Raw genomic sequence first — 47,404 nt, 5'->3', positions numbered from 1 at the left:
AACCTATAAAAATTATTGAAAAAAACGATAAAAAATATGTCTATTTTAGATCTTATTTTTTATTTGATAAAAAATTAGAAAACGAGGGGACTTGGTGGGCGGAAATAGATCTTTATAATTCTATGTATCGTGATGAGTATGACTATGATTGGATAGATACTACCCATGATATCGAATATTGTCCTGTAGATAAAATAAGCGAATGTTGGAATTCTGATTTTAAAAACTTCGCGCTTGCTGTTATTAATTATGTAAAAACAAACAATCCAGATATTTACAAGGATGTAATGGAATCTGGGCGGCTTGCGGAAGAAAAAGAAATTGCTGCAGAGCGTGAACGCCTTGAAAAACAACTTACAACGGCAACTGATTTCGCTCAAAACACACCTTATGTTTTTGCTGATTACGGAAAACAGATTGATTGGGCGGAGTTTACACAAGATCCTGTTGATTACACTAAAACACCACAGCTATCAGAGCTTATTGGTCATGTTTTCCAGTTGTCTGACACGCATGGATTCCAAGCATTTACAAAGGATGATAATAAAACCCCTTATTTAAAAATAGATCGTCGCCGTTCTGCCTTGGTTCATTTCACAATCCTTCCCAGAGATAAAGATAGTTACCAAATCGCACTTATGGACGATACTGGTGACTTTGTTGGGAAAGAGAATATCAACAAGAAACCTCTCATCAGAGACTTTAAGGCGTATCATGCAGAATACGGATTTTATCGTGGTTTAACTAATGAGGTGTTCCATAAAACAGGTTCTTTTAATTCCTTTGGTTCTGTTATTGGCCAGTCAAATCTAGTCGATGGCTTTTTCAATGGTGGAATTGTTTCCGTTGGTATTGAAAAGACTGACGAAGCTGGAAAATATAAACTTGTATATTATATGACATCTGATCATCGTGACAACTATGGTGCTACAAGCACTACAACAGTGAAATATGATGGGGTATATGCAACGCTCACGCTTGTAAAATAAGCATACAAACTAAATGGGACTGCTCCGCGAGGATGAATTTCGTGGAGCAGTCCCAAATTTTTTCTGTCTGTGCTATAATATGGAGTATGATACAGTGAGGAGGAAGAATTATGATAGACGATGCAAAATTATTGGAGACGGTCGTTAAAGAATTTGAGGCACTGACGCGCATACCGCGTCCCTCGGGACATGAGAAAGCCGTCAGCGACTACCTCAAGAAGCGTTTCGAGGAGATCGGCTGCACGGTGACGCAGGACGAGGCGCTGAACATCATCGCGGAGATGCCCGCGACGAAGGGCTGCGAGGCTGCGCCGCGCACGATCCTGCAGGGGCACATGGACATGGTCTGCGTTGCAAAGCCGGGCGTGATCTACGATCCGCTGAACGATCCAATCAAGATGATTCGGACGGAGGAGTCTCTGACGGCGGACGGCACGAGTCTCGGCGGTGACGACGGCATCGGCGTTGCGGAGATTTTGACCGCGATGCAGCATGCGGAGGAACACGGACCGCTGCGTGCGATTGTTACGGTCGATGAGGAGCAGGGAATGTCGGGCGCACGTCATCTTTCGGCGGATCATTTGAAGGACGCACGCTTCCTCATCAACTGTGACTCCGAGGACTATCACATCATGACGGTCGGCAGCGCGGGCAGTGTCAACCTTGACTTTTCGCGTACGCTCTCGCGCAGGGAGTCGGAGCTGCCCGCCTATCGCATCGCGGTGGAGGGCTTGCTTGGTGGGCATTCGGGGGAGCGCATCGGCGACGGGCGCGGCAATGCGATTCGCACGCTTGCACTTGCACTGCAGGCACTTGAGGCACATGGTAAAATTGAGATTGTCACGTTCACGGGCGGCACGGCGCGCAACGCCATCCCGCCGACGGCAGAGGCAATCATCCGCACGGGCATCGGTGAGCGTGAAATCGTGAACGTGCTTGTGGAGGAAGAAAAGCGTTTCCACGCGCTCTACGGAGCGGCTGACCCCTCAATGAAGTTTGCATTTAACACCGTGGAGAATGCGGGGCGCGTGATCGGCGAAGCAGAGGAGCGTGACCTCATCGACATGCTCACACTCCTGCGTACGGGCGTGCACGATATGTCGCGCCTTCATGCGGGCAAGGTGGAGACCTCGGCGAACCTCGGCGTGCTCAGTATGGACGAAAATGATGTGCGCGTTCAGTATTTCCCGCGCTCCTCGGTGAATGAGCGTCTGGATGAGATCGTCGTGATGGGGCGGACGATGGCGGAGCGCATGAACTTCAACCTCACACTGGGAGCGCAGTCGCCCGCATGGCGCGAGCGCGAGAACAGCACACTTGCGAAGATCATGGGCGAGGTGTATGCTGCGCAGAACGGCGGCGCGCAGATGACGATCGAGAGCATCCATGCGGGGCTTGAGACGAGCTGGCACGCGGCGAAGAATCCGGAGCTCGACATGGTGTCCATCGGTGTGACGACGACGGGCATTCACACGCCGGCAGAGCGCGTCGATGTCACGACGATCGTGCCCGAGGCAAAGTTGATGATGGAGACGCTGCGCCGCATTGGACAGGAAAAGGCGTGAGCAGTTGCCGCAGAGGATATTCGGACAACGCCGAAATGGATATTCTCAATTCGTTGTTCCTCTCTATAGAAAAAACTTGTCATGTGTGCTATACTATTCTCATTGATTGTGATTATATATTGGAGAGTTAGCATATAACTACTAACGCACATGGAGGGAAATAGTATGGCAGAGACCTATACAATGGAGGATCTGAAAAAACGTTTGCAGGCGACGCAGCGCAAGATGACACCACAGCGCCAGATCGTTCTGCAGGTGATCCTCGACCATCCGAGCGAGCATCTGAGTGCGGAGAAAATCTATGACATCCTGCGCGGCACGGAGTCGGAGATCGGGCTTGCGACGGTTTACCGCAGTCTTGAGATTTTGGTGTCGCTTGGGATTTTGCAGAAGATCGAGTTCGGCAAGGAATTCGACAAGCGCAATAAGGGATCGTACTCCTACGAACTGAACCCAATCGATCCGAATCAGCACTTCCATCATCATCTCATCTGCACGGAGTGCAAGGAGATCTCGGAGTTCGAGGAGGATATGCTCGATCATCTCGAAGAGGACATCTTTAAGAAGACGGGCTTCAAGGTTGAGAACCATCAGGCGAAGTTTTTCGGCATCTGCAAAAAATGTCAGGAGAAGCAGAAAAAGGCGTGAAAATTCGGTCGTTTACGATAAACAGCAGAGCCGAGGTCATTGTCAAAATCGTCCGCGAGGTATTGACGCTTTTCAAGGTGGAGATCGTCGGGCAGATAGGGGAGGCGGATTACGCCCAGCTGTCGGTGGTAAACCGGCAGTCGGGCTGTGAGCCGCCTTCTGTCATGACCGAGGTCTTTCTTTTTACCAATGACGGATCGTGTGAGAAAATTATTTTTTCTGCGGATGGCAAGGAAGATGAAATTCCACGCGCTGCCGTACACCGCATGGTGAAGCGAAATGTTTATGAATTCTTTCGTATGCGCTTCGCTCTGCCGCCCGCGCCGTGGGGAATCCTCCACGGTGTCCGCCCGACAAAGATCGTGCACCGATGGCTGCGCGCAGGGATATCGCCCGAGGCGATCATTGCGCGCCTCGCGGATGACTATGACTGTAGCAATGAAAAGGCAAAGCTCATCACGGAGGTTGCCGTGCGCCAGCTGCCGTTCCTTGCGCGCAGCGATGTGCGTTCGGTCAGTGTCTATGTCGGCATTCCGTTCTGTCTCTCGCGCTGTCTCTATTGCTCCTTCCCGTCGAACCTCCTTCCCTCGGAGAAGAAGCTGCGCACCTTTATGAATGTGCTCGCGCGGGATCTTTCTGCAGCGGCGGAGGATGTGCGCTCTTTGGGGCTTACGGTGCAGAGTATTTACATCGGTGGGGGCACGCCGACAAGCTTGCCGAATGATTTTTTTGCCGAAATGCTCAAAATGGTATATAATGCCTTTTATGGGTCAAATATTGTGGAGTTCACGGTGGAGGCAGGACGCCCCGACAGCATGACGGCGGAGAAGATCGCCGCCATGCGAGAACACGCCGTGACGCGCGTGAGCGTTAATCCGCAATCCATGCAGGCGAAGACGCTCGAACGCATCGGACGCCGCCATACCCCCGATGACATCGTGCGCATGGTGCATGAGATTCGCGCAGCATTCGACGTGCACATCAATATGGACGTGATTCTGGGGCTTCCCGGTGAGACGGCAGAGGATGTGGCGCGGACGATGGCAGCGGTGACGGCGCTCGCGCCCGACGATATCACGCTCCATGCCCTCGCCCTCAAGCGTGGCTCGAATCTGCGCCTCAAGATGGAGACGGAGCATGTCGAACTGCCGTCGGATGCGGAGACGCAGCGCATGAGCACGGTCGCTGTGCGCGCGGTGGAGGAGGTAGGCTACCGTCCGTACTATCTCTACCGACAGGGCTATATGAGCGGCGATCTCGAGAACGTCGGCTATGCCCGCGCGAATGCTGAGAGTATCTACAACATTCAGATTATGGAGGAGCGCCAGACGATCATCGGCATTGGCGGCGCTGCCACGACGAAGGTGCTCGGCATTCGCGGGGATCGTATGCGCTCGGTGTTCAACGCGAAGGATCTCGTGACATATCTGCGCGATATTGACATCTACATTGAAAAACGCCGTGCGCTCCTGCGCGCGGAATACGAGGAGGAAACACCCTGATGCTGACGAATGCGCCACGGGGAACGAAGGATATCCTGCCCGATGCGGTGGGTGCGTGGACGTATGTGGAGAATGTTATCCGCGATATCTGCGCCCGCTATGGCTATCATGAGATTCGCACGCCGATCTTTGAGCATACGGAGCTCTTTCAGCGCGGGATTGGTGACGGCACGGATGTCGTGGACAAGGAGATGTATACCTTTACCGACCGCGGCGACCGCAGCCTGACGCTGCGTCCGGAGAATACGGCATCCGCCGTGCGCGCCTATCTGCAGAACAAGCTCTATGCGGAGGGGGGACTGCAAAAGCTCTTCTACGTCGGCTCGATGTTCCGCTATGACCGCCCACAGGCAGGGCGTATGCGTGAGTTCCATCAGTTCGGTGTGGAGGCGATCGGTGGGGAGAGCCCTGCGGTGGATGCCGAGGCAATTCTGCTCGCGTACGATTTTCTCACGGCACTCGGACTGAAGGGGCTGACATTGAAACTCAACTCCGTGGGCTGTCCGACCTGCCGCCCCGTCTATCGGGAGCGCCTGCAGGCATATTTCAAGGAGTATCTGTCCACGCTTTGCGATGACTGTCAAAGTCGTTATACCGAGCGCCCGATGCGTATTCTCGACTGCAAGGTGGATGCGGACAAGCCGTTTATGACGGGTGCGCCCGCGATTACGGACTGTCTCTGCGCAGAGTGCGCAGAGCACTTTTCGGCGGTGCAGTCGCATCTGACGAATGCGGGCGTGACGTATGAACTTGATACGCGTCTTGTGCGCGGGCTCGATTACTACACGCGAACGGCGTTCGAGATCGCCTATCCGCCCCTCGGCGCACAGAGCGCCGTTGCGGGCGGTGGACGCTATGACGGTCTTGTCGAGGAGCTCGGTGGGAATCCAACGCCTGCCGTGGGATTTGCGGCGGGGCTTGAGCGTGTCCTCCTCGCTCTCGAGCAGCAGAATCTTCTGCCCGAGAGCCCCCCTGCGGCAGATGTCTTCTTCATCGTGCTCGGCGATGCGGCTGCTACAGCGGCGTTCCCTCTGCTGCACGATCTGCGGCAGGGCGGCGTACGCGCTCTGATGGACTATGCGGGGCGCAGCATGAAGGCACAGATGAAACAGGCGAACAAATCCGGCGCGCGCTATGCCGTCATTCTCGGCGAGGACGAACTGGCACAGGGGACAGCGGTTGTGCGCGATATGGTACAGAGCACGCAGGAGACTTGGTCTCTTGACGATATGGTAAAACGATTGGTTTTTGAGGTGAAGGGCTGAGATGGAAACGATGCAGGGACTTAAACGGACACATGACTGCGGCACGCTCCGCAGGGAGCAGGTCGGCGGGGAAGTAACGCTGTGCGGCTGGGTATCGCGCCGCCGCGACCACGGCGGGCTGATCTTCGTGGATATGCGCGACCGCTCGGGACTCGTGCAGATCGTCTTTGATGAGGCGGCGATGGCAGATGGGACGTTCCACGAGGCGGAGACGCTGCGCTCGGAGTTTGTGATCTCTGTGCGCGGTTCTGTACGTGCGCGCAGCGCGGAGACGGTGAACCCGAACATGGCGACGGGCGAGATTGAGATCGTTGTCAATGAACTGCGTATCCTGAACAAGGCGAAGACGCCGCCGTTCTACATTCAGGACGGCATTGACGTGGATGAGATGATTCGTCTGCGCTATCGCTATCTCGATCTGCGCCGTCCGGAGATGCAGGCGAATATTATGCTGCGCCACCGCGTGACGAAAATCATGCGCGATTTCTTTGACAAGAACGGCTTCCTTGAGATCGAGACGCCGATGCTCTGCAAGAGCACGCCCGAGGGGGCGCGCGACTTCCTCGTGCCGAGCCGTCTCAATGCGGGCGAGTTCTACGCCCTGCCGCAGTCGCCGCAGATCTTCAAGCAGCTGCTCATGGTCTCGGGCTTCGAGAAATACTTCCAGATCGTGCGCTGCTTCCGCGATGAGGATCTGCGCGCCGACCGTCAGCCCGAATTCACACAGCTCGATATCGAGATGTCCTTTATGGATCAGGACTCCATCCTCACGCTGATGGAGGAGATGGTGAAGGAGCTCTTCGACAAGAGCATGGGAATCAAGGTTGAAACGCCGTTCCGCCGCATGTCGTGGGACGAGGCGATGGAGCGCTTCGGCTCGGACAAGCCCGATCTGCGCTTCGGCATGGAGCTGCAGGATATCACGGACTACGTCGGTGGCTCGGAGTTCAAGGTGTTTAACGCCGTCATGGAGGCGGGCGGTCGCGTCAAGGTCATCAACGTCGAGGGCTACGCAAACATCCCGCGCCGTGAGCTTGACGATCTCGTGCTGTATGTCCAGAACTACGGGGCAAAGGGGCTTGCATGGATTCAGTATACGGAGGAGGGCGTAAAGTCGCCCTTCAAGAAATTCTATTCGGATGAGACGTTCGAGACGATCAAGAACGCCGTCGGAGCAAAGACGGGCGACCTCCTGCTTGTCGTTGCCGACCAGCCCGCCGTCGTGGCGCAGGCTCTCGGTGAGTTGCGCCTTGAGATGGGGCGCCGCCGCAATCTGATGAATCCCGACGAGCTGTCCTTCCTCTGGGTCGTGGACTTCCCGATGTTCGAGTACAGTGCGGAGGAGAAGCGCTACAAGGCGATGCACCATCCGTTCACCGCGCCGCGCGAGGAGGATATTCCGCTGCTCACGAGCGATCCCGGCCGCGTTAAGGCGAACGCCTATGACATGGTGCTGAACGGTGTCGAGATCGGCGGCGGCAGTCTGCGTATCTACCACAGCGATCTGCAGGAGCAGGTCTTTGAGACGCTCGGCTTTGCACCCGAGGAGGCGCGTGAGCGCTTCGGCTTCATGATGAATGCGTTCGAGTACGGCACGCCGCCGCATGGCGGAATCGCGTTCGGTCTGGATCGCCTCGTTATGCTGATGGCAAAGCGCCGTAGCATTCGCGATGTTATCCCGTTCCCGAAGACGCAGAGTGCGTCGGATGTCATGTGCGAAGCGCCGTCGCCCGTCGATGAGAAGCAGCTGCGTGAACTTTACATCCGTACGGCTGTGCCGAAGAAGAAGACGGATGGCGCTGCACAGCAGTGATACGAATTAATGGGGAGGGCGTCGCTCTAGGCGCTCTCTTTTCGTGATACGGGAGGGGAGTTCTCCTTGTCAAAACGGGTCAATATACTTGGTGTCCATGTCGATGCAGTTACGATGGCAGAGGCTGTTGCCGCTGTTTCCTCCTATATGGATGAGCGCGCGGGCGTGATGATCGCCACGGCGAACGCGGAAATGATCATGCGCGCGACGCACGATCAGGAACTCGGTGATATTCTCAATGCCGCGGCACTCGTCGTGCCCGACGGCGCGGGGACGGTCTGGGCGGCACGCCATCTGGGGCACGCGATGCCTGAGCGCGTGGCGGGCTACGATCTCGCGCAGGAACTTCTGCGTCGCGCACCCGCAGAACATCGGCGTGTCTATTTCTTCGGCTCTGCGCCCGGCGTTGCGGAGAAGGCAAAGGCGAAGGCAGAGAAACTCTATCCCGGCATTGAAATCGTCGGCGTGCGTGACGGCTTCTTCAAAGAGGCGGACAATCCGGCAATTATCGCGGAGATTAAGGCAGCGCGTCCGGACTTGCTGCTCGTTGCGCTCGGCGTGCCGAAACAGGAGAAGTGGATCGCTGCGCATCTGGAGGAACTGCATGTGCCTGTTGCGATCGGTGTCGGCGGGACGCTCGACGTGATGGCGGGTGTGATGAAGCGCGCGCCGCGTTGGATGCAGAAGGCAAAGCTCGAATGGCTCTTTCGCGGGATGCTTCAGCCGAAGCGCGCGGGGCGTCTGCTCGCTCTGCCGAAATTCGTGCTGAAGGTGCATTCTTCGCGAAAATAAAAATCGTATCTGTGGACAAAGAATAGGCTTTCCATTATAATTGAGGGAAGTGTAACACGCCGTATGTACTCCTCGCAAACACCTCGTTACGCAAACGGTCGTACACTTATCTGCCTAAATACCTGCGGATTCCAAACGCGCTTCGCTTGAACGAATAAAATCCGCAGGGGGCAGAACGTGTACTTTTCCCGTTTGCTTCACTAGGGTTTGCTTAGGAGCACAAGCTGGCTCAGACTTTTTTATAAGGAGGCGGATGCGCATGGTCATTGTAAGCGAGGGCTATAAATTTATCGGCGCGGCGCTTATACTGGCTGTTATTCTCGGATTCTTTGCACATCCGTACGCGGCAATTCCGTTCGTCGTACTTGCGTGCTACTTCGCGTATTTCTTCCGCAGTCCCGCACGCGAGATTGTGCAGGACGCAAATCATATTCTCTCGCCTGCAGACGGAACCGTTACGGAGATCTCACCCGTCGGTATGGATGACTTCGTGGGCGAGAAGTGCAACAAGATCGTCATCTTCATGTCGGTGTTCAACGTGCACGTCAACCGCAGTCCGATCCACGGTGAGATCAAGCTGCAAAAATACTACTGTGGGCGCTTTCGCCCTGCCTATAAGGATGAGGTTGGCTTTGAGAACGAACACCACCTCATCGGCATCGATCGCGGCGATCTGCGCATCACGGTGAAGCAGATCGCGGGTATCCTCGCGCGCCGCATCGTCTCGTGGGTGACGCTTGACGACAAGCTGCGGCAGGGGGATATCTACGGCATGATCCGCTTCGGCTCGTGCCTTGAGATCGTGATGCCCGAGCGGGCGCAAATCCTTGTGCAGAAGGGCGAAAAGGTGCAGGGCGGCAAAACCGTTCTGGGGAGGCTCGAAGGCGAATGAATTACAGACGGTTTCTGCCGAATCTCTGTACGGCGATGAATCTTGTCTTTGGTATGTGTTCCATCCTTTCGACGGTCGAGGGGCATCTCGACTGGGGCGCGCTCTTTATCTTCTGCGCACTCATTGCCGATGGTCTGGACGGACGCATTGCGCGCGCGTTCGGCGTGTCGAGCGAGTTCGGCAAGGAGATGGACTCGCTCTGTGACCTCGGCTCGTTCGGCGTCGCGCCCGCGCTGCTCGCGTGGACGCTCGCCCTGCACCACTATGGCGTTCTCGGCGCCCTTGTGACGATCTTCTTTGCCGTCTGCGGCATGTGGCGTCTCACGCGCTTCAATGTGAATGCGAGTGTTGTGCACGGCTATTTCATGGGGCTTGCAATTCCGGCGGGCGGCAACCTCGTCGCCATGTCGACATGGCTCTTTTTGGAACTTGGCGTTGACCCGACTTCGTTCGGAATGATCTATCCGATCGCCGTTGCCGTTACGGCGTATCTCATGGTCAGTCATGTCCACTATCCCGACTTCAAGGGCGGTGGGGAGAAGATTTATATGGCGTCCAAAATCTTTGCGCTCGTTATCTTCGCCGCAATCCTGTATTTCGGCAGCGCGGCGATTCTGCCCGCCGTCTTTGCGGGGATCTTTGCGACCTACGCACTCTTTGGGATTGTCAATCATACGATTGCCGTTATGACGCGCGCAAAGGAAGGCTGAGCCCGCATGACTGAGTTCTTTCAATTTGTTTCGCACTATCTTCCGGCACATATCTTTGATATTGTGATGGTTCCGATGCAGATCATTCTTCTGCTCTTTACGCTCTATTTCTTTTTCATTGGCTTCTGCTGCCTCTGGCGGCGCAAGGAGAAAAAGATCCTGACGCCGGAAAAGACATTTGCCGTCGTGGTTGCCGCGCACAATGAGGCGGCGGTCATCGGGCAGCTGATCGAGAACCTGAAACGCCTCGACTACCCCGAGGAGTTGTACGACATCTATGTTATTGCAGACAACTGCACGGACGAGACGGCACAGATCGCGGGGGACGCGGGCGCAATCGTCTGTGAACGCACGCATCCGACGAAGAAGAGCAAGGGCTTCGCGCTTGAGTGGATGTTTGAACGTCTCTTCGAGATGGACAAGGAATATGACGCGATCGCAATCTTCGATGCGGACAACCTCGTCCATCCGAACTTCCTCAAGGAGATGAACAATCGCCTCCTTAAGGGGGATAAGGTCATTCAGGGCTTTCTCGATGCGAAAAATCCCTATGATACGTGGGTTGCGGGCACATTTGCCATCGCGTTTTGGGTCATTGATCACATCTCGCATCTTGCGAAGACAAACATCGGGCTCTCCGCATGTCTCGGCGGCACGGGTATGTGCATTACGACGGACGTACTCAAGCGCCACGGTTGGCGCGCGACCTGCCTCACGGAGGACATGGAGTTTACGATGAAGCTGCTCGCCGAGGGCATCAAGACGACGTGGGCGCATGATGCCATCGTCTACGATGAGAAACCGCTGACGTTCAAGCAGGCGTGGAATCAGCGTCGCCGCTGGGCACAGGGGCAGTTCGATGTGGCGCACCGCTTTATTCCGACGATGATCCGCGAGGGGTGGAGGCGGCGCGACATCCGCATCTGGGATGGCTGCATCTATCTGCTGCAGCCGCACTTCCTCATGATGTCGACGTTTTTCATCATCATCAGCTATGTGCAGCTTGCCTTCCCGCCGTTCTATACGAGCATTTATAAGTTCCTGCCGTCGCAGCTGATGACCGCCATCATGATCGGGCAGTATGTTCTGCCCATGATCATCCTTATCAAGGTACGCGCGAAGCTCAAGGCATGGTTCTATCTGCTGCTCTATCCCGTGTTCATCTACTCGTGGATTCCGATCATCTTCCTCGGATTCATCCACCGCAACGAGCACGAGTGGAGTCATACGAAACATACGCGCGCCATGAGCATGGATGAGGTCATGAGCGATGTGAAGTGAAAAAGAGGCTGCTGCATAAGTGCGGCAGCCTTTTCCATAAAAGGAGAACAATATGTATACATTACGCGTCGAGGGCGCGTTCGAGGCGGCGCACCGCGTCGTGAACTACCCCGGCAAATGCGACCGTCTGCATGGGCACAACTGGGTCGTCGAGGCGACCTTTCAGGGTACACAGCTCGATGAGCTCGGTATGCTCATTGACTTCAAGATTGCGAAAAAGGCACTCGCCGCAGTATTGGACGACTTCGATCACTACTATCTGAATGACTTCCCACCGTTCAATGAGGGCGTGAACCCGACGGCGGAGAACCTTGCGCGCATCATCTTCGAGCGCCTCGCTGCACGCGAAGAAGTCGCGGCATCCCCTGCGGAGCTGACCGCGCTGACCGTCTGGGAGTCGCCGAAGTCCTCCGTCACCTATACGAAGGACTGATATGCGCGAGAACATCATCGAAATCTTTTCCTCCATACAGGGGGAGGGGAAGTACGTCGGCTGCCGTCAGATCTTCGTGCGCCTTGAGGGCTGCAATCTCGACTGTACCTACTGCGACACGGAGAACGAGATCGGACGCCATCCCGTCTGCATGGTGGAGGAACGGGCGGGTACGCATGAGCTCGTTCCATACGAAAATCCTCTTTCGGTGGAACAGGCGGCGGAGATTGTCGCGCGTCTTGTGGCCGATGTCCCACATCACTCCCTCAGCATCACGGGCGGTGAGCCGCTGCTCCATGTGCCGTTTATCAAGGAACTTGCCACGCATATCGACCTGCCCGTTTTCCTTGAAACAAATGGAACGCTCGACAGGGCTCTTGCAGAGTGCATCGACTGCATTTCGCACATCAGTATGGATCTGAAACTGCCCGATGTCCTGTCCGCGCCTGTCTGGGATGCGCACGCACGCTTTCTCGAAGTTGCACGAGCCAAGGATGTCTATGTCAAGGTCGTCGTCGCCGCAGATACATGCGCGGATGATGTGGAGCGTGCGGCGCACCTCGTCGCCGAGATCGCACCCGCGACGCTCCTCATCCTCCAACCCGTCACGCCTTACGGCGGCTGTACTGTGCCGTCTCCCGCGCGCCTCCTCGAACTCCAGCGCATCGCCCTGCACCATCTCACCGATGTCCGCGTCATCCCGCAGACACATAGGATGATGGATTTGTTGTAAAATGGCTCATCTATCACGAAAAACTATTGACGGATATGTTAAACTAAACGGATAGTGATTTCTTAGTTATTTTAGAAAGTGAATATACATGAAGATCATTGATGCTCATCTGCACTTTGGCAGAGGGGAGTATTTTGATACGGTGGCGCGGGCTGCGGGGCATGAGAATACGGAGGAGGCGCTGCGCCGTGATTTCCGTGCGGCGGGCATTGTCCACGGCATCATCATGGGCAATCTGCCCGTAGAGGAGACGAGTCCGAACTATCCTGATATCTTTCATTACTGTGTGGGCATCGGGGGCGACGGTGTGACGGAGATCGCGGCGGGGCGCATCGAAAAGCTCCTGCCCGCACTCGAACAGCATCTAAAAAGCGAGCGGTGCGTCGGCATCAAGCTCTATCCGGGCTATCATTATTTCTATATCTATGATGATATGCTTGCGCCTATATACGAGCTCGCGGCGCAGTACAAGAAGCCCGTTGCCGTGCACACGGGGCTGACGGCGACGGAGAAGGCACTGCTGAAATACGCGCACCCGAATGTGATGGACGAGGCAGCGACAAAGTTCCGTGCGGTGCATTTCGTCATGTGTCATTTTGGCGAGCCGTATTTCACGGATGCAGTCGCCGTGATGGAGAAGAATCCAAATGTGAGTGCCGATCTCTCGGGGATGCTTGCGGGTAAAATTAAGGATTTTGAGCTATTCTGTGCGCGTAAGAAGTTCTATATCGAGCAGCTGCACGGCTGGCTCGCGTATTTGAATGCGTACGATCGCCTGATGTTTGGGACGGACTGGCCGCTCGCGAATTTTGACGACTACATCGCATTCACGAAGCTGCTCATCCCCAAGGAGTATTGGAATGCGGTGTTCTATGACAATGCCGTGCAAATCTATAACTTGCACTTGTAAATGAGGAAATTCTATGGCAATCTTGGAAATAAAAAAGGCGGGCGATCCCGTACTGAAACAGATAGCTGCGCCGATTGACCGCCTCACGAAGCGGCATCGGCAGCTGCTTGATGATATGGCGGAGACGATGTACTCCGCCGATGGCGTTGGGCTTGCCGCTCCGCAGGTGGGGAAATCCCTGCGCATCGTGGTGATCGATGTGCAGGACGAGCATGGTCTGCTCGAACTTGTGAATCCCGTTATCACGACGCGCGAGGGTACGGTGGTGGACTCGGAGGGGTGCCTCTCCGTGCCGCAGGTCTACGGCGATGTGGAGCGCGCCGAGCGCGTGACGGTGGAGTATACGGATCGGCGCAGCCGCAGGCGCAGCCTGACGGCGGAGGGGCTTCTCGCGCGCTGCATTCAGCACGAGTGCGACCATCTCGACGGCAGACTTTTTATCGACATTGCGATCAATCTGCGCAAGGAGGAGGAAAAGGGGTGACGAAGATGCGTGTCATCTTTATGGGAACGCCGGATTTTGCCGTTCCGACGCTTGCGGCGATTGTGGCACGCCCCGATCTCACAGAGGTCGTCGCCGCCATAACGCAGCCCGACCGTCCGCGTGGACGCGGACAGAAGCTCGTGCCGTCACCCGTGAAGGCGTGGGCGTCAGAGCATAATATCCCCGTACTGCAGCCCGTGCGTGCGCGTGATGCGGCGTTTGTCGCGCAGCTGCAGGCGTTCAAACCTGATGTGGCGGTCGTGGTAGCGTTCGGTCAGATCCTCTCGCAGGAGGTGTTGGACATCCCCGTGTATGGCTGCATCAATGTGCACGCCTCACTCCTGCCGAAGTACCGCGGCGCTGCTCCGATTCAGCACGCCATCATGGCGGGTGAAACGGTGACGGGAATCACGACGATGCAGATGGATGCGGGCCTCGATACGGGCGATATGCTCCTGTGGCGTGAAGTACCGATCCATGCAGATACAACATACGGAGCATTGCATGATACGCTGATGGAAACGGGCGCGAACCTTCTCGTTGAGACGCTTGAACAGCTTGCGGCAGGGACGCTCGTGCGGACACCGCAGACGGGTGAATCCTGCTACGCGGGGCGCATCACGCGCGAGACGGCTGTGATCGACTGGTCGAAAACGGCGCGGGAACTGGATGCCTTTGTGCGTGGGCTGAACCCGACGCCGTACGCGCAGACGAGCCTTGACGGTGCTGTCTATAAGATCGGCGCACTGCACTCCACGGGGCATGCGACGAGCGCACCTGCGGGCACGATTGTTGCCGCCGACCGCAGGGCTGGACTGATCGTTGCGGCGGGCGATGAGGACGTGGAGATCACAGAGATTCAGGCACCCGGCAAGAAGATGATGGCGGCACGATCCTTTTTGAACGGTTGTGCACTTCCTGTCGGCGGAAGGTTTTCGCCATGAGTGAACAGACATTGACCGTGAACGGCAGGACGGCGGGGGAGAAAAAGAAGATTGCACTGCCGTCACGTCCGAAAAAGCGACTCTTCATCGGTATGCTGCTCCTTGTGACAGGGCTTGCGGCGATGCTCCTCTTTGGGATCTGGTACATCGGCGTGCCGGGGCTTGAGCGCATTCAGCCCGCATTGCCGTGGATCATTGGAGGTATGCTCACACTCCTCGTCCTGCTCTCCTTTTTCGGCATCTTCAATATGGTGCTCGCGATTGCGGGACTGCCGTATCTGCCGTGGATGAAGCGGCAGACGTATGAGCTGATCAACCTGCTCTTTCCCGCCGCTGTGCGCCTTGGTGCAGTATTCGGTGTAAAACGCAGGAAACTTGAGGGCTCGTTTATTGCCGTGAGCAATTTGCTCTTTCACCGTATGCACATCCGTGTGCCCGCAGAGCGTCTCCTCGTCGTGACACCGCACTGTCTGCAGCTCGCGAGCTGCCCACATAAGGTGACGCGCGATCCGAACAACTGCAAGCGCTGCGGCGGCTGCAACATCGGCGATCTCGTCGCACTTGCCGACGAGATGGGCTTTCACTTCTTTGTTGCGACAGGCGGCACGCTCGCGCGCCAGATCATCTACAATATGCGACCGAAGGCGGTGCTTGCGATTGCGTGTGAGCGCGACCTGATGAGCGGCATACAGGACGTGTTTCCTCTGCCCGCAGTCGGTGTGCTCAACATCCGCCCGAACGGTCCGTGTTACAACACGAGCGTGGATATGAGCGAGGTGCGCCGTCAGCTTGAGGAGATCATTGAGCCGTCATCGGACGATACGAGGAAGGGCGCGTAATGCAGAGATACCGTGAGGAAAAAATCGACCGCGTGCGGGAGCTTGCGATGCAGGTGCTCCAAAAGGTGCACGTCGAGGGTGCATACGCGAATGTCGCACTTGCAGAGACGCTGCGCGAGATCAAGCTGACGGAGCGCGACCGCCGCTTTCTGACGGAGCTTGTCTACGGCGTCGTCAAGGCGGGAGAGTCGCTCGACTACCGCATCGGGAAATACGTCGCCGACATTCGAAAGGCACAGCCTGCCATTCGTGAGCTGCTGCGTCTCGGTTTCTATCAGATCTTCGAGATGGATCGCGTGCCGCCCTCTGCCGCATGCGATACGGCGGTGGAACTCGCGAAAAAACACGGGCGCAGGGGTGCGGATTCCTTCGTCAACGGTGTTCTGCGTGCGGCTCTGCGCGAACCCGAGCGTGCGGCGTATCCAACCGGAAGGGATGCGAGCTCTCTTGCACTTCGTACGGGACATCCCGTGTGGATGGTGGAGCGATGGATGCGTGCCTACGGATACGAGCGGACGGAGGAGCTCTGCCACTGCAACAATACGAGTGCGCCGCTCTCCATGCGCGTGAATACGCTGCGCACCAATCGTCCCGCGCTGATGGAGCAGTTCACGGCAGCAGGTGCGCAGGTGCGTGCCTCGCTCTATGCACCCGAGGGGGTTGTGCTTGACGCGCACGGCGCACTGGATGAACTTACGCCCCTGCGTATGGGACTGGCACAGGTGCAGGATGAGAGCTCGATGCTCGTTGCGCATGTGCTTGCACCGGAGCCGGGCATGACGGTGATCGATGCCTGTGCCGCACCGGGCGGCAAGACGACCCACATCGCACAGCGCATGGAGAATCGAGGGCGCATCCTCGCATTTGACATCTATGAGGAGAAGATCCGACGCATCGAGCGCAATGCACAGCGTCTCGGCATCTCTATCATGGAAGCGCAGATGTGCGATGCGCGCGCGATCGGTGCCGCGTATGCGGGACAGGCAGATCGCGTGCTTGTGGATGCGCCCTGCTCGGGACTTGGTGTGCTGCGCCGCAAGCCCGACGCGCGTTGGAAAAAGAGTCCAGAAGACGTGAAGACCCTGCCGCCGCTCCAACGCGCCATTCTTGCAAGCGCCGCAGAGGCGGTGAAGAAGGGCGGTATACTTGTCTACAGCACGTGTACGATGGAGGAGTGTGAAAATGCCGCCATCGTCGCGAACTTTCTGCGGACGCATACCGATTTTGTGCTTGAGGAGACGGGAGGCTTTCTTCCTGTGCAGAAAACGACGGAGTGCATGGTTCAGATCATGCCGGAGACGGATGGTCCCGACGGCTTCTTTATCGCGCGCATGAGGCGTCTATGAACATCTTTGGACGGACGAAGGAGCAGCTTGCCGCTGCGCTCAAAGAACATGACATTCCCCGCTTCCGCGCAGATCAGATCATCCGCTGGATGTATCGGCGCGGTGCGGTTTCTTTTGATGTCATGGACAATCTCGCAAAGCCGCTGCGCGCGCAGCTTGCGGAATACTTCTCCATCGAGCGCCCGAAGGTCGTCTCGCGTCTGCACTCTGCGGACGGCGCGACGCTCAAGCTGCTCTACGAGTTTGCGGACGGGCAGACGGCGGAGACCGTATTGATGCGTCATCCGTACGGCAACAGCGTCTGTATTTCGACGCAGGCGGGCTGCCGTATGGGCTGTGCATTCTGCGCGTCGACACTCCACGGTTTGCAGCGCAATCTGACGGCGGGGGAGATCGCGGCGCAGGTGATCGGCATCTCGGACTTTCTGCGTACGGAGGGGGCACGCGTCGATACGATTGTCGTCATGGGTTCGGGCGAGCCGCTCGAAAACTATGACAATGTGATCGCAGCGCTGCGCCTGCTGCACGAGGAATATACGATTGGGCTCGGCTATCGCGGCGTGACGCTCTCGACCTCGGGGATTGTACCCGGCATCGAGCGACTGGCGGAGGAGGGGATTCCGATCTCGCTCTCGATCTCGCTGCACGCGCCGACGGAGGAGCTACGGAGTCAGATCATGCCTGTCAACCGCATGTACCCACTCGCGGATGTGCTGCGTGCAGCGCGTATGTATGCACAGCGGACGAAGCGACGCGTCACCTACGAGTATATCCTGATTCGTGATCTGAATGACGGCGTGCACGAGGCGGAGCAGCTGGCAAATCTCCTCAAAGGGCAGCTGGCGAGTGTCAATCTCATCCCCATCAATCCCGTGTCGGAGCGCAATCTCTTCCGCCCCGACAAGGCGGCGATCCGGCGCTTTCAAAAAATTCTTGAGGAGCGGCACATCACAGCAACCCTGCGGCGTGAGATGGGGACGGATATACAGGCGGCGTGCGGACAGCTTCGCAATCGTCTGATGGAAGCGGGACTGTAAATTCTTGTGTTTTTATGGTATGATATAAAAGTTCATAAAAACAATTTCGTTCATTAGCCAAAGGAGAGTATTGCACGATGATCGAACGCGTGGAATCTTTTCTGGAAGATCATATCGAAGGTTTCTTCAATCGCAAGTTCAGCAGTCATCTCGAGCCGGTCGAACTCATCAAGGGCCTTGAGAAGGAGGCAAAGAAGCAGGGCGCGGGCGGCGTGCTCGCGAATGCGTATGTCATCTCTCTTGGGACAGAGGATTATCAGCGCCTTTGTTCACACCGTGTGGCGGATGAGCTGGGCGTTGCACTCAAGAAGTACATCATCCGCGCCGATCTTACCATGGATGGCAAACTCAGCATCTGTTTTGCACTGGATGAAAGTCTCCGTACGGGTTCTTATCATCTTGTGGCACGGACGCAGCAGGCGTGTGTTCCCGTGCAGGAGGCAAATGTTTCTGATGACACGATGGCGCAGACCATTGTGCTCGAGCGCCCCTCGTTGATGGAGGCGCGTTGCCTGAATCTCCCGCCTGTGCATGAGATTGCGACACTCACTGTGCTCAGCGGTGCCGATGAGGGGATTGCCGTACGCCTCGGTGAGCGCAAGATCTATATGGGGCGTATGGCGCAGAGCGAGTTCATCCTGACGGACACGAATGTTTCGCGCGTCCATGCGTGGATTGCGTACGAGTCGCACCGCCACGTCCTCTACGATGCCGGGAGCCGCAACGGCAGCTTTGTAAACGGGACACGTGTCGAGATACAGCGCCTTCGTGACGGTGATGAGATCCGGCTCGGTACGACGGCACTGCGCTATGGGGTGCTCTGATGCCGGCGCTCGCACTTAAAGTCCTGCGCGTGCTGCTTGAGTACGGCGCGCTCCTCTGGCTCGCCTATGTCGTCGTTCGGCTTGGGCATGTGATGTTTTCATCGCTGCATACAGATCTCAGGGAAGCAGCACGCCTGCCGCAGCAATCTGCCGGAGCGGCTTCCTTTGTCGCAATCGCTGGCGAGGGACTGATCGGGCAGCGCTTTCCCGTGGTGCATGAGCTCACGATCGGACGCAGTGCGGACAACGATATCGTGCTTGCGGATAATTTTGTGTCCCATCATCATGTCTGTGTCTATCAGAGAGAAAATGCGTACATCGTGGAGGATCTGGGCAGCCGCAACCACACCTATCTGAACGATGGGATCTTGACGGGGCGGGCGTATCTGCGCGTGGGCGATGTCCTGCGGATCGGTGCCGTTGCCCTGCGTTTTGAGAGGTAAACACATGATAGAGATTTCGAGTGCATCGGATATCGGACGCGTGCGAACATCGAACGAGGACAGCTACGGCGTGTTTTCACCCGCCGTCTATGTCGTTGCCGACGGGCTCGGCGGGCATGCGGCGGGTGAGGTTGCGAGCCGCATGGTGGTCGCTGCCGTGCACGACATGGCGAACGAGGGGCAGGAGATTGACACGGCGGCGCTTCAGAGTGCCATTTTGCGTGCCAATCAGCAAGTGTTGGACGCCTCTGCGGGAAACTCCTCATATGAGGGCATGGGGTCGACGGCGACCGTGCTCCATGTGGATGAACATGCGGGGATGGCGTACTATGCGCACGTCGGGGACAGCCGTCTCTATCTTCTGCGGCGCGGGATCTTTCGTCAGGTTTCGCGTGACCACTCCTATGTGGAGGAACTTGTCGCGCGCGGGGAACTCAGCGAGGCAGAGGCGCAGCACCACCCACGCAAGAACCTTCTCCTGCGTGCCGTCGGCATTGAGGAGCGCCTCCATGTGGATGGGGATTCCTTTCCGCTTGAGGCGGGTGACCGGCTTCTCCTCGCGACGGACGGATTGACCAATATGGTCGGGGACGATGAGCTTGCAGCGATCCTCGGAGGGGAATTCACGGGGCTCGCAGACCGCATGGTGGCGCAAGCGCTCGCGGGAGGAGGCAGTGACAATATCACGGCGATTGCACTCGCCTATGAGCCGTCATGACGAAGGGGCTGAAATTTGCGCCCGTGGGGATGCTCCTCTGTGCACTCGCTGTCCTGTTCCTGAAACAGGGAGCAGGCGCACCGGGCTGGGTGTTTGACTGGCACGTGCAGCTCGCATATCTGCCGTGGCTTGCGCTCCTCCTCTGTGCGGGGGCGGCAAGCTATGTGCTTGCAGCACGCTGCAATCTGGACTGCGTCCCGCTCGCGCTTGCCTACGTGCTCCTCGCCGTCGGGCTTGCTGAAATTGCGCGGCTGAAACCGGATCTTTTTGAGGCACAGCTGCGCTGGGCATGCGTCGGCATCGTGCTCTGGGGAATTGTCATTCTTCTTTGGGAGCGCGTGCGACGCATGCTCGACTATCCGTATGTGCTCGGGATTGCAACGACACTTGTGCTGCTCCTGCCGCTGATCTTCGGCGTAAGCATCGGCGGCAATAAGAACTGGCTCACATTCGGCTCGTTTTCCGTGCAGCCGTCTGAGTTTGGCAAGATCTTGCTCATCTTTTTCCTCGCGGCGTATCTTGCCGACCATCTTGCCGTGCTGACGCTTCCGGCGCGCCGTTTCCTCTTTCTCCATCTGCCGCCCGTGCGTTTCATCGCACCTCTTATTGTGCTCTGGGGGCTCGCCGTGCTGATGTTTGTGATCGCCCGCGACCTTGGCTCAGCACTGCTCTTCTTCGGGATGGCGGTGCTCATGACCTACATGGGAACAGGGCGCAAATCCTACGTATTCCTCGCAGGGGGATTCATCCTTGTCGCAGCGGCACTCAGCTATGCACTCTTCGGACACGTCCGCGTGCGCTTCGATATCTGGCTGCATCCGTGGGCGGATCCAAACGGCATGTCTTATCAGGTCGTGCAGTCGCTCTTTGCCATCGGCTCGGGCGGAATCTGGGGTACCGGCTTTGCCGAGGGGCATCCGCTCCTCATTCCGGAGGTGCATACGGACTTCATCTTTGCGGCGATTGCCGAGGAGTTCGGACTCTTCGGTGCTGTTCTCGTCCTCCTCGTTTACGCGCTCCTCTTCTGGCGGGGCAGTCGGATCGCGATGAGACTGCCGCATGTGTCGGAGTCCCTGCTTGCAGCGGGCTGCGCTGCGAGCCTCCTTCTGCAGGCATTCATCATCACGGCGGGCGTGACGAAACTCCTGCCGCTCACAGGGATCACGCTGCCGTTCGTCAGCTACGGCGGCAGTTCGATGGCGGCGAGCTTCATCCTTATCGGCATTCTGACGGCGCTGTCCGGGGAGGTCAAGGAGGCGGCGGATGGCTGATCGGAAAATCCGTAAACATATCGCGGTCGTCGCTGCGTTCCTGCTGGCACTGATCGCGGTTCAAATACTCTATTTGGCAAAAGTCAGTGTTTGGGACGGTGATGAACTCGCGGCGCATCCGCTCAATACGAGGACGGCGCTCATGGAGAAGGACATTGTGCGGGGGCGTATTGTCGATCATGAGGGACGCGTGCTTGCGGAGAGCTCGGCAGATGGTTCCCGCTCCTATCCGTATGGCAGAATACTCGCCCCCGTGACAGGCTATCAAACCGAACGCTATGGCGCTACGGGTGTGGAGCAGGTGGAGGGACAGGCACTCAGCGGCGTCACGGCAGATGTGGCACATATGGGGCCTCTGCGCACACTCCTGCGTGCGGATGCGGGCTATGATGTGCGGCTGACTGTGGACGCGAAACTGTCGGAAGCGGCATGGAATGCACTCGGATCGCGGCACGGCGCTGTTGTCGTTATGGATGCGTCGACGGGCGCAGTCCTTACTATGGTGAGTGCACCCTCGTTCGATCCTGCCTCGGCAGAGCGGCACTGGGATGAACTTTCGACACGTGCAGACAGCCCGTTGCTGAACCGCGTGACGCAGGGGCTCTACCCGCCCGGCTCGACGTTCAAGACACTGATCGCGGATGCGGCGCTCACGGCGGGGGTGACGAATCCCGACGAGGTGTTCACCTGTACGGGCGAGCTCGCCATTGGCTCGGACTATGTTCTGCACGAGAGTCACGGTGAGGTGCATGGCAGGCTGCGCCTTGCGGACGCGCTGCGTGAGTCCTGCAATGTCACCTTTGCGACACTTGCCCTGCGCCTCGGCGGAAAAGGGCTCGCGTCGGCGTTTGAGCGGTTCGGCATCGGCACAGAACTCGCTGACACGGAAATTTCGATGGCGGTAGCGCATGTGCCGGAGTTGAAACAGCTCGCGGATGGAGAGATCGCACAGATCGGCATTGGGCAGGGCGCGCTTCTCGTAACGCCCATGCAGATGGCACTCGTTGCGGACGCGTTTGCAAACGGCGGGCGTATCATGCAGCCATATCTCGTCGAGCAGGTTTTGACAGCGCAGGGGACACCCCTTTACGAGGCAAGCCCCACTGTTTGGCGGACGGCTACAACGGCGCAGCGTGCCGCAGTCATCGACGGCTGGATGGCGGATGTCGTTGCGGCGGGCACGGGCACGGCAGCGGATGTTGCGGGCGTGCGCGTTACGGGCAAGACCGGCACGGCAGAGAATGCGAGCGGTACGGATCATGCGTGGTTCATCGGCTCGGCGGAGCGCGGCGGACACAAGATTGTCATGGCGGTTCTCGTTGAGGAGGGCGGCTTTGGCGGCAGAGCGGCGGCAGGAATTGCGCGTACGATCATACAGCAATATTTTGAAGGGCTGCAATGAGTTTTCATCAGATACCCTTTCTTGAGATAGAGACCTCGGCAATGCATGGCAGAAGTGTTAGGAGGAAGGAACATGGTTGAGCGCGTCTTGGATGGACGCTACGCGCTGGAGGTGCTTGTGGGCAGCGGCGGCATGGCAGATGTCTATCGGGCAAAGGATCAGCTCTTGGAGCGCACCGTCGCCGTCAAGATTCTCCACCAGCAGTACGAGAATGACAAGGAATTCATCGAGCGCTTTCAGCGCGAGGCGAAGGCAGCAGCGCGCATCACGCATCCGAACATCGTCAATGTGTACGACGTCGGCATTGCCGAGGGACGGCACTACATCGTCATGGAATATGTTCCGGGACGCACGCTGAAGGAACGCATCAAGGAGGAGGGACCCGTGCCCGCCGCAGAGGCTCTGCACATTGCACGCCAGATCGCAGGGGCGCTCGCACAGGCACACATAAACAACCTTGTTCACTGTGATATCAAGCCGCACAACATCCTCGTCATGCCCGACGGCAACGTAAAGGTCGCGGACTTCGGCATTGCACGCGCGGTCACGGAGTCCACAATGACCTACAACGACAACATTATGGGCTCGGTGCACTACTTCTCGCCCGAGCAGGCGCGCGGGACGATCATCACGCCGAAGTCCGATGTTTACTCGCTCGGCGTCGTGCTCTATGAAATGCTGACGGGACGCATCCCGTTTGACGGCAACACGGCTGTGAGCATTGCGCGCAAGCATCTCGAGGAGGAACCGCAGCCGCTCCGCTCCCTCGTCCCGAATATACCGCCCGTCGTGGAGGCGCTCGTGACACGCATGATGGCAAAGGACCCGGCACTGCGTCCGGACAGTCGTCTGCTCGTTCAGGACATCACACGTGCGGAACAGATGATGCGCGGCGATACGTCTGCGATGCCCGTATTCGACCCCGACGCGACGCGCGTTCTCTCGCCTGTCGAGGCGCAGGAGATCGGTGCCATTGCCGAGGCGGAGGAGGAGGCTGCGGCGGCGGAGGAGAAATCCTTCTTCCGCACGAAGAAATTCAAGTTTGGGCTTGTTTTCATCCTCCTGCTGGGGTTCTTTACCGGATTCTTCCTGAGCTTTGGCAAATTCTGGAGCTCTGTGGAGATCACGGTACCCGATGTGACGGGCAAGCAGCTCACGCTTGCGCGGCAGATTCTCGAGGATCAGCATCTGCGCGTCACGGTTGCGGAGACATTTGACGCTTCCGTGCCCGTGGGCGTTGTTGTCTCGCAGACGCCGGAGGCAGGGTCGACAGTCAAGGAGGAGCGCACGATCACGATCTACGTCAGCAAGGGCGGCGAGGAGATGGAGATGCCGAATCTGCGCGGACTGAAGCAATCGGAGGCGATTGACAGGCTGCAGCAGATGGGGCTGCGCCTCGGCTCTGCCTATGAGACATTCTCCGATGAGGACGCCGGCACCGTCATCTCGCAGGATCCGCGCAGTGGAACGCGCATCAGCAAGGGGCAGTCCGTGGATATCACGGTCAGCAAGGGGCAGAAGATCAAGAAAGTCAGCGTTCCCAATGTGAAGGGCGTGCCCTCGGATCGTGCACATACAATGATCGAGGGAAGCGGATTGAAGGTTGGCAGCGTTTCGGAAGAGGCGAGCACGCAGGCAGCAGGCACCGTCGTCAGCCAGTCGCCGGCGGCAGGGGTGGAAGCGGACAGCGGCAGCGCCGTGAGCCTAGTCATTTCGAGCGGCGGAAAGTCCTCCGGTACAAAGGAAGATACGAAGGGCAACAGCAAGAAGAACGACAAGGATCCCGCCGGACGCCGTATCCAGACGGAAAAGACAGAATAGGGAGTGCATGGTGGCAGAGCGCGGACGTATCCTGAAGGTCTACAACAATGTACTTCACGTCGCTGCAGAGGATGGTGTCCTGTTCTGCAAGCTGCGCGGCAGGGTGAAGAAGGGGCGCAGCGATATGGGGCTCGTCCCCGGCGATATCGTCACATTTGAACGCATTTCAGCGGGGGAAGGCGTGATCGAGCGCATCGAAGCGCGCACGAATCTCCTGCAGCGTCCGCGTGTGGCAAATCTCACACAGATTGTCATTACGGTCGCGGCGGCATCGCCCGACCCACATCCCCTCGTTGTGAGCCGCTTCCTTGTGCTTGCGGAGCTCTCGGGCGTGAAAAAAATTGTGCTCTGCGTGAACAAGATGGATCTCTGCACAGGTGATCCTGCGTCGTATCTTGCGGAATACGAGGCGGCGGGCTATTCCGTTCTGCGCGTTTCGGCAGCGGGTGGTACGGGACTCGATGATCTGCGCGCGCACCTTGCGGGGGAGATCAGCGTGCTCGCAGGACCATCGGGTGCGGGGAAATCCTCGCTGCTCAACGCGCTTGATCCGACGCTTGCCCTCGCAACAGGGGTGGTCAGCGAGAAGATCGGGCGTGGACGTCACACGACGCGGCGCGCCGAACTGCTCCCGTTTATGGGCGGGTATGTGGTTGATACGCCGGGCTTTACGCAGCAGGAAATCACGGACACTGCGCCGGAAGAACTTTCGGACTGCTTTCCCGAGTTTTCCCACCATACAGGTTGTCGCTTCGCCCCGTGCAGCCACAGCCACGAGCCGGACTGTGCCGTCAAGGCAGCAGTTGCGGCCGAGGAAATTTCGCGCGAGCGGTATGAGGCATATCTCGCGCTCTTGAATGAACTTCGCATGAAAAGGAAATAGGAGAATACAATGGCACACGAACATGAACACGAAGAAGAAATGATGGAAGAAGAGCACGTTCACATTGAGCGTCCGACGATCATCGCACCGTCCATTCTCTCGGCAGACTTTGCCAATCTTGGCGCGGATGTGCGCCGTGTGGAGGAAGCGGGTGCGGAGTACATCCACATTGATGTGATGGATGGGACGTTTGTGCCGAACATCACGCTCGGCCCCTGCGTGGTCGAGAGCCTGCGCAAGGTGTCCAAGGCGGTCTTTGACGTGCACCTTATGGTCGAACATCCGGAGACGCACATCGAGTCCTTTGCAAAGGCGGGGGCGGACATCATCACGTTCCACGTCGAGGCGACGCGTCACGCGCATCGCGTCATCCAGCAGATCAAAGCGGCAGGATGCAAGGCGGGCATTGCGCTCAACCCCGGCACGTCGATCTACAGTCTGGAGGAGTTGATCGACGATGTGGATATGGTGCTCCTCATGACGGTCAACCCCGGCTTTGGCGGGCAGAAATTCATAGAGAATACACTCGGCAAGATTCACGCGCTCTATCATACGGTCATGGACAATGAACTGGACGTCGATATCGAGGTGGACGGCGGAATCAATGCAGAGACGGCAGAGTCCGTGCGATCGGCAGGTGCGAACGTGCTCGTCGCGGGCTCGTACATCTACGGTGCGAAGGACATTGCCGCCGCTGTCGCTTCTCTGCGCGGGTGAGAGGGAAAACATGGGTGAAAAAGCGGTAATCCTCCTCTCGGGAGGGCTCGACAGCTGTACCTGTATGGCGGTTGCCTGCGCGGCGGGCTATGAACTCTATCCCATCAGCTTCGACTACCATCAGCGGCATGACCGCGAGCTCGATTGTGCCAAGCGTATTGCAGAGCACTATCATGCAGTAGAGCATCTTATCATTGAAACGAATATGAACGCGGTCGGCGGTTCTGCATTGACGGATGATGCGATTGCGGTGCCGGAGGGGGATGCGGAACGGACGGACATTCCCGTGACCTATGTGCCTGCGCGCAACCTCATCTTTCTGAGCTATGCGCTCGGCTACGCAGAGCGCGTCGGTGCGGCACATCTCTACATCGGCGTCAACTCCGTAGACTACTCGGGCTATCCTGACTGCCGTCCCGAATTTATTGCGGCATTTCAGGCGGCGGCGGACGCCGCGACGGCTGCCGCAACCGAGCGCGGGCGGCGTATCATCGTCGAAACGCCGCTGCAGCATCTCTCGAAGGGAGCGATTGTGCAGCTCGGTACGAAGCTTGGCGCGCCCTACGAGCTGACGACGAGCTGCTATCGCGGTGGAGCAGAGGCTTGCGGTGTCTGTGACAGCTGCGTTCTGCGTCTGCGCGGGTTTGCCGAGGCGGGGCGGCGCGACCCGATTCCGTACGCAGCAGGAGTGCGATAATGCTGGACGTACAGAATCGAGAGGACAGCCGCGGCATCGCCATTCAACGCGTCGGCGTCAAGGAGGTGCGCCTGCCCTTCCTCATCAAGAAGCAGGCGGGAGGCTATCAGCAGGTGCTCGCACGCATCGCATTCACCGTTTCTCTGCCGATGGAGTTCAAGGGCACGCATATGAGCCGCTTCCTCGAAATCCTCCTGCCGTGGAGCGAGAAACCGCTTGCGGAGGAGGAGATGGACGCGATGCTCACGGAGGCACTTGACCGTCTCCATGCCGAGGAGGCCGAAGTTTCGCTCGCATTTACGTATTTTATCGAGAAATGTGCTCCCGTCAGCGGTCGTATGTCGCTGCTCGACGTGGATGCCTCCTTTACGGGGCGAAAGCGGCGCAATGAGCCGATGCAGTTCGAGCTTGGGCTTACGATGCCATTTACCTCGCTCTGCCCGTGCAGCAAGGAGATCTCTGCGTACGGAGCGCACAATCAGCGCTCTATAGCGCGCGTGCGGCTCCGCTATCACGAGGGTGTGCCCTGCATCTACATCGAGGAACTGGCAGCACTCCTTGAGCAGCAGGGGTCTGCGCCTATCTATTCGCTGCTCAAGCGTGCGGATGAGAAATACGTCACCGAGGCGGCGTACGAGAATCCGAAATTCGTTGAGGACATCCTGCGCGACACAGTTCTCGCCCTGCGCGCACAGCCGGGACTTGCCTATTTCTCGCTCGAATGCGAGAATGAGGAGTCCATTCATAACCACAACGCCTTTGCGGCGCATGAAGAATACATATCCAAGTAAGGGAAGGGGGAGCGCGTAGGGCATGAGTAAATTTGCACGGCGTTTTCTCCTACTCCTTACGCTCGTTGTCGGTATCTCTGCCGCCGTTATCTACACGACGGTGGACATCAATACACTGCACAATCTGACGCGCTTTCACTCGTGGTCGCTTCTCCTCGCACTCCTTGCCGTCGGGCTGGGCATGTTCTTTGACGGCAGCCGCCTCATGCACCTCGTTAAGATCTCCAACGAAAAAATCACCTTGTACCAAGCAGTACAGGTAATCTTCGGCAATTATTTCCTTGCGCTCCTCACACCGGGGGCGACGGGCGGCGCGGTGGCGCAGGTCATGTTCCTGCGTCACGCGGGGGTGCCTACGGGCAAGGCGGCAGTGCTTGTCATCGTGCGTACGCTGCTTTCGATCTTCTTCCTCGCACTCTGCATGCCGTTTATCTTTCTGCACGACGAGGGCATCGTGCCCGGCGTATCGAATGACATTCTGATGGCGATTACGCTTGCGGCATTTTTGGGGATCGTATTCATTGTCGTAGGCGCACGGCGCGGCTTTCTCGACTATATCGTCGTCTGGATTGCACGCCGGCTGCGCGACAAGAGGCGACACCAACTATTCGGACTCTACCGCGATACGAAGAGTGCCATCTCGCTCCTCCTCGGTGCGCCGCGTCAGATGCTCGTCGTCTTTGTCGAGTCGGGGCTGAACCTCCTCTGCATCTACGCTGTCGTCCCATGCCTCCTGCTCGGTCTCGGCGTCACGGATGCGGACTGGTACACCGTCATGGGGCGCATGATCTTCCTCAACATGCTCCTCTACTTCAGCCCAACGCCGGGCGGCTCCGGCATCGCCGAGGGCGGCTTCGTCCTCCTCTTTGCGGCGACCGTTCCCGCCGGCACGGTCGGCATTGTCGCCGTCTGCTGGCGCCTCATCGCCGAATATCTCCCGTTCCTCATTGGCTTTTACTACACCGTCACCGTCTTTGGACGTGAATTCTTGCGGCGGTATTGATGAGATGCGAAAAAACATGCGTCGAGATGATGGCGCTGAATATATCGGTGGTTCCTTAAGAACGGGGACTGTTGTACGGAGGTTGATCCTCCTACAATGGTCTCCTCTTTTTGTGAAAAGGAATCTCAATTATTTGTTTTGTTTATAGATCGTGCTTAAGGTTATTGACTTTTTATATGAAAGCAAATACAATGATGAAAACGTAATCCTGAGTATTTTTGTAAGGATTAAGGAATCACTGATATATAAGGATATATAAGGAGAGTTTAGTATGGCAGAGGTATTGCTGCAAATAAAGGATCTTCACGCGGGCGTAGAGGGCAAGGAGATTCTAAAGGGGCTGAATCTCACCGTTTGTAAGGGTGAGGTGCATGTCATTCTCGGGCCGAACGGCTCCGGGAAGTCGACGCTGATGAATGTCATCATGGGGCATCCGAAGTATGAGGTGACGGGTGGAAGTCTTGTCCTCGAAGGGGAGGATATCGGCGAGCTGCGCGCATTTGAGCGTGCGCGTCGTGGACTTTTCCTTGCATTTCAGTCGCCGGAGGAGATTCCGGGGATCACGGTGGAGAATATGATCCGCACGGCGCGCCAGATGATTACGGGCGAGCGTGTGAAACTCATGCCGTTCCGCAAGGAACTGAACGCGATGATGGCGGAGCTGAAGATCGATCCGAGCTATGCACAGCGCTATCTGAATGTCGGATTCTCGGGCGGTGAGAAGAAGCGCAGCGAGGTGCTGCAGCTGCTCATGCTACAGCCGAAGCTGGCATTGCTCGACGAGACGGACTCAGGTCTGGATGTGGATGCGGTGCAGATTGTGTCCGAGGGTGTGGCGAAATTCCACACGGCGGAGAACTCCTGTATCATCATCACGCACAATGCGAAGATCCTCGATAAGCTCAAGGTAGACCGTGTGCATGTCGTTGCGCAGGGCAAGATCGTGCGCGAGGGTGGTGCGGAACTCGTTCAGCAGATCAATGACGAGGGGTTTGCCCGTATCCTTGCGGATCAGGATAAAGTGGGGTGAGCCGAATGGAGGACTTCACGTCAAGGAAAAAGACGCAGGTCGCCGACATTGAGCGGACGATCTACGATATTACAAATGAGGATCGCTCGGCGTACAAGTCGCAGTCGGGGCTGACAGAGGAGATCATCCGCGACATCTCGGCACGCAAGAACGATCCGGAGTGGATGCTGAATTTTCGTCTGAAATCATTGGATGTTTACCATGCGATGCCAATGCCCGCATGGGGACCGGATCTCTCCGATCTGAATATGGATGAAATTGTGACCTATGTGCGCCCTGATGCAAAGATGGTCGGGGACTGGAACGAGGTGCCCGAGGACATCAAGGATACGTTCGACCGTCTGGGGATTCCCGAGGCGGAGAAGACCTCGCTCGCGGGCGTCGGCGCACAGTATGACTCCGAGGTGGTCTATCACTCGATTCAGGAGTCGCTCGTGGAGCAGGGCGTCGTCTATACGGATATGGAGACGGCATTGCAGGAGTACGGTGACATCGTACAGCAGTACTTCATGACGCTTGTGCCGCCGAAGGCGCATAAATTTGCCGCTCTGCACGGCGCGGTCTGGTCGGGCGGCTCGTTCGTCTACGTGCCCGAGGGGATCAAGGTGGACATCCCATTGCAGTCCTACTTCCGTCTGAATGCGGCGGGGGCAGGACAGTTCGAGCACACGCTCATCATCGTGGAGAAGGGCGCAAGCCTGCATTTCATTGAGGGCTGTTCCGCGCCAAAGTACAATGTGACGAATCTCCATGCGGGCTGCGTCGAGCTGTTCGTGAAGGAGGGCGCGCGTCTGCGCTACTCGACGATCGAGAACTGGTCGCGCAATATGATGAATCTCAACACGAAGCGCGTGAAGGTGGAGAAGGACGGCGCAGTCGAGTGGGTCTCCGGCTCGTTCGGCTCGCACGTTTCGATGCTCTATCCGACAAGTATTCTGCATGGGGAGAACGCGAGCTGTGAGTTCACGGGCATTACGTTCGCTTCGAAGGGGCAGGAGCTGGACACGGGCGCGACGGTGATCTTTGACGCGCCGAATACATCGGCGAATATCAGCACGCGCTCGATCTCGAAGTCGGGCGGTGTTGCGATCTACCGCAGCGGGGTCAAGGTGACGCCGCGCGCGGTCGGGGCAAAGTGCTCGGTCAACTGCGAGTCGCTCATGCTGGACTCGGAGTCGCGCAGTGATACGCTGCCCGTGATGGATGTCGCGTGCGACGCAGTGGATATCGGGCACGAGGCGAAGATCGGGCGCATCAGCGACGAGGCGATCTTCTATCTGATGAGCCGAGGCATTGACGAGGAGGAGGCGCGCGCGATGATTGTGCGCGGCTTTGTCGAGCCGATTGCGAAGGAACTGCCGCTGGAGTACGCAGTCGAGATGAACAATTTGGTCAATATCGAACTAGAAGGAACGATGGGGTGATGGCAATGCAGGACGTATTCAGCCGTATCCCCATGCCGACATGGCGCTGGCTCGGGGTGAATGATCTGCCCGTGCCTGCGGGGCTTGCGGATGCAAAGGATGAAATCAGGCTCTCCGCCGCAGCGGGTGAGCATGCAAAATATACGGTGGAGCTGCGCGAGAATGGAGCGCAGGAGATCTATGTGGATGTCGCGGAGGGCGCAGAGTTTGCACTGACCTATATTCAGTTTGCGCCGGCGGATGTACCTGCAGCGAGCCGCATTCATGCAAATGTGGCGCGCGGAGGACTGTTCTCCTGCACGCTCGTCGAGGCGGGCGCTGCGCATACGGCATCGGAGCTGCGTGTAACGCTCGCGGGTGATGAGGCACGCGCAGATGTCTGGGGGCTGTACTTCGGCGATGAGGCGCGCAAGATCGACCTCAACTATGTAATCCGTCAGGAGGGGCGGCGCACAGATGCAAATATGCAGGTGCGCGGCGCTCTGCTGGACCGCAGCGTCAAGACGTTTCGCGGGACGCTGGACTTCATTCAGGGCGCGCGCGGCTCGGTCGGCAAGGAGGATGAGGAGGTAATGCTTTTCTCGCCCCATGTGCGCAACCGAAGTGTGCCGCTCATGCTCTCGCATGAGGGCGATGTGGACGGGCACCATGCCGTCAGTATCGGTCGTATGGACGCGGAAAAGCTCTTCTATCTGATGAGCCGGGGTCTCGACGACCGTGCAGCGCAGCAGCTGATTGTGGAGGCATCCTTTGAGCCGGTGATGGCACGCATCGAGAGCGAAGAGCTGCGCGCTGAGATCGCCGGCTACCTTGAGAGGAGACTTTTGGGTGGAACGCAGGAATAACGAGTATTTACAGGATTTCCCGATCCTGCAGACGAAGATGAACGGTCGTCCCATCGTCTATCTTGATAACGGTGCCACGACGCAGAAACCGGAGGCGGTCATCAAGGCGGTCGCCGACTACTGCACCTACTGCAATGCGAATCCGCATCGGGGGGCGTACGAGCTTTCTGTAAAGGCGACGGATATCTATGAGACGGCGCGTGTACGGACGCAGCAGTTCATCGGCGCGGCGCGTCCCGAGGAGATCATCTTCACGAAGAATGCGACGGAGGCACTGAACCTCGTCGCGTACAGCTATGGGCGTGCGAATATCCGCGAGGGCGATGAGATCGTCATCACGATCTCGGAGCATCACAGCGACATCGTGCCGTGGCAGTTCGTTGCAAAGGCGCGCGGTGCGGTGCTGAAGTACATCTACCTTGCGGAGGACGGGAACCTCTCGGCGGCGGATATCGCGGAGAAGATCACGGAAAAGACGAAGATTGTCGCCGTGACACATGTATCGAATGTGCTCGGTCTCGTCAACGATGTACGTACGATTGCCGACCGCGCCCATGCGGTCGGGGCGGTCATCGTCGTGGACGGCTCGCAGAGCGTGCCGCACATTGCGGTGGATGTGCAGGCGATGGACGCGGACTTCTTCGCATTCTCGGGACACAAGATGCTTTCGCCGATGGGGATCGGTGTCCTCTACGGCAAATATGACATACTCGATGCGATGCCGCCGTTCCTCTTCGGCGGGGATATGATCGACTATGTGGGCGAGCAGGAAACAACGTATGCCGAACTTCCCGCGAAGTTCGAGGCGGGCACGCAGAACGTCAGCGGTGCGTCGGGGCTGATTGCGGCGATTGACTATCTTGAAAAGGTGGGATTTGACCGCATCGAGCGAATTGAGCGGGATCTCCTCTCGTATGCGCTGCCGAAGCTGCGTGAACTGCCGTTTGTGGAGCTTTACGGCTGTGACACGACGCGCGATAACAAGACGGGCATCATCACGTTCAATGTGAAGGATGTTCACCCACATGACGTTGCGACAATTCTCGACAGCCACGGTGTTGCAATCCGCGCAGGGCACCACTGTGCGCAGCCGCTCATGCGTTATCTCGGACAGAATGCGACGTGCCGCGCGAGCTTCTATCTCTACAACACGCACGAGGATGTCGACCAGTTTATCGCGGCTCTGAAAAAGGTACGGGGGGTACTCGGCTATGGCGACTGAGACAGCGGCGCTCGGCGATCTCTATACGGAGGTCATCGGCGAGCACAGCCGCTCGCCGGAGAACAAGGGAGCGCTCGCGTCGGCAACGGTACGCGAGCGCGGGCATAATCCGAGCTGCGGCGATGAGATCACGCTCGAGCTTGAGATCGCGGACGGCATCATCAAAGACGGCGCCTTTACAGGTGTCGGATGCGCGATCTCGCAGGCGAGCACGGATATCATGATCGACCTGATGCGTGGTAAGACGGTCGAGGAGGCACATCGCCTTGCGCAGCTCTTCACCGCGATGATCAAGCGTGAGGTGACGGATGATGCTGCACTTGAGGAACTGGATGAGGCAGTGGCACTGAAGAATATCTCAAATATGCCGGCGCGCGTAAAATGTGCGGTGCTCGCATGGCATACGCTCGAGGATCTCTTAAAAGAAGGACAAACGTCATAAACTGTGGGACTGCTTTGGGAAGTTTTCGTTTCTCAGAGCAGTCCCTTCACATTTTTCATTGTATGAATACTAGCTTTTTTGATGATGTCCATGTATAATAAATCAGTATTGTAAAAATGAAACAATAGTAAAGGTGGGATCTCGATGCGGATGACAACGGCAATGAAAGGCATCGCTCTTGGCATCGCAGTGCTCGGGCTCGGCATGATGGCGGGCTGCGGCGGCGACCGACAGGCAGGTGGTGAGAAGTCCTATAAGATCGGCATTGTCCAGCTCGTGGAGCACAATGCGCTCGATGCGGCGAATCGCGGGTTCGTGGATGGACTCAAGGCGCGCGGCTACGAGGAGGGCAAGAATCTCACGATCGACCGCCAGAACGCGCAGGCGGATCAGTCGAACCTGCAGAACATCGCGCAGCGGTTCGTCAGTGACAAGGTGGATCTCATCTGTGCGATCGCGACGCCGGCGGCGCAGTCGGTGGCGAACGCGACGAAGGACATTCCCGTTGTCGGCACGGCAATTACGGACTATGTGAGCGCGAAGCTGGCGCAGTCAAACGAGAAGCCGGGCGGCAATATCACCGGAACGAGCGACCTCAACCCGATCAAGGAACAGATCGATCTGCTCATCAAGCTCTATCCAAACGCGAAGACCATTGGTACGATCTACTCCTCGAGCGAGGTCAACTCCGAGATCCAGATCAAGGCGATGACGGAGTACGCCGAGTCAAAGGGGCTCAAGGTGCGAGCGGCTACCGTTTCAACGGTGAACGATATCCCGCAGGCGGCGCAGAGTCTCGTCAATGATGTGGACGTATTCTATGAGCCGACGGACAATGTCATCTCATCCTCGATCCCGACGCTTGTGGGCGTGACGGACGCGGCGGGGAAGGCGGTCATCTGCGCCGAGCCGTTTATGGTGACGGGCGGCTGCCTTGCGACCTACGGCATTGACTACTATAAGCTCGGTGTTCAGACCGGCGATATGGCGGCAGACATCCTCGAGGGGAAGAAGAAGCCTGCGGATATGCCGATCGAGACAGCGCGCGACCTGACGCTTGTCATCAGCAAGAGCAACGCGGCAAAGCTCGGACTGACGATTCCGGAGGATGTGCTGAAAGATGCAACTCTGGTGGACTAATGTGGACATAGAAAAGGTGGGGATTCGATGCGGATGACAAAATTCGTAAAATGTGTCGCTCTTGGCATCGCTGCCCTCGGAGTTTTGGCGGCAGCAGGATGCGGCGAGCAGGCGGCGAAGGGGGACAACAAGACCTACAAGGTCGGGATTGTTCAGCTCGTGGAGCACAGCTCACTCGATGATGCGAATCGTGGGTTCGTGGACGGTCTCAAGGCACGCGGCTATGAGGAGGGGAAAAACCTCACAATCGACCGCCAGAATGCACAGGCGGATCAGTCGAACCTCCAGAATATTGTACAGCGATTTATCAGCGACAAGGTGGATCTCATCTGTGCGATTGCAACGCCTGCAGTGCAGTCGGCAGCGAACGCGACGAAGGATATCCCCATCGTCGGTACGGCGGTGACGGACTATGTGAGTGCGAAGGTGGTAAAGTCGAACGAAGCGCCGGGCGGCAATGTCACGGGTACAAGTGACCTCACGCCGATTGCCGAGCAGATTGACCTTCTTCGGAAGCTCTACCCGAATGCCAAGACGATCGGCACGATCTACTCCTCCAGTGAGGTCAACTCCGAGATTCAGGTCAAGGCGATGAAGGAATACGCCGAGTCGAAGGGGCTGACCGTGCGCGTTGCGACCATTTCGACGGTCAACGATATCCAGCAGGCGGCGCAGAGTATCATCAATGATGTGGATGTGTTCTATGAACCGACAGACAATGTAATCGCATCGGCGATGCCGACGCTTACGAGCGTCACAGATCCGGCGGGCAAAGGTGTGATCTGCGGCTATGTCGGCGGCGTCACGGCGGGTGCTCTTGCGACCAAGGGGATTGACTACTACAAGCTCGGTGTCCAGACGGGCGATATGGCGGCAGACATTCTCGAGGGCAAGGCGAAGCCTGCCGATATGAAGATCGAAACGGCGCACGATCTTGTGGTCGTAATCAACAAGAAGAATGCGGAGAAAATCGGTCTAACGATTCCTGCCGATGTCATGGACGGCGCGACGATTGTGCCGTAAGGAATCGCTGATAAAATGAAGTCCGTCAATTGGCGTAGATTTTTTCGTCCGAACAAGGAGGCAAACCGGACGCATAGCAGGGGCTATGTGGAGGATTTGCCGACACAGTACGGGCAAAAAAGATGCGTCAAGATGGCGTGGCTGAATTTATCAGTGCTTCCTAAGTAAGACGAACACAGCGGAGCGGGCACGCAGCGTGTCCGCTTTTTTTCTGAAACTAGGGAGTGACGTTATGGATCTCGTCGTTGCGACGGCGGCACAGGGAGTTCTTTGGGGACTCTATGCGCTTGGCGTCTATCTGACCTATCGCGTTTTGGACATTGCCGATCTGACGGTCGAGGGCAGTTTTCCTCTTGGTGCCGCCGTTTCCGCCGCGATGCTCATAGCAGGCTATACGCCGCTGACGGCGATCTTCGCTGCCTGCGTGGCGGGCTGCATCTCGGGGGTTATCACGGGCTTTTTTTGCACAAAACTCAAGATTCCCGCGCTGCTGGCAGGAATTTTGACGATGATCGGTCTCTACTCCATCAATCTGCGCGTCATGGGCAAGGCAAATCTGCCGCTCCTGCAGCAGGAGACGCTCTTTACCGAGTGGAATCTCTGGGGGCTCGACACGGCGACGAACATCCTGCTCATCGGTACGGTCGTTGTTGTGCTTGCGATTCTGCTCACGTATTGGTTCTTTGGCACGGAACTGGGCACTGCCATCCGTGCGACGGGCGCGAATCCGCACATGATCCGCGCGAACGGTGTCAATACGGATGTGATGATCGTGCTCGGTCTGCTCCTTTCGAACGGCATGGTCGCGATCTGCGGTGCGCTCGTGGCGCAGAGCAACGGCTTTGCGGATGTCGGCATGGGCACGGGTACGATTGTCATCGGTCTCGCCTCCGTCATCATCGGCGAGGTGCTGTTCGGCACGCGCAGCTTTAAGAACTGGCTGATCTCCGTCGTGCTCGGCTCCGTCGTCTACCGTGCGGTCATCGCAATCGTACTGCAGCTCGGCATGCCGCCGAATGACCTCAAACTCTTTACGGCAATCCTTGTTGCCATCGCGCTCTCACTGCCACTCATCCAGTCGAAATACCACGCGATGAAGAAGGGGGCAGAGTGATGCTGCGCATTGAGGACATCAAAAAGACATTCAATCCCGGCACGATTACGGAGAAAAAGGCGCTCACCGGCATTACGCTTCACCTGAATCCCGGTGATTTCGTGACCGTCATTGGCGGCAACGGCGCGGGCAAGTCCACGCTGATGAACGCGATTGCAGGCGCGATCTCCGTGGATACGGGGAAGATCTCGATTGCGGGCGAGGACATTACGAAGTGGCCGGAGCACCGCCGGGCGAAGTTCATTGGGCGCGTCTTCCAAGACCCGATGATGGGGACGGCGGCGCGCATGATGATTGAGGAGAACCTTGCGATCGCAGCGCGTCGGGGGCAGACGCCGACGCTGCGCTGGGGCTCGACGGGCGAGATGCGCGATGTGTTCCGTGAAAAGCTCGCACGTCTCAAGCTCGGTCTTGAGGAGCGCCTCTCCTCCCGTGTGGGGCTGCTCTCGGGTGGTCAGCGGCAGGCACTGACACTCCTCATGGCGACGCTCGTGAAGCCGAATCTCCTGCTCCTCGATGAGCATACGGCGGCGCTCGATCCGAAGACGGCGGCGAAGGTGCTTGAGCTGACGCAGCAGATTGTCGAGGAGGATCAGCTCACAACGCTCATGATCACCCACAACATGAAAGATGCACTGCGCTACGGCAACCGCCTCATTATGCTGCACGAGGGACGCATCCTCTTCGATGTGCCGCAGGAGAAAAAGCAGGGGCTCACAACGCGCGACCTTCTCTCGATGTTCGAGCAGGCAGCGGGCAGCGAACTCGCGAATGACAGTCTTCTTCTAAGCTGATTGAGCAATGGCTTTGTGAGAGACAGGAACGCTTGGATCGAGCAAGGAAATCCGGTAAAATACATCCTTGCGATTCGCTTACACTATCTTACCTTGATGATTTGCTACGAAAATATGATATAAGGAATCGCTGATAAAATGAAGTCCATCCGATTGGCATAGATTTTTTCGTTCGTTTGCGAGACTCCGGAGCAGATGAATTACAAAGAACTTGCCAAACGAGCCGATTACTTTAAGGCAGAAGCAGAGGGGGTAAATGCCATGTGCGAACTGATGGAAAAATTCGGAGAGAAGAAAATGGAAGAGGGGCGTATGGAGGGGCGTGAGGCAGGACTTATTGAGGGGCGTGCTGAAGGCCGTGTTGAGGGGCGCATGGAAGGTCGTGTCGAAGGTCGTATCGAGTCGGCTCGCCGGACGGCGACGGCATTGCTCGCTTTGGGAAAACTCACGCTTTCCCAGATTGCGGAAGCAACACAGCTATCGCAGGAAGAGGTCGAACGACTGGCGGGAACGACTGGGGCATAAGGAGAGAAAATGGTGCTCTGTATGTTGAGTCGCTAAGGAAGCACTGATAAAATGAAGTCCGTATAGGAGGGAACAGAAATGAAGTTCTTACGCCCGGCTGCCTGTATATTGGCAGTCATGCTCGTTTTCCCGCTCACCGGCTGCAAAGTCGTCTCTAAGATTTTCAATGCTGCCAAGAAAGAAGTGGCACAAGAGGTTGTGGAAGAGGGAGTAAAACATGCCGCCGGAGCCGCCGTCGGCGACAATCAAGCAAAATCCTCCCGCAGCGCTGCACCATCTGCGGGCAAAAGCAACCTTGCCAAGGCCGGTGGAGCAATGGTCGCAGGCGGCGCGGCAGCCGGAGTCGCTGCCGCCAGTGAAGCGGCAAATTCTAATCAAGGAACCAAGGAGGCTGTCAACACCTTGGTGGGCTATTATCATAACATCGCTGCCGGCAAAATGTCGGCGGCCTATAACTCCCTGACATGGGAGATGCAGAACCAGCTGGGGACTTACGAATCTTTCTCACAGAGTTATAACACCACCGTTTCCAATGACGTGAGCAATATAAAGATTATTTCCGAAACGCCTTCCCAAGTAGTTCTAAGCTATCAGCTGAACTCTCAAGACAAGATCAACGGGCGCATTTCGAATCAAGTTTTTTTAGGCAAGGCTACCTTGTCTAAGAGCGAAGGTCGTTGGCTGATCGGGGAATTCGAAGTGAAAGTGAAGTAGTGATAGAGTGTGTCGAGAAGGCAGCGCTGATAAATTCAGCGCTGCCTTAGCTTTCCAGATGTATATGGGAGTTTTTATGAGAAAAAAATATAAAATTGCTGTAGGCTTATTGGGGGCAGTCGTTTTTTTGCTGGCTATACTGGGCGGTTCGCTATATGTCTTGAAAGCAAATGTAATCAATCATAAACCTGCGATGGAGAGGGGGAGAGATGCACAGCACGATGGGCGTCAACTTACAGTGGACGAACAAGTGGAGGAGATTCTGTCCGACATGTCCATCACAGAGAGAATCGGACAGATGGTGATGGTCGGTGTTCCGGGGAAGGCGTTTGATAATGACTCACGCTATGTTCTGGGACAATTCCACTACGGCGGAATCATTCTCTTTGATCGGAATTTGGAATCAAAGGATCAGACCAAGAAGCTTATCGCGGATCTTCAATCGGGTGCAAATGAAAAACTGCCTCTCTTTATCGCCATTGATGAGGAAGGTGGGGCAGTGGTGCGGGGGGAAAGCTTTATCCCTGCCCCACCTGCGGCGGAAGACGTCGGGAAGGAAAGCCCGGAGTTTGCCGAAGGGCTTGCTGTCTCCTTGGCTGAGGAGTTGATGTCCTTGGGGATCAACGTGAATTTTGCTCCTGTTGCTGATGTGGGAGCATCGGAGGGGCGATCTTACAGCACAGATCCCTATGAAGTCCTTGCTTTTATCAAATCCATAGGGAATGGGTATCATTCCGCAGGGATTATCTATGCCCTGAAACATTTTCCAGGCATAGGCAGGGGAACTGTGGATTCTCACAAAGAAATTTCCTCGATAGAAGCCAGTGAAGAAGAACTGCAAAAAGCGGACATCATGCCCTTTAGAGAAATGATCCATAACACGGGCAAGGGAAAAGATCTCGATTATATGGTCATGGTGGGACATCTCAAATATCCTGCCTTTGATGCAGAAAATGCTGCCAGCCTGTCGCGTACCATCATTACCGATCTCCTGCGAAATGATTTGGGCTATCAAGGTATTGTCATTACGGATGATCTGGAAATGGGCGCGGTAGCGAATCATCTCACATTCCGCGAAGCGGGATTGAAAGCGGTTCAAGCTGGCGCGGATATCGTGTTGGTCTGTCACGAACTTGCGCATGCTGAAGATGCTTATATGGGGATATACAACGCTTTGCAGAATGGACAAATCAGTGAAGAAAGAATCAACGAATCGGTAAGAAGGATCATAAAAGCAAAACTGACGCATGGCCTGACCCCGTAAATAACAGAAAAATACAATCCAATATAATCGAACATTAACGCCGTTCACAAGACGTTCTAAAACCACTCCGTTATATTATCCATGAAAGCGAGAGAACAAGAGCGCGAATGTGCTCGAAACTCTATGACTTTCGGTGCGTATTCTGCGGCCTTCCCTTCCGCGGAATTCACATACATTCCCTACATTTCTTTCTCTCTATCGAAAATACGCCTCCTGCTGCCCGGCAGGAGGCGTATTTTCTTGTACATTTCGTACGCTTGCTATTTTCGCGATTCGTAGTAAAATAGGGAAAGTAAATCGAACAGACAGACGGAGGTGTGTGATGGGGAACGGATGGGCGGCAGAGATCTTGCGGCGCTTAGCAGCACATCTTTATCGCGATGAAGCAATTCCGAAGGCTCCCACGCCGACGCCAAAGCAACCGACACCGAAGCTGCTGCGAGCTATGCGCTCACTCGTCACGACATCACATGACTCTTGGCAGTCGCGTGCGGAACTTTTTCTGAAACAAGCGCGGCTGATGGTGAACTATGAGGATGACTATGTTTATAAAGGCGTGGTCAATCAATATTTTCCGACGTATGATTCGCTCTCGAATGCACAGCTGCGCGGCTACTTCACATGGCGAACGGCTCTGCGGCGCGGAATTGTAGAAAAGAAGGGGATGTCATACGCATCCCTCTACGTCTACGAACTGCTGCATCTCATCGGATGCAGGGACGCGCAGGATGCCTATGAGAAGCTGCACGCATTCTGCGAGAGCTATCGTGTGCTTGACCCGCAGATTGGACGCTATATCGCGGAGTGGGAAGACGAGTTCGTTATCTACTATGGGCTTGATCCCAAGTTGATGACATGGCGCGGGGATGCGCTTGCGCGTCAGAAACAGGATGAAGCGATCGATGTGATGCTTCATCGCGCGGAGCATACGGCGGCGGAAGTCATGGCAGCGGTCTGTGTGCTCTCCTCCTATCGGCTTGAGCGGTCGAAGCTCTACCGTGCGCATACAGATGAGGTGAATGCGGTCACGCTTCGCGTACTCGATCGCGTGACGGAATACTACGAGAAACACCGTCAAATCAGCGCGTTTGCCGATCTCATTGCCGTGGAGCAGACCGTTCCCATGCGCCTCTTTTCATCGGCGGTATTTCAGCCGCCCAAGGAGGAGCCGGATCGTGTCTATGAGATTCATCCGCTGCGCCGCTACGAGTGCGTGAGCGGCTATTGGGCGCTGCACTCGTATGAGCGTGCAGACCGTGCTCCTCAACGTCTCGGGGCAATCCTGCGCGGGATTGATGCCGCATTGCGTGCACGTTTTGATCTTGCGGCGATTCAGCCGCCGAAGCTGAAGAAGTGGCAGGAGAAAATCATACAAGAGGAGATCGAAACCTTTTTTAGGGAGCAGAAAGCGGCAGAAGCGCGGCGCGTGCGGCTGGACTTTTCGAAGCTTGCACGGATTCGTGCGGATGCCGATGTAACGCAGGAGCGGCTGGTTGTGGAGGAGGGAGAGGAACTGATATTGCCCGTCTCTGCGGCAGAGCCCTCTGTTCCTCCCGCACCCGCTGATGAGAGGCTTGTTGATGAGGGAGCAGACGTATCCGAGGTTTTGGATGCGGTGGAGCTGCGGCTTCTGCGTGCACTCCTCGCCGCTGAAAGCATCGTATGGGTGCGCTCAGAGGGGCATATGCTCTCTGTCCTCGTCGACGGAATCAACGAAAAACTGTATGATGACTTCGAGGACACGGTGATCGAGGGCGATCCGCCCGCCGTTGTTCCCGATTATCGGGACGAACTAATAGAAAGGTATCTGCATGGCAGCGAATGAACCGAAGAAAATTCCGCGCCGCATTGCGCAGACGCTCGTAAATGCGCTCAAGGGCGGTGTTGTGCCGCGCATCGGTCTCCCATATATTACCGTCGGGCGGCGCAGCGAGATCGAGGCGCTGCTCTCCGATGTGGAGATGATCGAGGGCGGCGGGGCATCCTTCCGCTTCATTGTCGGACGCTACGGCAGCGGCAAGAGCTTCCTGCTGCAGACGATCCGCAGCTATGTTATGGCGAAGAACTTCGTCGTCGTGGACGCCGACCTCTCGCCCGAACGCCGCCTGCAGGGGACGCGCGGGCAGGGGCTTGCGACATATCGTGAGCTCATCCGCAATATGGCGACAAAGACGACGCCCGAGGGCGGTGCACTGACGCTCATCCTCGATCGCTGGATCAGCCGTGTGCAGCAGGAGATCGTGACGGAGGACGGCATCGCGCCGGAGCATCCCGATTTTCCCGCTGCCGTCGATCGGCGCATTGCCGCGATTATCTATGGGCTGAACGATCTCGTGCACGGCTTTGATTTTACGCGTCTGCTGACCCTCTACTACCATGCCTACCGCGACGGCGATGATGAAAAGCGGGCGCAGATCGCGCGCTGGTTCCGCGGGGAGTATACGACGAAGACCGAGGCGCGGCATGATCTCGGCGTGAACATCATCATCACGGACGACGACTGGTACGAGTATCTGAAACTCTTCGCCGCGTTCCTGCGGCAGGCAGGCTATGCGGGCATGCTCATCCTCATCGACGAGCTGGTGAACATCTACAAGATCCCGCACGCGGTCACGCGCCAGTACAACTACGAGAAGATCCTCACGATGTATAACGATGCGATGCAGGGGCGCGCGCAGTACCTCGGCATGATCCTCTGCGGCACGCCCGCGTGTATGGAGGATACACGGCGCGGCGTCTACAGCTACGAGGCTCTGCGCTCTCGCCTCGCCGAGGGGCGCTTTGCGGGGGCGCACCGCGACCTGCTCTCGCCCGTGATACGGCTCTCACCGCTCACGCATGAGGAAATGCTTGTGCTGATCGAAAAACTGGCTGCGATTCATGCGGACCTTTACGGATACGCGCAGATTGTCACGCAGGATGATCTTGCGGACTTCATCCGCATCGAGTTTGGGCGCATCGGTGCGGATACACACATCACGCCGCGCGAGGTCATCCGCGACTTCATTCAGGTGCTCGACATTATCTACCAGAACCCGACATTAAAACTCGCTGATCTGCTCGGCTCGGATGAATTTTCCTACGCGCAAAATGAGGTGGAGGGGGCGGAGATCAGCGCGCAGTTCGCGGAGTTCGAGCTATGAGCGTATTCGACCGCTATGCACCCTTTGTGCGCGACTATATATACGGGCAGGAGTGGCAGAGTCTGCGCGGCATCCAGATTGCGGCGGCGGAGGCGATCTTTGGGACGGACGATCATGTGCTCCTGACGGCATCGACCGCATCCGGCAAGACCGAGGCGGCGTTTTTTCCGATTATCACGCTCTTTCACGAGAACCCGCCGACCTCCGTCGGCTGTATCTACATTGGACCTCTGAAAGCCCTCATCAACGATCAGTTCGAGCGTCTGACAGAGCTTTGCCACAGGGCGGACATCCCCGTTTGGCACTGGCACGGGGATGTGGGGCAGACGCATAAGGCGCGGTTGATGAAGCGACCGTCGGGCATCCTGCAGATCACGCCGGAGTCGCTTGAGGCGCTGCTCCTGCATCGTCACATGGCGATCCCAAGGCTCTTTGGCGATCTGCGCTTCGTCGTGATTGACGAGCTGCATTCGCTCCTGCGCGGGGACCGCGGCGGGCAGACGCTCTGTCTGATCGAACGCCTCTCACGCATTGCGGGCGTGCAGCCGCGCCGCATCGGACTCTCGGCGACCATCGGCGATGCGCGGCGTGCGGGGGATTTCCTTGCGGCGGGGACGGGGCGCAGGACGCTTGTGCCGCAGATCGAGGCAAAGGGGAGCAGATGGCGGCTTTCCCTTGAGCATTTCTATGTGCGCGACACGCAGGCGGGGGAGGGGCGCGATGACCTTGCGGTGGAGAATGTCATCGGCGCGCCGACGGATACGCCGCCGGAACATGCAGACCCCGGGCTTGGCTATATCTTTGCCCATACACGCGGGAAGAAATGCCTGATCTTCGTCAACTCGCGCGAGGAGTGCGAGGCGGTGACGACAACCCTGCGCTCCTATTGCGAGAAACAGCATGAGCCCGACCGCTTCCTCATCCATCACGGAAATCTCTCCGCCGCATTCCGCGAGACGGCAGAGGTGCGCATGAAGGACGAAGACAGCCTCTTTACAACGTGCACGACGGCGACACTCGAACTTGGCATCGACATCGGGCGTCTTGAGCGTGCCTTTCAGATCGATGCGCCGTGGACGGTCTCGTCGTTCCTTCAGCGCATGGGACGGACGGGGCGGCGCGGACAGCCGCAGGAAATGCACTTCGTCGTGCGCGAGGACGCGCCCGAGGCGCGTGCCCTCCTGCCTGCGACAATTCCGTGGAAACTGCTGCAGGGAATTGCCCTCATCCAGCTCTATCTTGAGGAACGCTGGGTTGAGCCGCCGCGCCTTGACCGCCTGCCGTTCAGTCTGCTCTACCATCAGACCATGAGCGTCGCCGCATCCTGCGGGGAACTGTCCCCGCGTGCGCTTGCGGATCGTGTGCTCTCCCTGCACGTCTTTCATCGCATTACACAGGAGGACTACCGAATCCTCCTGCGGCATCTGATTGCACAGGAACATTTGCAGACGACGGAGCGCGGCGGGCTCATCGTCGGGCTTGCGGGGGAGCGCATCGTGCAGTCCTTCCGCTTCTACGGCGTGTTTCAGGAGAACGAGGAGTACACCGTTCGCAGCGCGTCGCAGGAGATCGGAACGATTGTCACGCCACCGCCCGTCGGGGAGAAAATCGCCATCGCGGGGCATGTCTGGCGCGTCCTCGAGGTTGACCGTAAGCGTCACCTCGTCTACTGCGAGATGGTGAAGGGGAATGTGCCCGCCTACTTCGGCGAGTGCCCCGGCGATATCCACACGCGTATCCTGCGCCGTATGCGGCAGGTCTTGCGCGAGGAACTGATCCCACCCTATCTGCTGAAAAATGCTGTGGCACGCCTCACGCAGGCGCGCGATACGGCGCGGCACTCACGCGCGGCGGAGGATGTGCTCATCCCGCTCGGCGGCGAGATGTACGCGCTTCTGCCGTGGCTCGGCAGCTATGCCTTTCTCGCGCTTGAGCGGTTTCTTCGGATTCGCTGCGGCGCGCGTCTCGGACTGCGCGGCTTTGCGTCGATGCGCCCGTACTTTATGCAGTTCACGATGAAGGTGTCGTCCGCAGAGTTCTTTTACATTCTCGCGGAGGAAGCGGCTGAGAAACTCGATGCGATGGAACTGCTCTATCCCGATGAGGTGCCGATCTTTGACAAATACGATGAATTTCTCCCGACAGAGCTTGTGCGGCGCGGATTCGCGTATGGTGTTCTGGATGTGAAGCAGATGCGTGCGGCGGTGCTCGCGTGGTCAAATGCACGGATTGACAGCCCCGCGTCGTCATGATAGAATACGCTTGCTGAGTTTTCACATGCGGATGTGGCGGAACTGGCAGACGCGCTGGACTTAGGATCCAGTGCCGCAAGGCGTATGGGTTCGACCCCCTTCATCCGCACCATCTTGGTATATTTTTATAGATCCGACTGTTTTGCAGTCGGCTTTTTTTCTATGAGGGAGTGAGCATTATGTCCATCCTTGCCGCCTATGCCGTTCCGCATCCGCCGCTCATCATTCCAACCATCGGGCAGGGACGGGAGGGGGAGATTGCCGCGACCGTTCGAGCGTATCACGAGACGATGCGCGCGGCGGCGGAGATGCGCCCCGATACGGTCGTCATCATCAGCCCACACGCGACGGCGTACGATGATTTCTTTCACATCTCGCCGGGTGCGGGCGCGGAGGGGAACTTCGCCGCGTTCGGGCATCCTGAGATATCCATCGGGATTGAATACGACGAGGAATTTGTACGCGCGCTCTCCTCTACTGCGTCAGAGAAGAACATTCCTGCGGGGACGCTCGGGGAGAAAAATCCGGCACTCGATCACGGCACAATGATCCCGCTCTTCTTCCTGAGTGAATACCTCGGCGATGCGCCGACCAAATTCGTCCGCATCGGCATCGCGGGACTGCCCGCGCATACACATGCCCTGCTCGGTCAGGCGATTGCGGCGGCGGCGGAGCGGCTCGGACGTCGGACGATCTGCATCGCAAGCGGAGATCTTTCGCATCGACTCATGGAGGGCGGTGCAAACGGCTTTGCGCCCGAGGGCGCGGAGTTCGATGAACTCTGCACAGCATTCATGAAGACGGGCGACTTCCTGTCGCTCTTGCAGATTCCCGGCAGCTTTGCCGAGGCGGCGGGACACTGCGGGCTGAACGGGCTGTGGGTGCTTGCGGGTGCGCTTGACCGCGCGGCGACGGATGCGAAGCTGCACAGCTATGAGGCTCCGTTCGGTGTGGGCTATGCCGTCGCGTCCTTTACCGTGACGGGGCGGGATGCGGGGACCGACTACGCGGCACGGCTCGTTCGTGCGGAGGATGCGGCGATTGCCGAACTGCGCGCGGCGGAGGATGACTACGTGCGGCTTGCGCGTATGAGTATAGAGCACTTTGTACGAACGCATTCATTCGCATCGCTGCCCTCTGATCTGCCGCAGGAACTCATCGAAAAACGTGCGGGGGCATTTGTCTCGATCAAGAAATACGGAAAGCTGCGCGGATGCATCGGGACGTTCTTGCCCGCGCAGAAAACGCTCGCCGAGGAGATTTTCTACAATGCTGTCTCAGCGGCGGCGCATGACGGACGCTTTGAGCCGATTGAGGAGCACGAGCTGAACCGCCTCGTCTACTCGGTGGACGTGCTGAGTATGCCCGAGCCAATCGAATCGGCGGCACAGCTCAATCCGAAAATCTACGGGGTGATCGTGAAGAGCCTGACGGACAATCGGCGCGGGCTGCTGCTGCCCGATCTTGCGGGAATCGATACGGCAGAGGACCAGATTGCCATCGCGCGTGAGAAGGCGCGCATTCAGCCGAAGGAGGCGATTGCACTCGCGCGATTTACGGTGGAGCGCCATACATGACACAGAAGAAAGGGCTGTTGCACGAAGTTTTCCAGCTTCGTGCAACAGCCCTTGTCATTATGTCAGCGGTATCGCTACAAGCGCCCCTTCCACCGCTTACGCGGTCCCCCTCCCCCGTGGTCGCACGGGGGAGGCTGGGATT

General features: G+C 57.4%; 45 protein-coding genes, 1 tRNA gene and 1 pseudogene. All 47 read left to right on the top strand.

Translation table 11 applies throughout. From position 1 onward, the window contains the following. The coding region (locus HMPREF9081_RS10070) for a hypothetical protein (RefSeq protein WP_006307174.1) at positions 1–989 on the top strand (989 nt) is incomplete at its 5' end. A 110-nt stretch (positions 990–1,099) separates the two neighbouring features. Continuing rightward, on the top strand, positions 1,100–2,554 hold the full coding sequence (gene pepD, locus HMPREF9081_RS10065; RefSeq protein ID WP_006307173.1) for a beta-Ala-His dipeptidase: 1,455 nt from the start codon (positions 1,100–1,102) through the stop codon (positions 2,552–2,554). A gap of 165 nt (positions 2,555–2,719) precedes the next feature. After that, entirely contained in the window at positions 2,720–3,202 is a 483-nt protein-coding gene (locus tag HMPREF9081_RS10060; protein ID WP_071778204.1) for a Fur family transcriptional regulator, read from the top strand. Continuing rightward, positions 3,199–4,704 carry a coproporphyrinogen dehydrogenase HemZ gene (gene hemZ / locus HMPREF9081_RS10055; protein WP_006307170.1) on the top strand — a complete coding sequence of 502 codons (1,506 nt, stop codon included), beginning with the start codon at positions 3,199–3,201 and terminating at the stop codon, positions 4,702–4,704. The genes HMPREF9081_RS10060 and hemZ overlap by 4 nt, the downstream gene beginning before the upstream one ends. Beyond that, positions 4,704–5,969 (top strand): histidine--tRNA ligase, encoded by a 1,266-nt coding sequence (gene hisS, locus HMPREF9081_RS10050; protein WP_006307169.1) that lies wholly within the window; start codon positions 4,704–4,706, stop codon positions 5,967–5,969. The genes hemZ and hisS overlap by 1 nt, the downstream gene beginning before the upstream one ends. 1 nt (position 5,970) lies before the next feature. Then, complete coding sequence (gene aspS, locus HMPREF9081_RS10045; protein ID WP_006307168.1) at positions 5,971–7,782, top strand: aspartate--tRNA ligase; 1,812 nt, start codon at positions 5,971–5,973, stop codon at positions 7,780–7,782. A gap of 66 nt (positions 7,783–7,848) precedes the next feature. After that, positions 7,849–8,574: a WecB/TagA/CpsF family glycosyltransferase gene (locus HMPREF9081_RS10040; RefSeq protein WP_006307167.1), complete on the top strand. Its 726-nt coding sequence runs from the start codon at positions 7,849–7,851 to the stop codon at positions 8,572–8,574. 259 nt (positions 8,575–8,833) lie between these two features. Beyond that, a complete protein-coding gene (locus tag HMPREF9081_RS10035; RefSeq protein WP_040395028.1) occupies positions 8,834–9,466 on the top strand; it encodes a phosphatidylserine decarboxylase family protein in 633 nt (210 codons plus the stop codon). Continuing rightward, positions 9,463–10,176 carry a CDP-diacylglycerol--serine O-phosphatidyltransferase gene (gene pssA, locus HMPREF9081_RS10030; RefSeq protein WP_006307165.1) on the top strand — a complete coding sequence of 238 codons (714 nt, stop codon included), beginning with the start codon at positions 9,463–9,465 and terminating at the stop codon, positions 10,174–10,176. The genes HMPREF9081_RS10035 and pssA overlap by 4 nt, the downstream gene beginning before the upstream one ends. 6 nt (positions 10,177–10,182) lie before the next feature. Next, on the top strand, positions 10,183–11,457 hold the full coding sequence (locus HMPREF9081_RS10025; RefSeq protein WP_006307164.1) for a glycosyltransferase family 2 protein: 1,275 nt from the start codon (positions 10,183–10,185) through the stop codon (positions 11,455–11,457). A 52-nt stretch (positions 11,458–11,509) separates the two neighbouring features. Further along, positions 11,510–11,890: a 6-carboxytetrahydropterin synthase QueD gene (gene queD, locus HMPREF9081_RS10020; RefSeq protein ID WP_006307163.1), complete on the top strand. Its 381-nt coding sequence runs from the start codon at positions 11,510–11,512 to the stop codon at positions 11,888–11,890. A 1-nt stretch (position 11,891) separates the two neighbouring features. Next, complete coding sequence (locus HMPREF9081_RS10015; RefSeq protein WP_006307162.1) at positions 11,892–12,623, top strand: 7-carboxy-7-deazaguanine synthase QueE; 732 nt, start codon at positions 11,892–11,894, stop codon at positions 12,621–12,623. An 88-nt stretch (positions 12,624–12,711) separates the two neighbouring features. Beyond that, positions 12,712–13,533 carry an amidohydrolase family protein gene (locus HMPREF9081_RS10010; RefSeq protein ID WP_006307161.1) on the top strand — a complete coding sequence of 274 codons (822 nt, stop codon included), beginning with the start codon at positions 12,712–12,714 and terminating at the stop codon, positions 13,531–13,533. A gap of 13 nt (positions 13,534–13,546) precedes the next feature. Next, positions 13,547–14,017 carry a peptide deformylase gene (gene def, locus HMPREF9081_RS10005; RefSeq protein ID WP_006307160.1) on the top strand — a complete coding sequence of 157 codons (471 nt, stop codon included), beginning with the start codon at positions 13,547–13,549 and terminating at the stop codon, positions 14,015–14,017. 5 nt (positions 14,018–14,022) lie between these two features. Next, positions 14,023–14,961: a methionyl-tRNA formyltransferase gene (fmt, locus tag HMPREF9081_RS10000; protein ID WP_040395602.1), complete on the top strand. Its 939-nt coding sequence runs from the start codon at positions 14,023–14,025 to the stop codon at positions 14,959–14,961. Continuing rightward, positions 14,958–15,800, top strand: coding sequence for a DUF116 domain-containing protein (locus HMPREF9081_RS09995; RefSeq protein WP_006307158.1), 843 nt, complete (start codon positions 14,958–14,960; stop codon positions 15,798–15,800). Before fmt ends, HMPREF9081_RS09995 begins: the two co-directional genes overlap by 4 nt. Next, positions 15,800–17,146 (top strand): 16S rRNA (cytosine(967)-C(5))-methyltransferase RsmB, encoded by a 1,347-nt coding sequence (rsmB, locus tag HMPREF9081_RS09990; protein WP_006307157.1) that lies wholly within the window; start codon positions 15,800–15,802, stop codon positions 17,144–17,146. Before HMPREF9081_RS09995 ends, rsmB begins: the two co-directional genes overlap by 1 nt. Beyond that, positions 17,143–18,183, top strand: coding sequence for a dual-specificity RNA methyltransferase RlmN (gene rlmN, locus HMPREF9081_RS09985; RefSeq protein WP_006307156.1), 1,041 nt, complete (start codon positions 17,143–17,145; stop codon positions 18,181–18,183). The genes rsmB and rlmN overlap by 4 nt, the downstream gene beginning before the upstream one ends. A 77-nt stretch (positions 18,184–18,260) precedes the next feature. Further along, positions 18,261–19,007 (top strand): FHA domain-containing protein, encoded by a 747-nt coding sequence (locus tag HMPREF9081_RS09980; RefSeq protein WP_006307155.1) that lies wholly within the window; start codon positions 18,261–18,263, stop codon positions 19,005–19,007. Continuing rightward, positions 19,007–19,450: an FHA domain-containing protein gene (locus tag HMPREF9081_RS09975; protein WP_006307154.1), complete on the top strand. Its 444-nt coding sequence runs from the start codon at positions 19,007–19,009 to the stop codon at positions 19,448–19,450. Before HMPREF9081_RS09980 ends, HMPREF9081_RS09975 begins: the two co-directional genes overlap by 1 nt. A 4-nt stretch (positions 19,451–19,454) precedes the next feature. Beyond that, on the top strand, positions 19,455–20,168 hold the full coding sequence (locus HMPREF9081_RS09970) for a Stp1/IreP family PP2C-type Ser/Thr phosphatase (RefSeq protein ID WP_006307153.1): 714 nt from the start codon (positions 19,455–19,457) through the stop codon (positions 20,166–20,168). Then, positions 20,165–21,439, top strand: a complete 1,275-nt coding sequence (locus tag HMPREF9081_RS09965; RefSeq protein ID WP_006307152.1) for an FtsW/RodA/SpoVE family cell cycle protein — start codon at positions 20,165–20,167, stop codon at positions 21,437–21,439. The genes HMPREF9081_RS09970 and HMPREF9081_RS09965 overlap by 4 nt, the downstream gene beginning before the upstream one ends. Continuing rightward, positions 21,432–22,841, top strand: a complete 1,410-nt coding sequence (locus tag HMPREF9081_RS09960; RefSeq protein WP_006307151.1) for a peptidoglycan D,D-transpeptidase FtsI family protein — start codon at positions 21,432–21,434, stop codon at positions 22,839–22,841. The genes HMPREF9081_RS09965 and HMPREF9081_RS09960 overlap by 8 nt, the downstream gene beginning before the upstream one ends. Before the next feature lie 72 nt (positions 22,842–22,913). Further along, positions 22,914–24,662: a Stk1 family PASTA domain-containing Ser/Thr kinase gene (gene pknB, locus HMPREF9081_RS09955; RefSeq protein WP_006307150.1), complete on the top strand. Its 1,749-nt coding sequence runs from the start codon at positions 22,914–22,916 to the stop codon at positions 24,660–24,662. A gap of 7 nt (positions 24,663–24,669) precedes the next feature. Beyond that, a complete protein-coding gene (rsgA, locus tag HMPREF9081_RS09950) occupies positions 24,670–25,545 on the top strand; it encodes a ribosome small subunit-dependent GTPase A (RefSeq protein ID WP_006307149.1) in 876 nt (291 codons plus the stop codon). A gap of 9 nt (positions 25,546–25,554) precedes the next feature. Then, on the top strand, positions 25,555–26,262 hold the full coding sequence (rpe, locus tag HMPREF9081_RS09945; RefSeq protein ID WP_006307148.1) for a ribulose-phosphate 3-epimerase: 708 nt from the start codon (positions 25,555–25,557) through the stop codon (positions 26,260–26,262). Positions 26,263–26,272: 10 nt separating this feature from the next. Then, positions 26,273–26,959: a 7-cyano-7-deazaguanine synthase QueC gene (gene queC / locus HMPREF9081_RS09940; protein WP_006307147.1), complete on the top strand. Its 687-nt coding sequence runs from the start codon at positions 26,273–26,275 to the stop codon at positions 26,957–26,959. Continuing rightward, the gene (gene folE2, locus HMPREF9081_RS09935) at positions 26,959–27,750 is read left to right on the top strand and encodes a GTP cyclohydrolase FolE2 (protein ID WP_006307146.1); all 792 of its coding nucleotides are present in this window, start codon (positions 26,959–26,961) and stop codon (positions 27,748–27,750) included. Before queC ends, folE2 begins: the two co-directional genes overlap by 1 nt. A 22-nt stretch (positions 27,751–27,772) precedes the next feature. Then, positions 27,773–28,753, top strand: coding sequence for a lysylphosphatidylglycerol synthase transmembrane domain-containing protein (locus HMPREF9081_RS09930; protein WP_006307145.1), 981 nt, complete (start codon positions 27,773–27,775; stop codon positions 28,751–28,753). A 271-nt stretch (positions 28,754–29,024) separates the two neighbouring features. Then, the gene (sufC, locus tag HMPREF9081_RS09925) at positions 29,025–29,783 is read left to right on the top strand and encodes a Fe-S cluster assembly ATPase SufC (RefSeq protein ID WP_006307144.1); all 759 of its coding nucleotides are present in this window, start codon (positions 29,025–29,027) and stop codon (positions 29,781–29,783) included. 5 nt (positions 29,784–29,788) lie between these two features. Further along, the gene (sufB, locus tag HMPREF9081_RS09920; protein ID WP_006307143.1) at positions 29,789–31,207 is read left to right on the top strand and encodes a Fe-S cluster assembly protein SufB; all 1,419 of its coding nucleotides are present in this window, start codon (positions 29,789–29,791) and stop codon (positions 31,205–31,207) included. Next, positions 31,207–32,052: a SufB/SufD family protein gene (locus HMPREF9081_RS09915; protein ID WP_006307142.1), complete on the top strand. Its 846-nt coding sequence runs from the start codon at positions 31,207–31,209 to the stop codon at positions 32,050–32,052. The genes sufB and HMPREF9081_RS09915 overlap by 1 nt, the downstream gene beginning before the upstream one ends. Then, on the top strand, positions 32,036–33,274 hold the full coding sequence (locus tag HMPREF9081_RS09910) for a cysteine desulfurase (protein ID WP_006307141.1): 1,239 nt from the start codon (positions 32,036–32,038) through the stop codon (positions 33,272–33,274). The genes HMPREF9081_RS09915 and HMPREF9081_RS09910 overlap by 17 nt, the downstream gene beginning before the upstream one ends. Continuing rightward, the gene (sufU, locus tag HMPREF9081_RS09905) at positions 33,264–33,716 is read left to right on the top strand and encodes a Fe-S cluster assembly sulfur transfer protein SufU (protein WP_006307140.1); all 453 of its coding nucleotides are present in this window, start codon (positions 33,264–33,266) and stop codon (positions 33,714–33,716) included. Before HMPREF9081_RS09910 ends, sufU begins: the two co-directional genes overlap by 11 nt. A gap of 144 nt (positions 33,717–33,860) precedes the next feature. Beyond that, the gene (locus tag HMPREF9081_RS09900; RefSeq protein ID WP_006307139.1) at positions 33,861–34,856 is read left to right on the top strand and encodes an ABC transporter substrate-binding protein; all 996 of its coding nucleotides are present in this window, start codon (positions 33,861–33,863) and stop codon (positions 34,854–34,856) included. A gap of 27 nt (positions 34,857–34,883) precedes the next feature. Then, positions 34,884–35,879 carry an ABC transporter substrate-binding protein gene (locus HMPREF9081_RS09895; protein WP_006307138.1) on the top strand — a complete coding sequence of 332 codons (996 nt, stop codon included), beginning with the start codon at positions 34,884–34,886 and terminating at the stop codon, positions 35,877–35,879. A 15-nt stretch (positions 35,880–35,894) separates the two neighbouring features. Then, positions 35,895–36,047 (top strand): hypothetical protein, encoded by a 153-nt coding sequence (locus tag HMPREF9081_RS14595; RefSeq protein ID WP_006307137.1) that lies wholly within the window; start codon positions 35,895–35,897, stop codon positions 36,045–36,047. Positions 36,048–36,111: 64 nt separating this feature from the next. Then, on the top strand, positions 36,112–36,993 hold the full coding sequence (locus HMPREF9081_RS09890) for an ABC transporter permease (RefSeq protein ID WP_006307136.1): 882 nt from the start codon (positions 36,112–36,114) through the stop codon (positions 36,991–36,993). After that, the gene (locus tag HMPREF9081_RS09885; RefSeq protein WP_040395023.1) at positions 36,993–37,787 is read left to right on the top strand and encodes an ABC transporter ATP-binding protein; all 795 of its coding nucleotides are present in this window, start codon (positions 36,993–36,995) and stop codon (positions 37,785–37,787) included. Before HMPREF9081_RS09890 ends, HMPREF9081_RS09885 begins: the two co-directional genes overlap by 1 nt. Before the next feature lie 171 nt (positions 37,788–37,958). Then, positions 37,959–38,312: pseudogene (locus tag HMPREF9081_RS09880) on the top strand (hypothetical protein); the annotation flags it as partial. A gap of 78 nt (positions 38,313–38,390) precedes the next feature. Then, entirely contained in the window at positions 38,391–39,026 is a 636-nt protein-coding gene (locus HMPREF9081_RS09875) for a hypothetical protein (protein WP_006307133.1), read from the top strand. A gap of 76 nt (positions 39,027–39,102) precedes the next feature. Beyond that, the gene (locus HMPREF9081_RS09870; RefSeq protein WP_040395019.1) at positions 39,103–40,290 is read left to right on the top strand and encodes a glycoside hydrolase family 3 N-terminal domain-containing protein; all 1,188 of its coding nucleotides are present in this window, start codon (positions 39,103–39,105) and stop codon (positions 40,288–40,290) included. Between the two features lie 322 nt (positions 40,291–40,612). Continuing rightward, positions 40,613–42,115 carry a TerB N-terminal domain-containing protein gene (locus HMPREF9081_RS09865; protein WP_006307131.1) on the top strand — a complete coding sequence of 501 codons (1,503 nt, stop codon included), beginning with the start codon at positions 40,613–40,615 and terminating at the stop codon, positions 42,113–42,115. Next, a complete protein-coding gene (locus HMPREF9081_RS09860) occupies positions 42,102–43,433 on the top strand; it encodes an ATP-binding protein (protein WP_006307130.1) in 1,332 nt (443 codons plus the stop codon). Before HMPREF9081_RS09865 ends, HMPREF9081_RS09860 begins: the two co-directional genes overlap by 14 nt. Continuing rightward, entirely contained in the window at positions 43,430–45,685 is a 2,256-nt protein-coding gene (locus HMPREF9081_RS09855) for a DEAD/DEAH box helicase (RefSeq protein WP_006307129.1), read from the top strand. Before HMPREF9081_RS09860 ends, HMPREF9081_RS09855 begins: the two co-directional genes overlap by 4 nt. Before the next feature lie 27 nt (positions 45,686–45,712). Then, a tRNA-Leu gene (locus HMPREF9081_RS09850) sits at positions 45,713–45,797 on the top strand. Between the two features lie 67 nt (positions 45,798–45,864). After that, entirely contained in the window at positions 45,865–47,262 is a 1,398-nt protein-coding gene (amrA, locus tag HMPREF9081_RS09845; protein WP_006307128.1) for an AmmeMemoRadiSam system protein A, read from the top strand. Positions 47,263–47,404 lie beyond the last annotated feature (142 nt).

The organism is Centipeda periodontii DSM 2778 (genome assembly GCF_000213975.1).
In the GTDB taxonomy this organism is placed as follows: Bacteria; Bacillota; Negativicutes; order Selenomonadales; family Selenomonadaceae; genus Centipeda; species Centipeda periodontii.
The sequence above is the reverse complement of the archived record's forward strand: the minus strand, read 5'-3'. Positions and strand labels throughout refer to the sequence as shown.

What these genes read in the sequence shown, in the direction of transcription:
- HMPREF9081_RS09975 (WP_006307154.1), top strand. Translation starts at nt 19,007, where the DNA reads ATGCCGGCGCTCGCACTTAAAGTCCTGCGCGTGCTGCTTGAGTACGGC.
- pssA (WP_006307165.1), top strand. Translation starts at nt 9,463, where the DNA reads ATGAATTACAGACGGTTTCTGCCGAATCTCTGTACGGCGATGAATCTT.
- HMPREF9081_RS10025 (WP_006307164.1), top strand. Translation starts at nt 10,183, where the DNA reads ATGACTGAGTTCTTTCAATTTGTTTCGCACTATCTTCCGGCACATATC.
- HMPREF9081_RS10015 (WP_006307162.1), top strand. Translation starts at nt 11,892, where the DNA reads ATGCGCGAGAACATCATCGAAATCTTTTCCTCCATACAGGGGGAGGGG.
- HMPREF9081_RS09995 (WP_006307158.1), top strand. Translation starts at nt 14,958, where the DNA reads ATGAGTGAACAGACATTGACCGTGAACGGCAGGACGGCGGGGGAGAAA.
- HMPREF9081_RS09915 (WP_006307142.1), top strand. Translation starts at nt 31,207, where the DNA reads ATGGCAATGCAGGACGTATTCAGCCGTATCCCCATGCCGACATGGCGC.
- HMPREF9081_RS09860 (WP_006307130.1), top strand. Translation starts at nt 42,102, where the DNA reads ATGGCAGCGAATGAACCGAAGAAAATTCCGCGCCGCATTGCGCAGACG.
- HMPREF9081_RS09960 (WP_006307151.1), top strand. Translation starts at nt 21,432, where the DNA reads ATGGCTGATCGGAAAATCCGTAAACATATCGCGGTCGTCGCTGCGTTC.
- HMPREF9081_RS09870 (WP_040395019.1), top strand. Translation starts at nt 39,103, where the DNA reads ATGAGAAAAAAATATAAAATTGCTGTAGGCTTATTGGGGGCAGTCGTT.
- fmt (WP_040395602.1), top strand. Translation starts at nt 14,023, where the DNA reads ATGCGTGTCATCTTTATGGGAACGCCGGATTTTGCCGTTCCGACGCTT.
- sufB (WP_006307143.1), top strand. Translation starts at nt 29,789, where the DNA reads ATGGAGGACTTCACGTCAAGGAAAAAGACGCAGGTCGCCGACATTGAG.
- HMPREF9081_RS10010 (WP_006307161.1), top strand. Translation starts at nt 12,712, where the DNA reads ATGAAGATCATTGATGCTCATCTGCACTTTGGCAGAGGGGAGTATTTT.
- hisS (WP_006307169.1), top strand. Translation starts at nt 4,704, where the DNA reads ATGCTGACGAATGCGCCACGGGGAACGAAGGATATCCTGCCCGATGCG.
- amrA (WP_006307128.1), top strand. Translation starts at nt 45,865, where the DNA reads ATGTCCATCCTTGCCGCCTATGCCGTTCCGCATCCGCCGCTCATCATT.
- sufU (WP_006307140.1), top strand. Translation starts at nt 33,264, where the DNA reads ATGGCGACTGAGACAGCGGCGCTCGGCGATCTCTATACGGAGGTCATC.
- HMPREF9081_RS09900 (WP_006307139.1), top strand. Translation starts at nt 33,861, where the DNA reads ATGCGGATGACAACGGCAATGAAAGGCATCGCTCTTGGCATCGCAGTG.
- sufC (WP_006307144.1), top strand. Translation starts at nt 29,025, where the DNA reads ATGGCAGAGGTATTGCTGCAAATAAAGGATCTTCACGCGGGCGTAGAG.
- def (WP_006307160.1), top strand. Translation starts at nt 13,547, where the DNA reads ATGGCAATCTTGGAAATAAAAAAGGCGGGCGATCCCGTACTGAAACAG.
- queC (WP_006307147.1), top strand. Translation starts at nt 26,273, where the DNA reads ATGGGTGAAAAAGCGGTAATCCTCCTCTCGGGAGGGCTCGACAGCTGT.
- pknB (WP_006307150.1), top strand. Translation starts at nt 22,914, where the DNA reads ATGGTTGAGCGCGTCTTGGATGGACGCTACGCGCTGGAGGTGCTTGTG.
- HMPREF9081_RS10060 (WP_071778204.1), top strand. Translation starts at nt 2,720, where the DNA reads ATGGCAGAGACCTATACAATGGAGGATCTGAAAAAACGTTTGCAGGCG.
- HMPREF9081_RS09855 (WP_006307129.1), top strand. Translation starts at nt 43,430, where the DNA reads ATGAGCGTATTCGACCGCTATGCACCCTTTGTGCGCGACTATATATAC.
- HMPREF9081_RS09930 (WP_006307145.1), top strand. Translation starts at nt 27,773, where the DNA reads ATGAGTAAATTTGCACGGCGTTTTCTCCTACTCCTTACGCTCGTTGTC.
- HMPREF9081_RS09895 (WP_006307138.1), top strand. Translation starts at nt 34,884, where the DNA reads ATGCGGATGACAAAATTCGTAAAATGTGTCGCTCTTGGCATCGCTGCC.
- HMPREF9081_RS10035 (WP_040395028.1), top strand. Translation starts at nt 8,834, where the DNA reads ATGGTCATTGTAAGCGAGGGCTATAAATTTATCGGCGCGGCGCTTATA.
- queD (WP_006307163.1), top strand. Translation starts at nt 11,510, where the DNA reads ATGTATACATTACGCGTCGAGGGCGCGTTCGAGGCGGCGCACCGCGTC.
- HMPREF9081_RS09865 (WP_006307131.1), top strand. Translation starts at nt 40,613, where the DNA reads ATGGGGAACGGATGGGCGGCAGAGATCTTGCGGCGCTTAGCAGCACAT.
- HMPREF9081_RS09890 (WP_006307136.1), top strand. Translation starts at nt 36,112, where the DNA reads ATGGATCTCGTCGTTGCGACGGCGGCACAGGGAGTTCTTTGGGGACTC.
- HMPREF9081_RS09875 (WP_006307133.1), top strand. Translation starts at nt 38,391, where the DNA reads ATGAAGTTCTTACGCCCGGCTGCCTGTATATTGGCAGTCATGCTCGTT.
- HMPREF9081_RS09885 (WP_040395023.1), top strand. Translation starts at nt 36,993, where the DNA reads ATGCTGCGCATTGAGGACATCAAAAAGACATTCAATCCCGGCACGATT.
- HMPREF9081_RS09980 (WP_006307155.1), top strand. Translation starts at nt 18,261, where the DNA reads ATGATCGAACGCGTGGAATCTTTTCTGGAAGATCATATCGAAGGTTTC.
- rpe (WP_006307148.1), top strand. Translation starts at nt 25,555, where the DNA reads ATGGCACACGAACATGAACACGAAGAAGAAATGATGGAAGAAGAGCAC.
- folE2 (WP_006307146.1), top strand. Translation starts at nt 26,959, where the DNA reads ATGCTGGACGTACAGAATCGAGAGGACAGCCGCGGCATCGCCATTCAA.
- pepD (WP_006307173.1), top strand. Translation starts at nt 1,100, where the DNA reads ATGATAGACGATGCAAAATTATTGGAGACGGTCGTTAAAGAATTTGAG.
- rlmN (WP_006307156.1), top strand. Translation starts at nt 17,143, where the DNA reads ATGAACATCTTTGGACGGACGAAGGAGCAGCTTGCCGCTGCGCTCAAA.
- rsgA (WP_006307149.1), top strand. Translation starts at nt 24,670, where the DNA reads ATGGTGGCAGAGCGCGGACGTATCCTGAAGGTCTACAACAATGTACTT.
- HMPREF9081_RS09965 (WP_006307152.1), top strand. Translation starts at nt 20,165, where the DNA reads ATGACGAAGGGGCTGAAATTTGCGCCCGTGGGGATGCTCCTCTGTGCA.
- HMPREF9081_RS14595 (WP_006307137.1), top strand. Translation starts at nt 35,895, where the DNA reads ATGAAGTCCGTCAATTGGCGTAGATTTTTTCGTCCGAACAAGGAGGCA.
- aspS (WP_006307168.1), top strand. Translation starts at nt 5,971, where the DNA reads ATGGAAACGATGCAGGGACTTAAACGGACACATGACTGCGGCACGCTC.
- HMPREF9081_RS09970 (WP_006307153.1), top strand. Translation starts at nt 19,455, where the DNA reads ATGATAGAGATTTCGAGTGCATCGGATATCGGACGCGTGCGAACATCG.
- rsmB (WP_006307157.1), top strand. Translation starts at nt 15,800, where the DNA reads ATGCAGAGATACCGTGAGGAAAAAATCGACCGCGTGCGGGAGCTTGCG.